Source organism: Candidatus Cloacimonadota bacterium (genome assembly GCA_016932035.1).
Classification (GTDB): domain Bacteria; phylum Cloacimonadota; class Cloacimonadia; order JGIOTU-2; family JGIOTU-2; genus Celaenobacter.
Genome location: JAFGDR010000023.1, coordinates 1 through 57,671 on the forward strand (window position 1 = coordinate 1; position 57,671 = coordinate 57,671).

The 57,671-nt window shown below is 37.1% G+C and carries 37 protein-coding genes and 4 tRNA genes (1 of these 41 running past the window's edge); 23 read left to right on the forward strand and 18 right to left on the reverse strand.

Going from position 1 to position 57,671, the window contains the following annotated elements; all coding sequences use genetic code 11:
* The 4 genes from JW794_03395 to JW794_03410 all read right to left on the reverse strand — a co-directional run.
* The coding region (locus JW794_03395) for a WG repeat-containing protein (GenBank protein ID MBN2017167.1) at positions 1-1,314 on the reverse strand (1,314 nt) is incomplete at its 3' end.
* A gap of 25 nt (positions 1,315-1,339) precedes the next feature.
* The gene (locus JW794_03400) at positions 1,340-3,388 is read right to left on the reverse strand and encodes a WG repeat-containing protein (protein MBN2017168.1); all 2,049 of its coding nucleotides are present in this window, start codon (positions 3,386-3,388) and stop codon (positions 1,340-1,342) included.
* 100 nt (positions 3,389-3,488) lie between these two features.
* Entirely contained in the window at positions 3,489-4,136 is a 648-nt protein-coding gene (locus tag JW794_03405; GenBank protein ID MBN2017169.1) for a hypothetical protein, read from the reverse strand.
* 68 nt (positions 4,137-4,204) lie between these two features.
* Positions 4,205-6,226, reverse strand: a complete 2,022-nt coding sequence (locus tag JW794_03410) for a WG repeat-containing protein (protein ID MBN2017170.1) — start codon at positions 6,224-6,226, stop codon at positions 4,205-4,207.
* Positions 6,227-6,480: 254 nt separating this feature from the next.
* Between JW794_03410 and JW794_03415 the strand changes: the two genes are divergently transcribed.
* Positions 6,481-7,491, forward strand: coding sequence for a DUF814 domain-containing protein (locus tag JW794_03415; GenBank protein MBN2017171.1), 1,011 nt, complete (start codon positions 6,481-6,483; stop codon positions 7,489-7,491).
* Here the strand turns inward: JW794_03415 and maf are convergent.
* Both maf and JW794_03425 read right to left on the reverse strand, forming a co-directional pair.
* Positions 7,488-8,069 (reverse strand): septum formation protein Maf, encoded by a 582-nt coding sequence (maf, locus tag JW794_03420; GenBank protein ID MBN2017172.1) that lies wholly within the window; start codon positions 8,067-8,069, stop codon positions 7,488-7,490. The genes JW794_03415 and maf overlap by 4 nt on opposite strands.
* A complete protein-coding gene (locus JW794_03425; protein ID MBN2017173.1) occupies positions 8,059-9,789 on the reverse strand; it encodes a proline--tRNA ligase in 1,731 nt (576 codons plus the stop codon). Before JW794_03425 ends, maf begins: the two co-directional genes overlap by 11 nt.
* Before the next feature lie 181 nt (positions 9,790-9,970).
* On the opposite strand from JW794_03425, the gene JW794_03430 reads away from it, so the two are divergent.
* The 6 genes from JW794_03430 to dprA all read left to right on the forward strand — a co-directional run bounded on the left by JW794_03430 (position 9,971) and on the right by dprA (position 23,338).
* Complete coding sequence (locus tag JW794_03430; GenBank protein ID MBN2017174.1) at positions 9,971-14,884, forward strand: T9SS type A sorting domain-containing protein; 4,914 nt, start codon at positions 9,971-9,973, stop codon at positions 14,882-14,884.
* 176 nt (positions 14,885-15,060) lie between these two features.
* Positions 15,061-16,602, forward strand: a complete 1,542-nt coding sequence (locus JW794_03435) for a T9SS type A sorting domain-containing protein (protein MBN2017175.1) — start codon at positions 15,061-15,063, stop codon at positions 16,600-16,602.
* A gap of 2 nt (positions 16,603-16,604) precedes the next feature.
* Complete coding sequence (locus JW794_03440; GenBank protein ID MBN2017176.1) at positions 16,605-18,116, forward strand: T9SS type A sorting domain-containing protein; 1,512 nt, start codon at positions 16,605-16,607, stop codon at positions 18,114-18,116.
* Positions 18,116-21,112 carry a CapA family protein gene (locus JW794_03445; protein MBN2017177.1) on the forward strand — a complete coding sequence of 999 codons (2,997 nt, stop codon included), beginning with the start codon at positions 18,116-18,118 and terminating at the stop codon, positions 21,110-21,112. The genes JW794_03440 and JW794_03445 overlap by 1 nt, the downstream gene beginning before the upstream one ends.
* 81 nt (positions 21,113-21,193) lie before the next feature.
* Complete coding sequence (gene obgE / locus JW794_03450) at positions 21,194-22,204, forward strand: GTPase ObgE (GenBank protein ID MBN2017178.1); 1,011 nt, start codon at positions 21,194-21,196, stop codon at positions 22,202-22,204.
* Between the two features lie 27 nt (positions 22,205-22,231).
* On the forward strand, positions 22,232-23,338 hold the full coding sequence (dprA, locus tag JW794_03455; protein MBN2017179.1) for a DNA-processing protein DprA: 1,107 nt from the start codon (positions 22,232-22,234) through the stop codon (positions 23,336-23,338).
* A 54-nt stretch (positions 23,339-23,392) separates the two neighbouring features.
* Here the strand turns inward: dprA and JW794_03460 are convergent, their stop codons facing one another.
* Complete coding sequence (locus tag JW794_03460; protein ID MBN2017180.1) at positions 23,393-23,662, reverse strand: co-chaperone GroES; 270 nt, start codon at positions 23,660-23,662, stop codon at positions 23,393-23,395.
* Positions 23,663-23,893: 231 nt separating this feature from the next.
* Between JW794_03460 and JW794_03465 the strand changes: the two genes are divergently transcribed.
* Positions 23,894-24,574, forward strand: coding sequence for a hypothetical protein (locus JW794_03465; protein MBN2017181.1), 681 nt, complete (start codon positions 23,894-23,896; stop codon positions 24,572-24,574).
* Between the two features lie 1,068 nt (positions 24,575-25,642).
* Positions 25,643-26,041 (forward strand): T9SS type A sorting domain-containing protein, encoded by a 399-nt coding sequence (locus JW794_03470; protein MBN2017182.1) that lies wholly within the window; start codon positions 25,643-25,645, stop codon positions 26,039-26,041.
* Between the two features lie 56 nt (positions 26,042-26,097).
* Here JW794_03470 and JW794_03475 read toward each other — a convergent pair whose 3' ends face one another.
* From JW794_03475 to JW794_03525, 11 genes are all read right to left on the reverse strand, one after another.
* Positions 26,098-28,899 carry a right-handed parallel beta-helix repeat-containing protein gene (locus JW794_03475; GenBank protein MBN2017183.1) on the reverse strand — a complete coding sequence of 934 codons (2,802 nt, stop codon included), beginning with the start codon at positions 28,897-28,899 and terminating at the stop codon, positions 26,098-26,100.
* 207 nt (positions 28,900-29,106) lie between these two features.
* Positions 29,107-29,478, reverse strand: a complete 372-nt coding sequence (locus tag JW794_03480; GenBank protein MBN2017184.1) for a hypothetical protein — start codon at positions 29,476-29,478, stop codon at positions 29,107-29,109.
* A gap of 129 nt (positions 29,479-29,607) precedes the next feature.
* Positions 29,608-30,735, reverse strand: coding sequence for a LysM peptidoglycan-binding domain-containing protein (locus JW794_03485; GenBank protein ID MBN2017185.1), 1,128 nt, complete (start codon positions 30,733-30,735; stop codon positions 29,608-29,610).
* A complete protein-coding gene (locus JW794_03490) occupies positions 30,710-30,982 on the reverse strand; it encodes an acylphosphatase (protein ID MBN2017186.1) in 273 nt (90 codons plus the stop codon). The genes JW794_03485 and JW794_03490 overlap by 26 nt, the downstream gene beginning before the upstream one ends.
* A 1-nt stretch (position 30,983) precedes the next feature.
* Positions 30,984-33,887 carry a glutamate mutase L gene (locus JW794_03495; protein MBN2017187.1) on the reverse strand — a complete coding sequence of 968 codons (2,904 nt, stop codon included), beginning with the start codon at positions 33,885-33,887 and terminating at the stop codon, positions 30,984-30,986.
* A gap of 39 nt (positions 33,888-33,926) precedes the next feature.
* Entirely contained in the window at positions 33,927-34,916 is a 990-nt protein-coding gene (locus JW794_03500) for a carbohydrate ABC transporter permease (GenBank protein ID MBN2017188.1), read from the reverse strand.
* Positions 34,916-35,857, reverse strand: a complete 942-nt coding sequence (locus JW794_03505) for a sugar ABC transporter permease (protein ID MBN2017189.1) — start codon at positions 35,855-35,857, stop codon at positions 34,916-34,918. Before JW794_03505 ends, JW794_03500 begins: the two co-directional genes overlap by 1 nt.
* Before the next feature lie 18 nt (positions 35,858-35,875).
* A tRNA-Gln gene (locus JW794_03510) sits at positions 35,876-35,949 on the reverse strand.
* Between the two features lie 10 nt (positions 35,950-35,959).
* Positions 35,960-36,034 (reverse strand) — tRNA-Gln (locus JW794_03515).
* A 12-nt stretch (positions 36,035-36,046) separates the two neighbouring features.
* Positions 36,047-36,139, reverse strand: a tRNA-Ser gene (locus JW794_03520).
* A gap of 13 nt (positions 36,140-36,152) precedes the next feature.
* Positions 36,153-36,238: transfer RNA gene (locus tag JW794_03525), tRNA-Ser, on the reverse strand.
* A gap of 135 nt (positions 36,239-36,373) precedes the next feature.
* On the opposite strand from JW794_03525, the gene JW794_03530 reads away from it, so the two are divergent.
* From JW794_03530 to JW794_03595, 14 genes are all read left to right on the forward strand, one after another.
* On the forward strand, positions 36,374-37,213 hold the full coding sequence (locus JW794_03530; GenBank protein ID MBN2017190.1) for an NAD(+)/NADH kinase: 840 nt from the start codon (positions 36,374-36,376) through the stop codon (positions 37,211-37,213).
* Positions 37,213-37,836, forward strand: a complete 624-nt coding sequence (locus JW794_03535) for a CDP-alcohol phosphatidyltransferase family protein (protein MBN2017191.1) — start codon at positions 37,213-37,215, stop codon at positions 37,834-37,836. The genes JW794_03530 and JW794_03535 overlap by 1 nt, the downstream gene beginning before the upstream one ends.
* Positions 37,836-38,804: a hypothetical protein gene (locus JW794_03540; protein ID MBN2017192.1), complete on the forward strand. Its 969-nt coding sequence runs from the start codon at positions 37,836-37,838 to the stop codon at positions 38,802-38,804. The genes JW794_03535 and JW794_03540 overlap by 1 nt, the downstream gene beginning before the upstream one ends.
* 317 nt (positions 38,805-39,121) lie before the next feature.
* A complete protein-coding gene (rpsT, locus tag JW794_03545; GenBank protein MBN2017193.1) occupies positions 39,122-39,382 on the forward strand; it encodes a 30S ribosomal protein S20 in 261 nt (86 codons plus the stop codon).
* Positions 39,383-39,426: 44 nt separating this feature from the next.
* Positions 39,427-43,296: a type IX secretion system sortase PorU gene (porU, locus tag JW794_03550; protein ID MBN2017194.1), complete on the forward strand. Its 3,870-nt coding sequence runs from the start codon at positions 39,427-39,429 to the stop codon at positions 43,294-43,296.
* A 279-nt stretch (positions 43,297-43,575) separates the two neighbouring features.
* The gene (locus JW794_03555; GenBank protein MBN2017195.1) at positions 43,576-46,425 is read left to right on the forward strand and encodes a T9SS type A sorting domain-containing protein; all 2,850 of its coding nucleotides are present in this window, start codon (positions 43,576-43,578) and stop codon (positions 46,423-46,425) included.
* Positions 46,426-46,482: 57 nt separating this feature from the next.
* Entirely contained in the window at positions 46,483-48,351 is a 1,869-nt protein-coding gene (locus tag JW794_03560) for an O-antigen ligase family protein (protein ID MBN2017196.1), read from the forward strand.
* A gap of 59 nt (positions 48,352-48,410) precedes the next feature.
* Positions 48,411-50,069 carry a methylmalonyl-CoA mutase family protein gene (locus JW794_03565; protein ID MBN2017197.1) on the forward strand — a complete coding sequence of 553 codons (1,659 nt, stop codon included), beginning with the start codon at positions 48,411-48,413 and terminating at the stop codon, positions 50,067-50,069.
* 15 nt (positions 50,070-50,084) lie between these two features.
* A complete protein-coding gene (locus JW794_03570) occupies positions 50,085-50,480 on the forward strand; it encodes a cobalamin B12-binding domain-containing protein (protein ID MBN2017198.1) in 396 nt (131 codons plus the stop codon).
* 12 nt (positions 50,481-50,492) lie between these two features.
* Positions 50,493-51,872 carry a tryptophanase gene (locus tag JW794_03575; protein ID MBN2017199.1) on the forward strand — a complete coding sequence of 460 codons (1,380 nt, stop codon included), beginning with the start codon at positions 50,493-50,495 and terminating at the stop codon, positions 51,870-51,872.
* 7 nt (positions 51,873-51,879) lie between these two features.
* Positions 51,880-53,109 carry a 3-isopropylmalate dehydratase large subunit gene (locus JW794_03580; GenBank protein MBN2017200.1) on the forward strand — a complete coding sequence of 410 codons (1,230 nt, stop codon included), beginning with the start codon at positions 51,880-51,882 and terminating at the stop codon, positions 53,107-53,109.
* Positions 53,110-53,118: 9 nt separating this feature from the next.
* Positions 53,119-54,345 (forward strand): M23 family metallopeptidase, encoded by a 1,227-nt coding sequence (locus tag JW794_03585; GenBank protein ID MBN2017201.1) that lies wholly within the window; start codon positions 53,119-53,121, stop codon positions 54,343-54,345.
* Positions 54,346-54,433: 88 nt separating this feature from the next.
* A complete protein-coding gene (locus JW794_03590) occupies positions 54,434-54,958 on the forward strand; it encodes a 3-isopropylmalate dehydratase (GenBank protein ID MBN2017202.1) in 525 nt (174 codons plus the stop codon).
* A 28-nt stretch (positions 54,959-54,986) separates the two neighbouring features.
* Positions 54,987-57,671: the 5' portion of a hypothetical protein gene (locus JW794_03595; protein ID MBN2017203.1), read on the forward strand. Its footprint extends 120 nt past the window's final position; only the first 2,685 of its 2,805 coding nucleotides appear in the window; its start codon is at positions 54,987-54,989; the stop codon falls past the right edge of the window.

Below are 57,671 nucleotides of genomic sequence, written 5' to 3' on the forward strand. Positions count from 1 at the left end.
AGTTCCATTAAGGTCTATAAATATCCAATTTCCATTAACCTTAACTTTGCCCAAACCATTTTCAAATTTTTGCATATTATCATACTTACATTCAAGAATGAGATCTCCGGATGTATTGATCAAACCCCATTTTCCATCCATTTTAACAAAAGCTACACCATCGGAGAAGTGCATCACAAGATCATATGTGAGAGGGACGACTATTTTACCTGATGTGTCTATGAATCCCCATTTATCATCCAATTTAACTCGTGCTAATCCATCATTGAAATTATCAGTCGTTTGATAAATGCATGGAATCACTTCTTTCCCTGTTTTATCGATAAATCCAAATTTATTATTCACTTCAACAGCTGCAAATCCATTATGAAATGATTCGGATTCCATTTCATATTTTATCGAAGTGATCGGATTGCCTTTTTTATCAATATATCCATATTTTCCATTAAGTTTTACCTGGGCTAATCCGTCCGAAAAATCTTTCGCCTTATCATATTTGCAGGGAACGACTTCTACACCTAATTCGTCTATGTATCCGTAATGTCCTCCAGTTTTGTAACCGTAATCATCGTATTCACCTGTATAAACAATTGCCATACCATCAGCAAAATCATCGATGTCAGTATATTTGATCTCAGTAACGGGATTCCCTTCTTTACCTATTAATCCCCATTTACCATTTAATTTAACTCCTCCAAGTCCGTTTTCAAAAGAAATTACTGAATCGTACTTTAATTCTATCACTACTTTACCGGAATGATCAATATAACCTTTTTTGTTATCCTTCTCGACAGCAGCTAAACCTTCGGAAAAATCGTAAGCATTTTCGTATATACAGGGGATAACCTCTTGACCTTCACTATTTATGAAACCATATCTTTTGTTATATTCTTCATCCCTTTTACAGACTCTTGCAAGACCTTCAGAAAAATATGATGCACTGAGATATTTTAACTCAACTATGTTTTCACCTTTAGTGTTATAAAATCCATACTCGTTTTTTGTGTTGACTTCAAAAAATCCTTCTTTAACAGGTCCAACGTGAGTGAACCATGTAGGCACGATTGTTTCACCGGATTTGTTAATTATTCCACTTTTATGGTTGTTAACAACTAATGCATAGCCATTGATGAAGGGATCTGCTAGGCCGAACTGGCACTCTATTTTGATATTTTTATTGTGATCTGCATAGCCCCACAGTTCACCATTGAAATAGGGAACCAGCTCAGGTGTTTGTGCAAAGCAGGTTGAAATGAATGCTGTCATGAGTGCAAGCACGAGGAGAACAAGAACTATATTAATTTTGTATTTCATTTTAGTTTCTCCTTTATTTTTTGTCTTATTTCCAGAGCAATTTTCCTGTTTTATCGATGCATTGTAATTGTGAAAACTGAGTCACGAGAACCAAAGCAACACCGTCTTGAAAATCATTGACTTGGAAGAATTGCGGATCGATAACAATCGTCCCTTCTTTATCGATAAATCCCCAGGAATTACCTTTCCTTACTGCAGCGAGACCTTCATTAAACGATCTTGCTTCGTCATATTGGTAATCGATAACTTTGGTTGCCTTATTGTCGATAAATCCCCATTTACCGTTGTTCAGGACAGGTGCCAATCCTTCTTTGAAATCACCAATATTTTGATACATAGGCAAGATCTGCCAGATGCCTTTTTTATCAATGTAACCACAAGTATTATTATCACTTTGAGCACCAGCTAATCCTTCTGAAAAATTAAGAACACCTTTAAATTTTATTTTGACTGCAATATTTCCATCTCGATCAATAAAACCGAATTTCCCGTCTTTTTTTACACGCGCCATACCTTCGACAAAACTATTCGCTTCATAAAAATCGGGCATCATTAATGAAAATAACCGTTTACCTTCCTTATCTATATATCGCCATTTCCCATCTAATTTTACTGCTGCATAACCTTCAGAAAATTGCTGGACATCTTCGTATTGCGGTTCAATGATAATCTTCCCTGTTTTATCAATGAATCCGTATTTATAATCAATTCTTACAGGAGCTAATCCTTCCTGGAAATTATCTGATACTTCAAAAATGGGATTAATAATAAGTTCACCCTTTTCATTAATAAAACCATATTTATCGTCTATTTCAATCGGAGCTAATCCATCTACAAATTCACTGCTCAGAGTGTAATCGAAATGTGGATCAATAACATATTCACCTTTAGCATTGATAAATCCTGATTTCCTATCATTCCATGTTGCAGCTAATCCCTCAGAGAAACTTCGCACATCGTCGAATTGAGGTGTAATTATTATGTCACCTTTTTTATTGATAAAACCCCATTTACCATTTATTTGTACCGCACATAAGTCTTCAGAAAAATATTGAACCAGATCAAATTGCGGTTCGATAACGATCTTTCCCTTTTTATTTACAAATCCCCAGAGATTATCTCTTTCAATACTTGCAATGCCATCCTGGAACGAGCTAGCATTTTCAAATTGGGATTCGATAACAAATTTTCCTTTTTTATTGATGTAGCCATATTGAGAATTAGTTTTTGCTGGTGCAAATCCTTCACTGAATCTTCCGACACTTTTAAAGTTTGGTTTTATAACTTCGTTGCCTTTTTTGTCGATAAATCCCCATGAATCATCAATTTCTACTCCAACTAATCCTTCACTAAATGACCAGTTTGCATATTTAAATTGCGGAAGAATAGTATAATTACCTTTATTGTCTATGAAACCCCACATATCACTATATTCAACTGCTGCTACTCCTTCTGAGAAATCCATTGTTAAATCATAATCAGTTAGGCCAATGACAATATTACCCTTTTTATCGATGTAACCCTTCTCGTCATCGATAACTACTCGAGCACGGTCTTCATGAAATTCATATGCTAAGTTAAATTTTGGTTCTATAACAACTTCGCCTTTTCTATCAATATAACCCATACGATGCACACCATCGCATTCAGATGACCGAAACTGAACTACGGCAACACCATCACTGAAATTATTACATGATGTAAATCTTGGAAATATTGCAAATTTACCTGTCTTGTCGATGTATCCTGCGTTATTAGAGAAAAAGACACATGCTAATCCTTCACTGAATCCGGGAGGTTTCGCATAAAATATCGGGTCAACGATAAAATCACCACTCTCATTAATGAATCCCCAGTATGACCCCACTCTGACAGCTGCTTTGCCCTCCGAAAAGTAGTCGATCTCATCAAATTGAGGGGTTATGAGAACCTCTCCTTGTACATTCATATAACCCCATTTTGACCCTTCACGATAGGGGAGTAAGTTGCTTCCTTCTGCAAAGCAAATCGAAGTTAATATCAAAAGAAAGTTTATACCAAGCAATGTTAGATTGAGCATTATTTTACGACTCATGGATGATCTCCTTTATTAAAAAAGTTGATATTACTACTTTAATAGTTTTGATAAATTTGTAATAGATTTACGTCAAGAAATTGGAAAACTGAATATAATATTATTTCTTCTGTATAACACTTCCTTGCCCGAGTGTAATCACATAGAATATACTTATAATTCCAAATAGCCAGGTAAGATCGACTCCCACAGTTTGAATAGATGAGAAGATAATGAGATAAAGAACAGTGAAGATAATCGAAGCAATCGCAAAGAAACTGCTTAGTTTTTTTCCAAGAGCATCTTCTCTAAACTTCTTTGCTCTGAAAGCATTGAGAACGATGAAAACAATTGATATTAAAAAGCATAAGATCAGGATGTATACGAAGCTTTCATTATAGGTTCCCAGTCCTTCGAGAAACACAATCGGTGATTTACCGATCATAATGATAGCAACGATCCAGGGAATGAGTAAAATTGCTGATATGATCTTCACTCCAAGCTGGCGTTTTTCAGCCGGAAGCAGCCAATACATAAGTAGAAGCATAAAAGGTATCTCGAAATAGAATCCTATGCTTGCAATGCGACGGGCAATTTCATACCCGATCCATCCACTCCAGAGAAAGAGATCACCTAAATGATAGACAAGCAAGCTTAACGTGATTAGAATGATTGCTGTGTCCTCTTTTGATTTGCTCTTCTTTACAAGGAAGTAAACAAATAGAATAAGTAGAATTATGACTGCCATGAACGGTACTATCCATTCCATATTAATCCTCCGATGTTTTTATTTTGTTTTACTGTCGAAATTTAACAAAAAATTTCATAACTATATTGTTACTCAAAAATACTTTGGATCCCAATGACAAATGCAGGAGCAAACGTTGATGTATGCTCTTCACCGGGAATTGTTTTATATTCTGTAAGAAGACCTTTATAATTCCTTGTGTTAATAATGTCATTGAATTTTTTTACAAACATAAAATCTTCATATTCCTTAGCACCAAGGGATAGAAATACTTGTGCTTGTAACTCATCATTGTTTTGTGAAAAATCCTTTTCATTATCAAAGATCATCGTGTCATCCCACCAGAACGATGGACTTATTAAAATATACCTATTGAACAAATCAGGATCTTCAAAAAGAGTATACGCACCAAACAATCCACCAAGTGAATATCCAACCAAAACACGTTCATCTGGGACGATCCTATAATTCATTTCTATAAGTGGAATAAGTTCATTTTGTATGAATTTAAGAAAATTATCAGCTCCACCCCCGCCTTGAAATGCCTTTACAGCATAACTCTCAGTGGGACAAAAATCACGTATCCTTTTTTGATACCAATCATCGAATGTTCCATTGTATGTAATGCCAACAATGATCATTTCCGGGATTTGCTTACCAAAAGCCATCATGAATGCTGACTCGCGTACTGTTCCTAGTAGATAATCTGCATCTAACAAATAGAGAACTGGATAAGTTTTATTTGTCTTGTAATAATCTTTAGGTAATGCAATTGTGATCTGATAGGTGTCATCAACAAATGTTGATTTGATTTCTCTTACTTCAGTATCCGGCATTAATGCTTGTGGCAATATATCTTTCTTCTTTCTTTTAGGAGGAACATATTCCTTATAATATTCAGTTCCGTTTTTATCAATATAGAATTCCCTTCCATCTAGTTCAACCTTTGCTAAGCCGTCTTTGAATTTTGAGCCCATGTACTTATGTGTTTTATATTTATAGGGAATTCTCAGAATTCCGAGGGTATCAAGAAAACCGGTTTTATTATTTTCTTTAACATAAATCAAACCTTCTGAAAAATCGTAACCAATATCATCATCTCCATATTTAGGTTCAATAATTTCTTCACCCAACCTGTTTATGAATCCAATACCACGCAAACTTACTCTAGCAAAACCATCAACTGAAAAATCATAAACTCCATAATATTGTAAAGGTGTGATTTCTTTCCCAGTTGTATCAATAAAGCCCAGATAACCACTTGCATCAGTAACTTGAGCAAATCCGTTAATGAAATTTTCAATATTTTTGTATGTATATGGTACTACTATTTCACCTTTGGAATTTAATAGACCATATTTATTATCTTGTTTATCAGGATACAGTCCGCCGTAATATCTTGCATTTGTTTCATGATTTTTTTCTAGTTCATTACCATATTCATCAAGATAACCTTCATATCCTCCAGTGGGATGGTTTGTATCCTCTTTGGCAAAAGGAGCTAATCCGTTATTTAAATCCTTTACCATACAATATTTAAATGGAATTATTTCTTTGCCTGTTTTATCAATGAAACCATACAACCTGTTTGTATCTTTTACTGCAGCAAGATTCTCGTGAAAATCATTTGCATTTTTGTAAATTAATGGTGTGATTTCATGACCGCTTAAGTCTATGAATCCATATTTATTATTTAGTTCAACTTTTGCAAAACCTTCATGAAATTCATTGATATAATCATATTTCATTTCAGTCAGAGGTTTTCCTGCGATATCGATCAAACCACATTTGTTATTATAATCACATACTTTTGCAACACCATCCGAGAAATCGAAAATATATTTATAACTACATGGAACTAATTTGTTGCCGTGTATCTCGATAAGACCATACCCCTTGAAATCTTCTCTTACTCTAGCCACACCATCCTGAAAAGGAAACGCTTCATCATACGTACATGGAATAAAAACATTCTTGTCTTGATCACAATATCCCCACTTGTCACCATATCTAAAGGGGATGAGTTGTGGAGTATTTGCAAAGCTAAACGTTGATATAATGCTTAACAATATCATGAGTGAAAAAATGATAATTTGTATTTTTTTATTCATTTGAAACCTCGTCATCACGTTATTTGATTATGTTAATAAACTATAATTAAAGAGGATCAAATCGCTGTTCAAGTATGTTATGCAATAGTCTTAGAGAAAACAAATAACTGTCCCATTTAGGAATGATTTTCATTTTGAGAACCAAAGTGATTATTTGTCAAATTAATATATTAGTTGCAAATACTAACATAAATAACACACTTGATTAGGAATGTTGACATTTGAAAGCAGGTAAGTATGAGTACGTTATTACTATGAAACACAATAAAGTCTATAATGCACTTGCACTCTTTTCTGGCGGACTTGACAGTATTCTTGCTGTTAAACTTGTCGAACAGCAGGGAGTTGAAGTCATACCTATTTGTTTTGAGTCTCCTTTCTTCTCGTGTAGAAAAGCTGTTAGTTCTGGAAAAGAAAATAATCTATCTGTACATGTTGTCCACCTTGGAGAGGATTATCTAGATATGATTCGTGAACCGAGATATGGTTATGGAAAAAACATGAATCCGTGTATTGACTGTCATGCCTTTATGTATAAAAAACTCGGTGATATGCTGGTGAAATTCAATGCAGATTTTCTTATTTCAGGTGAAGTGCTTGGACAGCGTCCCATGTCCCAGCAGCTTAACGGCATGAATGCAGTTGCAAAATGGAGTGGGTACAAGGACTTGATCGTACGTCCGCTTTCTCAAAAACTGTTGCCGGACACAAAACCGATCCGGGAAGGTTGGCTCAATAAGGATATACTTCTCGATCTGCAAGGCCGTGGAAGAACACGACAAATTGAATTAGCAAACAAGTTCGGTATAACTGAATATCCAACTCCTGCAGGTGGATGTCTTCTAACCGATCCGGGTTATTCAAAGAGGTTTCGTGATCTAATCGATCATAACATGTTTGATCAGAGATTTATCACATTTCTCAATGTTGGAAGGCAGTTTCGGCTTGATGATTCAACCAAACTTATTCTTGGAAGGAATATGAGTGATAATGATTACATCCTAAAACTGATAGAGAAAAATCAAGATTCGATCGATATCGTTGTTAAAGCAAAGGATATTCCCGGTCCAATCGGTGTTTTGCAAAGTAGAGAAAAATCGATATCTAAGGAAGTTTTAAAACAAGCAGCAGAGATAGTTGTTCGTTATATATCAAAAGCAGCGGATTCTGTTACCGTGCAGGTACGGTTGCCAAACGCTACTATTCGCGAAATGGATATTTCTAAACGAACTAATGGATTTGAAAGAGAACTTTTGATAAATTAGCAACCAATCATCTGTTTACACATTTCATAAAAAAGCGGAATAGGAAATCCCATTACATTAAAGTAACATCCCTCAATCTTATCGATGAACTGGCTTCCATAACCCTGAATACCGTATGCCCCTGCTTTATCCATTGGTTCACTGGTTTCAATATATTCATCAATATCACTAACAGATATTTTATTGAAATACACTTTAGTTTTTGAAATATTTCTAAGAATACTTTCTTTATGCAGAATTGCGATACCAGTTAACACTTCGTGGCATTGCCCTGACAGTTTGTGCAGGATGTCAAAAGCATCCTTTTTATCTGCCGGTTTACCGATAATTTCGTTATGCAGAACAACGGTTGTATCAGCTCCGATAATAAGAGAATCCGGGTAATTCCTTTGGATTTCCTCAGCTTTTTCCTGGGCGTAATGCATAACATATTCTTCAGGCATCATACCATTAATGTGTTCATCTATATGTGAGGGAATTTGTTTGAAGTTCAAACCCACCTGTTTCAGCAAAAACGCCCTCCGAGGAGAGCGTGATGCCAAAATAATATCTGTATCTTTAAGAAAATTATGTAACATTTTTATCTATTTCGTCATAGAGGTCATCAATGAGTTGCTCTACTTTTTCAATAATATCATCAAAGGCACAGGAAAATTTATCGCCTGTTTTTCGAATTTTGATCTCTACCATTTCATTCTCGAAATTCTTCTTACCAACGATAATATGGATAGGAATTCCAATAAGATCAGCATCTTTGAATTTAAAACCGGCTTTCTCATCTCTATCGTCATACAGAACATCGATGAACTCATTTTGAAGCATCTCATAAACATTATCACAAAATGAGGTGATATCCTCTTCAGCAGGTGAGAGATTGATCAGTTCGACATCATAAGGTGAAATCGAGATCGGCCAGATAATGCCATCTTTGTCATGGAACTGCTCGATCGCAGCAGCCATTGTGCGGGTAATACCAATACCGTAGCAGCCCATCTGGTAAGGAACAGGAGTTCCGTCTTCGGCATCATAGGTTGCATCCATGATCTTGCTGTACTTATCGCCTAGCTGGAAAATCTGCCCAACTTCGATACCTCTGAAAGAGGTCATTTCTTTTCCGCATCTTGGACAACGATCACCTTTTACAGCTTGTTTTAAATCAACCCATTTGTCTATGTGGGCATCTCGTTCCAGGTTAACGCCTTTATAATGATAATCAGCTTCATCAGCACCGGTGACCATATTTTTTATACCTTTAAGATTTTCATCAGCATATATCTTAATTTTCTTCGTACCAACCGGTCCCACAAATCCAGCAATTGATTTAACTACATTTTCAATCTCAGCTTCAGTAGCAAATTCAAGATTAACACATTGCAGGAAGTTCGCAAGCTTTATGTTGTTGATCTCTCGGTCTCCTCGAATGAGAACGGCAATGAATTGATCATCTGCCTTGTATACAATTGTCTTGATCAAATGGCTTGGACGGATACCAAGAAATGCACTAACTTCCTCTACAGATTTTTTGCCGGGGGTGTGAACTTTCTCGAGTTCTTTCAGTTTCTCTTTGTCATTTACCTCAAACGGAGCGATCTTAGCATTTTCAGAGGTTGCAGCATAGCCGCATTCGCAATGTAGTACTTCAGATTCGCCTGTTTCTGCAAGTACCATGAATTCATGTGAAGATGAGCCACCGATTGCACCTACATCTGCTTCTACTGCAACACTGTTCAATCCGCAACGCGCAAAAATTCTTGAATAGGCATCGTACATGTCATCATAACTCTTCTGAAGCCCTGCATTATCTTTATCAAAACTATATGCATCCTTCATGATGAATTCCCGTGAGCGCATCACACCAAATCGTGGTCTAATCTCATCGCGGAATTTAGTCTGTATCTGATAAAGATTTATTGGTAATTTTTTATATGATTTTATGTCATATTTTGCGATAAGAGTTATTACTTCTTCATGCGTTGGACCAAGGGCAAATTCACGTTCATGGCGGTCTGTCAGTCGCATCAGTTCAGGACCATACACAGCCCATCTGCCCGACATTTCCCAGAGTTCGCGCGGATGGAGCACCGGCATGAGGATTTCCTGGCATCCTTTATCATTAAGCTCCTCGCGAACAATAGTCTCGATATAATTGATAACTTTCTTTGCGATTGGCAGATAGGAATAAATGCCCGATCCGAGTTTTCGCAACATACCGCTGCGTATCATCAGGGTATGGCTTTGTATTTCTGCTTCTGCGGGTTTTTCTTTAAGCGTAGGAATAAACGCCTGAGAGAATCGCATGAATGCCTCCAATAAGAATTTGCATTCAACTTTTTTTTGCAGTGTTGCAGTGTCAAGAAAAGCAAGATATTAGCATTACTTAGAAAGAAATATCATTTTGTTTGTATTCTCTCATTATTCAACTTCTTGACAAAAAAACCCTCCCTGTTAACAACAACTCAAAATCCAAAGGGGAGGTCGCGTGAAAAATGTTTTTTTCACGGGCATACTTTTTATGCTCCTGCTGCCATTAAGTGTAACGGCACTTGATATACAATCCACTGATACCAATCTCTTAATTACAGGAAAATTCGATCCATGTACTGTTGAGACAGAAAAAAGGGGAGAGTCTCAATTCTGCTCGCTTAGTATAGACGGTTATGCTTCAACAGGAGAGCCGGGCAAAGCTTCATTGCCTGTTTTTTCTCAACTCTTTGCATTACCACCATCCGGAAGTTACATGTTATCTGATTTTTCTTTCACATATGATGAACAGGTCATAGATGAAAAGATACGGCCTTTCGGTTGGGAAGATGATCTCACTCTTGATGAAGATTTTTACAAACAAGATGAATGGTATCCCAATGAAATAGTAACCATCGGCTCACCGGTTATCATGCGGGGATATAGATTCTGCCAGATTTCGATCGCAGCTGTTCAGTACAATCCTGCACAGAACATGATACGAACTCTAAAAGATATCAAAGCAGAGTTTGAACTTGATACATCAAACGATGAAAATCCTTTAACAGATACTAAAAACAGGTCGTCATACTCATTTTCAAAAATTGCATCAGAACATATTTATGGAATGAGTAAGGACGGCATCAACGATAATGGAAGCTATCTCATCATAACACCAGACGCTTGTGCATATTCACTTGAATTACTGGCTGAGTGGAAGAGAAAACTTGGTCATGAGGTGACCATCACACTCCTCTCTGAAATAGGAGCTTCACCTGATAATTATGATATAAAAGACTACATTCAGAACGCCTATCTTTCGTGGGATGTTCCCCCGGAATTCGTTATTCTCGTTGGAGATGTTACAGGTAATTTTATAATGCCATCATTTTATGTTGATGGGTATTTGACACCATACGATGTCTCAGATCATCCATATACACTCCTTGATGGAACGGACTATTTTCCTGATATTTATATCGGTCGTATTTCAATTCAAAGTTTAATGAACCTGAATACTATTATTACAAAAATTATTACGTATGAAAGTACTTATATTGCAGGAAATTGGTATGATGAAGCACTCATGATATCCTGTATCGATCCTGAGTATGGTATGTTTACACACTATATTACGAAATTAAATATTGGAACAAAGCTTTATTATGATGGTTTCAACCAGGTTGATTTCTTTACGTATCCGATGAATGTCGGCATTCCTCAGTTAATCAGCATGATCGATGACGGGTACACATTGATCAATTTCAGAGGTTTTGGGAGTCCGCTCTATTGGTGCAACTCCTATGGGTATCACTTTTTAAATTCATCTGATTTGCCCTCTTTGAATAACGGTTTCATGCTTCCCATGCTAACGAGTATGACCTGCGGCGGGGGTGACTTCGCTTTCACCGAAGCAGACCAATGTTTCGGTGAATTATGGATGGCAGAAGGTACACCCTCAAATCCAAGAGGTTCAATCGGATTTATTGGACCGAGTGAATGGGACACAAAAACTCCATGGAATAATTGTAATGATATGGGAATCTATCAGGGTATCACACAGGAAGATCTCTTTCGATGCGGCGAGATGATGCTTCGCGGAAAGATGGAACTTTATAATAATTATCCTCACAACCATGCCTGGGGTGGTTCACTCGATTCTGATCAATTCTATTTTTATGTGTACAACCTGCTCGGTGATCCAGGATTGCAGGTTTGGACTGATGAACCAAAAGATATTACGGTTATCACTGAAGATGAAATATCTGATATGCAAAATTATCTGGTTGTGGAAATTGATGTTGATGATGAAAAATCAGACTTCATGGTTTCCCTTACAAAAGATGGAGCACTTATCACAAAAGGTATGACTGATGAAAATGGCAGTGTAACACTCTTTGCTGATTTTCTTGTTGATTCATACCAGGTAACAGCATCGAAGTATGAATTTCTTCCTGAGGTCGTTAATATATCTGTCAATGCAGAAAGCCAACTTGACGTGACTGAAGTTACTTTCATCGATGATCCAATTTCAGGTACTGATGCTGAGTATTCTGTTACGCTTGATAATCCTAATCTCATTAATGCCGAAGATATTGAAATAATGATCTCGACTGATGAAGAAGCTGTAACAGTCATTACAGACAGCGCTTACGTGCAGAATATCCCAGTAGGTGCATCACATACCTTTGAAAATCTCCTTCTAAGCATTAATGAAAAATGGGCGGCTGGTAAAACCGCGAATGTTGACGTGAATATCAGCTCTAATTTTGGAGATCAGTCATATATCATTCCGGTAGAGATAGTGAGTCCTGAGCTTGTTCTTATGGACTTTCTCGTTCAAAATGCAGATACCTGTCTCATTCAAAACCAACAAGATAACGTCATCATCAAACTTACAAATACAGGTGATGTGCAAACAGGATATATCAGCGCGACTCTTTTGTGTACAAATGGTAAAGCTGATGTCATCCAGGATGTCAGTTTCTATAACTCAATAGCAGTTGGAGAAACAGGGTCAAATCTTGTATATTTCTCTGTATTACCGGATGAAGTAATAACAGGTGAGATCGCCCAGTTCGAGTTAGAGATTACGAAAAATGACTCTATTGTACAAACTCTTCAATTCTCAATACCTATTGGCTTAATAGAAGAAACGAGCCCAACCTTCTCAAATTATGGGTACTATGCAATTGAAAGTTCAGATACAGGATTTTTCAATGCTCCGGTATATGATTGGGTAGAACTCAATCCTGCAATGGGAGGACAGGGGATACCTGTTTGGGGAGATTATACATCGGTCGATGGATACACAAAAATTCTCAATCTGCCTTTTGGATTTACGTATTTCGGGAACTTTTATGAAACGATATCAATATCATCAAGCGGTTGGCTTTCAATGGGAGAAGAAATAATTTATCACAGGAACAGGACAATACCCTCCGGATGTGGACCTTCAGCGATGATCGCACCATTCTGGGATAACCTGCAGAATGGGATCATTTTTTCGTGGTTTGATCAGGATGAGCATAGATACATTATTGAATGGCAGGCATTTGAAAATTTTTATGATCCCAGTGTAAAAGAAACGTTTGAAGTTATTTTGTATGATCCGGAATATTACCCGACTCCAACAGGCGACGGCGAGATTCTGTTCCAGTACCAGACAATATCAAATGTTGATCAGGACGAGAACTATGCGACCGTTGGCATTGAGAATTTTCCTCAAACGGATGGTGTTCTCATGACCTATGCAAATATCTATGCACCAACTGCACATACCCTCCAGAATGAAACTGCCATTCTTTTCACAATAAAAGAAGGACCTGATATTCCGCTCCTTGAGATCGCACCGCAGCAGCTGGAATTTACCATTCCTCAGGATACTACTGAAACTGCATATCTGACACTTACGAATTCATCAACACAAGAGTTATCATATTGGATAGAATCATCTCATTTTTCACGGGATGAAGCAAAGGAAGGCGGCAAAAGTATCGAGAACGACTTTATTCTCTGTACAACAGCATCATATGTTCCCGTCATTCCTATTCAGATTCTGTGCTATCTTTATCATAACAGTCCGGATGATGAACCAGTTTACGGTGTTCGTCTGGACTTCTCTGATGGTGTGTTCGTGAACACCGCAGACAATGTGGCATCTCTTAACTATAATGGAGAAACAGGAATGGGAGCTTCTGTTACCTGGGGCTTCGGGAATGGAACTCCCGTTTATATTTCAGGGGTGCATGGATTCCAGATCAATGTTACTATAGATCCAAGTATTACAGGACCGATCGAAGTTGGATGGTATCTCGAAGGTGACGGTTCAGGAACTGCTCCACATTCAAAAGAAGGAACCTTTACACTACAACCTTCAACCAATTCATATCTATGGATGGACTATCCCGATGGGGGAGAAACACTTGTTTACAGTACAATAGATACGATCAGATGGTTTACCTATGGATCGATTGATAATGTGTCGGTTTATCTTTCACGAGATAACTGTAATACATGGGAAACACTAGCCGAAAATATCCCGAATACTAACGAATTAGCATATACAGTTGCTGGTGTACTTTCTGATAATTGCAGGATCAAAGTTCAGAATACTAATGGATCACAGAATGATATGTCGGATAATACATTCTCAATCAATATATTCGATATTACTCATCCTGAAAATGGTGAAGTACTGGAATATAATACATTGGATACTCTTATATGGTATTATACAGGTATTTATCAAAATGTGATACTCCAATTCTCTCCTAATAACGGCTATACCTGGGAAACGATCAACAACGAAATGCCTAATGCTGGTACTTATGAATATACTGTCCCGGGTCCTCCCTCACGATGGTGTGCATTCAGGATCATTTCACCTGATTATACAACATCAAACAGAACTTTGGGAGTCTTCACGATTGTAGACACACCGATTGGCTGGCTGCAGGTTGGTGCGTCATCAGGAACACTTGAACCTGGAGGTTCAGCGCTCATTCCGATACACGTCAATACAACAGAATTAGAAGCAGGATATTACGAAGCATATGTCTGTGTTACCTCTCAAATAGGGCAGAAGATCAACATTCCTATTATGCTGGAAGTAAGTTATGGCAATGATGATGAACCTCAAGAAGATGTCGCAAATACTACGATATATCCTAATCCATTTATTTCTTCTGCTACGATTTCGTATTACAAAACTAAGAATTCCCAAGATCATGTAGAAATTATCATTTATAACATAAAGGGTCAACTGATTAGGGAAATTGAAGATATACATTCACAGCAGGGAGTAAATGAAGTAGTATGGAATGGTAAAGATCGCTATGGAAAAAGCGTTTCATCAGGTTTGTACTATTATCAGATAAAAGTTGGAAACGAAATAATTGGAACGAATAAATGTCTTCTCATGAGAGAATAGCATAAACAAAACAATTAATTATACCTGAAGGCGATATTGGCGAATATCGCCTTCATTTTTCGGGAATTAAATTGATTATAATAATATCCTCATTTAAGATACTCGACCTATTTACTATTTCTTGACAAATATTTCATACGAGATTTCGAAGCATTTAAGCATCGTGGAGGTGTGAAATGAGTAGAAAAAAAATTATATTTGGTGTGGTTTTAATTCTTTTTTGTACGAGTCTGCTTTCAGCACAGGTAAATTTTCAGCATGTCTGCACATTGCATAAACCCAGTTCGGGAATCAGTTATCAAGTTACTCAACTATTTGATTATGATAATAACGATATTGATGAAATAATTACACAATATTATGATGTGGATCAGTATCTTCAGTATATTATTATCTCTGATATTTCAGGAACTATTATAGATTCGATCGTTATTGATGATTGGTTTTTTTATGATGAATATGTTGTTAGTGATGAAGTAATCTTATTCAATAAAAGTGGAGTGAATGTTATTATGAGAGCTCAAGTTCCATATTTTCAAGGAAGATTAAGATTTTCACTTCAAGATTGTGAAACCCTTTCTTACATTGATTCTCTGAATATCTTTCCTTTAAACAACAGCATGTTTTCAGAAGTATTTATTATTGATTTTTATCAAAATGATAATGAGGATATTTTTCTTGTAGGAGCAAATGAATTTAGTTTTTTTGCTAAGGAAGATCCCAACCATACATGTTTGTTTAAGTTCAAGATTGATAATGATTCTTTGAATTATATTGATGGATATTATAATACTGGGATGACCTGTGTTCATCCAGATAATATCGTACTTCTTTCTGTTGGTAAATATTCTTATGCTTCAGTTGGTTCAGGTGTGTCTTGTTTTAGTTATTACTACTTGCAAAAAATAACAAAAGTCGAGCCAATCTTACAAACACAACTTCATTCTACAGGAGGTAATGTTGTTTGGGAAAAAGATTCGAAAGAAACATATTACCATTATCCAAAAAATTATGATGTTATCACAAAAAACAATCAAGATGATTCACCGCAGGTTCTACAATATCGCAGGCTCGATTCGGACGATGGAACATCTGTTCATTTTAAAGCGTATGAAACCATAAACTGGCAAGAGATTTGGTCTAAAGAAGATTCACAAATTGGCTTAGGAAAAATAACTGCATCAAGTTGTGTTCAGGTAAACAATGAAGACCATTATGTGATGTATTTCAGGGGTGATAAGCTTGAAATAAGAGACAGATTGAATGGTAACATCATTCATCACCAGGATTCTGTACTTGCAGTATGTGACATACTCAGAAAAAGCGATGGGGACCTTCTCTTCTTTGTAGAAAAAGATGATGAAACCGGTTACGATGTTTACTCTCTCGATGGACCTATCTTCGTTTCAAATGATGAACCACCTACACAAAATGAATTCGTAATTGAACAGTATCCGAATCCATTTAAAAATGACATAACCTTTTCCTTCTCATCAAAAGAACCGACTCAAAATGTTGGGATAAAGATTTATAATATCAAGGGTCAATTGGAAAGAGCACTCCGCTTCAACACTTCTTCGCTTTCTCGCTTTCACACTGTCATTTGGGATGGACGCGATAACAGCGGAAATGCAGTTTCACAAGGCGTTTATCTCTATCGCATAAATTTAAATAAACAAGAAATTTCCGGTAAAATTATTAAACTCGATGAGGAGTAGTTATGAAAAAAATATTTCTTCCCGTTTTGATTCTTGTCCTTTTCGCAAGCATTGTTTCGGCAGATGTGCAATTTCAGTATGAGTTTACGATCGATAAATTTAATAGTAATGATATACTCCAAAAAGTATATTTATTCGATTATAATAATGACGGAATTGATGATTATGCAATCGACTATAGTTGCTACGAAGCGTATGGATTGTTTTATAAATATGTATCAGGATTATACAATAGCGAAGGTGCTCTATTTGATGAACTACATCCAGATTGGTACGAAAGATATTATTTTTTTCAAAACTACAATTTAGAAAATAGATCAATCTTTATTCATTCTCTGGACGATTCGCTTTTTATCCAGTTAAAGGAATATAATACTGGCAGTATTCTCGATTCTATTAAAATTACTATTACAGAAGGTCATTTTTTCACTTATATAACTGATGTAAATTCAAAAGTGTTAAATGACACTACGTATCTTTTCGTTGGTGCTATGAAGAAATGGAATTATATTGGAGATGAATACTTTACATCATATTTTTTTATTTTAAAGATTGTTGAAGATGAAATATTTCATCAGGAAGGCATTGAGAATAGTGGATTCAATAGTATTAATGCGAATAACAAAAATTTAAGTATCGGATTTTTTTATGATAATCTTGATAATGCTGCTTATGGCTCTGAAACTTTTAATTATTATTTAAAATGTACATCATTCCAAGATAGTAATTCAGTTGAATCGTTGCATTATGCTGGAGGTTTGCTGTACTACACAACACCCAACGAATGGAATCATTGCCCTCAAAATTACGAGATACTTACAAAAAATCCTCTAGGTGATTATCCCCATGTTCTGTATTACCAGCAGTATGATAGTGAAGATGGAGATTCTGTCTTTTTCTATGCTTACGATCTTGATATTCCGGAAAAGGTGTGGTCAAGAGAGGATACATTATTAAATGATAGTAAGATAACAGCATCAACCTGCGTAATGGTCAATGATGAAGTCCATTACGTTATGTACTTCTATGACAATCATACACTTGAAATACGAGACCGTTTAAACGGCAATATAGTGCATCAACAGGATTCGGTTTTTATAGTAAGCGATATTTTAAGAAAAAGTAATGGTGACCTGCTTTTCTTTGTAGAAAAGAATGATGAAACAGGTTATGATGTCTATTCATTCGATGGACCGATATTTGTTTCAAATGATGAATCACCTACACAAAATGAATTCGTGATTGAACAGTTTCCGAATCCCTTTAGGAATCATATTACGTTCTCTTTCAAATCAAAAGAACTAATACAAAATGCTGAGATAAAGATTTATAATATCAAAGGACAACTGATTCAAGAGCTTCACCCTTTCTCCTCATCACCACTTCACCATTTCGAATCAACGTGGGATGGAAACGATAAACATGGACAGAAAGTAACTCCTGGTCTGTATTTGTATCAGGTTCTCATCAATGGGGAGCAAAAAGCAGAAAGGAAATGCCTGTTGATTGAATAATGAAGAGTAAATTGTTCGCTTGTTTAGTTCTTTTCTTATTCATATCAACATTCCTATATTCATCACATCGGGGACAAATCATTGAGGATTTTGAGAGAGGTTCGATCTCATTACAATCATATCCCGGGCAGGATCTTGATCCCGATGACTGGTGCCTGGATTCATTAAATACATATAATAATTCGCAGTACTCTCTCAAATTATTTGGAAATACCTGGAAAGTCGAACCAATCGTTCCGATACAAATTGATACAAACTCAGTTTGGTCTATTTCTGCGTACATAGAGACCAAAGGCGAGATACATGGATTCGGTATTATGGATTCAACGAATGTTCTCATGTATTCATTGGACGGAAGCGAAGAACTTGATATCGAAGAATTCATAACTGTTTATCAGGGTACTTTCCCGGAACAGGAGTGGGATACATACATGCTGCCGGTTGCTGATGACTGGTTTGCGTGGTTCGAGTATTATCCAACCATTACAGCACTCCTCTTCATCAATGATCTCGATACTGATCCGGATGGCGTGGTCTATTTTGATGATATTATCAATATTACGGAAGATCTTCCTATAATTCCTGATGTCGAAATATGGTCATCTCAGGGGAAAGAATACACAGATAAGTTTGGAAACCGCAATCTTGATGTTCAGTTCTACTCAGATGTCTTCGACCCGGATAGTGACATCCTTAGCTATCATTGGGATTTTGGAGATGGAGATACCAGTTCTGTAGAAAATCCAGCACACACCTATAATATTTATGATGATCACTCTTACAATGTATTACTCGAAGTGACAGATGATACAGGCATGATCGGAAGGGGGAATTGCCAGATCGTGCCGGAACCGGGAACATCATCATTTCCTATTACTATGAACTTCGTAGGGGATATTCTCCTTGCGAGAGGATATGAAAATGCAGGTGGAATCATTCAAACCTATGGCGTAGAAGCAATCTTTGAACCAACACTTCACTTATTGGGAAATGCAGCAGATGTGACTGTGGCAAATCTGGAATGTCCACTCACTGATCAGGGAACCCATCATCCGACAAAGCCGATTTATTTTCGGGGAGATCCTGATAATGTAGATGGGCTCGTGTACGCAGGTGTGGATATCGTAACGCTCGCAAACAATCACATCCTTGATTATATGCTTACCGGCATGCAGCAGACGCAGGATGTTTTAAATCAAAACGGGATTCTGTCATCGGGTGCAGGTGCAGATTCCTATGAAGCATATACACCGATTCTTTATACACAGAATGGGATCACGTTTGCCTTTCTTGCATCAAGCGACAGAACCGGACAGTATAATAATTATCAGCCATATTTGAATGCCGGATTCAATAAGCCGGGATTTGCCTATCTCACACCGTACTATCTCACGCAGCAAATAGATGAAGTGGATGACATATCGGATTATCAGATCATCGAAATGCATGCAGGAAGTGAATATTCGCTTGCTCCGGGTGGTGAGTATGACAAATCAGAAGAGCTTAATCCTTATCAGGATGAGGGATACAATCCAAAGGCAGATATTCCGCATATGTGGGATAGAGCAATTCGGCAACATGCCATCGATTCCGGTGCTGATCTTGTGATCTGTCATCATCCGCACATTATTCAGGGTTTCGAGGTGTATAATAACAAACTGATCGCTCATTCACTTGGTAATTTTGTATTTGACCTGACCTATCCTGAAACCATGCCGACCATGATACTCAATGCAAAAATAAATGAGAACGATTTTTATGATTATTGTGTAAAACCAGCATTCATCGATGACTGGATACCGCAGCCGGCTTTGGGCGAATTCGGTCTGCATATTTTAGACTATCTCGCATTCCGTTCAAAAGAACTCGATACATACATGTATGTAAATCGAGATAGTGTGTACGGAAGGATTATCCTCGACACACTCTCAATGGATATTCTAACGCATGTAAAAACAGAGAATGTTTCGTTAGAGCTGGAAAATGATAGATACATTTCAGATCCTCAGCGAATTGATCATATGGGCAATATATCTATGATGAGTTCTATTACTCCACAGAGAAATTGGGAATATCGAGTTGGAAGAGATTTGGTCTGGTTTGGCAATATGGAGGATGAGGGATGTACCATGTGGGACATGAACGAATCAGATGAGTTTTATGACAATACAGTTTTTTTTGAAGGTGAAAGATCGATCGCGCATACATGGGATGAAAATAATTATTACAACCTTTCAACTAATCTTGAAGGAAGGATTCGAAGATATTCCGATTCCACAAATTATTCATTAAGCGGCTATATCAAAACACACGATGCGAAGGCAGTTTCGATACAGATCAGGTATTATCAATATCGTTGGTACACTACAATGCTTGGCTCGGAATATATTTCAGATTGGATAAGTGGAGATACCGACTGGACATATTATCATAAAGAACTCACCGTACCCGAGCTTACGAGTTATTTTGATATTTTACTCGTATCACAACCTCCATATAATGGAACATCATACGCTTGGTTTGATAATGTGGGATTGATCGAGTGGGGTGATTGGAAATCGCAGATAAATGAGCCAATGATATCGAATCCAAATGATTATTATTTTTACCAGATTCGAACTAATGAGCAGATTGCCGGTGCAACGGTCAAATATGAAGAAAATTCTTACGGACCGCTCCCGAATGTTAGTATAGATGATAATCCACATAATCCTGAAATAATATCGAATCTTAAGAATTTTCCTAACCCATTTAATAATTCGACCAATATCTCCTTTTCGATGAAAACAAATCTTTCAGATTGTAAAATCAAAATATTTAATGTAAAAGGTCAGTTTGTACGAGAATTGGGATTTAGGGATCTGGATTTTGGATCTAGTGTTGTTTGGGATGGGAAGGATATGTTAGGGAAAAATGCAGCGAATGGAATATATTTCTATTCAGTATTTGAGAAGAACAGATTTTTGGCGACTGAAAAATGCTTGTTATTAAGATAAGAATATCGAATGATAATTAAGGATTTATTAAAATCAAAATCTTCAATCGGTGTTCGATGTTGTTAAATCAAAAGGTGATATATGTTTATTGATTATGCAAAAATTCATGTAAGAGGTGGAAATGGGGGTAATGGATGCTTGAGCTTTCGCAGAGAGAAATTCATCCCAAAAGGTGGACCTGATGGTGGAGATGGAGGAAAGGGGGGAGATGTCATTGCAATTGCTTCTTCTGACTTGAATACTCTTCTTGCCTTCCGCTATAATAAGCGATTTTTTGCAAACAAGGGTCAACATGGAATGGGAGGTAATAAGACCGGTCATGATGGGGAAAGTATTGTTCTCAAGGTTCCTCGGGGAACAGAGATTTATGAGATTGATGAACAGAGTAACAGAAAAGTTAAAATTGCTGATCTATCAGAAGATAATGAAGATGTTATACTTGCTCACGGAGGAAAAGGTGGAAAGGGAAATGCAACATTCAAAACTTCTACAAATCAGGCGCCGAGAAGGATAACTCCCGGAAAGGAAGGGGAAGATAAGTATTATGAACTTGTTCTCAAACTCATGGCAGATGTGGGATTAGTTGGCTTTCCAAATGCCGGGAAATCGACTCTTATCAGCCATTTATCATCTGCACATCCAAAGATAGCAAACTATGAATTTACAACTCTCGAACCGTGCCTTGGGGTTGTTAAGGTTGATGATTATAAAACCTTTGTGATAGCAGATATTCCAGGCATCATAGAAGATGCACACGAAGGTAAGGGACTTGGTTTGCAGTTTTTAAGACACATAGAGCGCACGCAGGTACTCCTCTTTCTTATCGATATAACGTCTGATAATGTTGGTGAGAAATTTGAGATTTTACATAATGAATTGCATCTTTATAATTCGAATCTTGATAAAAGAGAGAAGTTAATCGTCTTGAATAAAACCGATCTTCTTGATCCGGAACTGAAAGATGCCGTCATCAAAAAGAAAGAGAATGAATTAAAGAAAAAATGCGAGTGTCCTGTGCTAGCGATTTCAGCTGTCAGCGGAGATAATCTCGATCGGTTGAAATATACTATTAAGGAAATCTTGGCTATATAATATGTATTTGTATGAATGGAGTAATTGATGGAAAAATCTGAATACTATGACTGGCTACGTATAGTTACCGTAAAAGGACTCGGCTCAGAAACAATACAAAAACTTCTTACAAAATATCATAATCCCGGCAAAATTTTCAAAACATCAAAGGACGAGTTAATAGAAATATCTTATATTCCCCAGAAGGTAGTTGAGAATATTATCCATTTCGACCAACAAGAATTTGTGGAACGTCAATCTCAACTACTCGAAAAACATAATGTACATCTTATCTCTATCCTTGATGATGAATATCCTCGATTGCTGAAATACATATACAATCCACCGATATTGCTCTATATAAAAGGTCAACTGCTGCCCGAAGACGAACTTGCTTTCGCGGTCGTAGGAACACGAAAGCCAACACAATATGGTAAGATAGCTGTAAGAAAAATAGTACCGAAACTTACACTGTCAGGTTTTACGATAGTAAGCGGTCTCGCATACGGTATTGATGCTGCAGCTCATGAAGAAGCTTTACAAACAGGTGGAAGGACAATTGCTGTTTTTGGAACAGGACTGGACATAATATATCCTACAGCTAACAGAAAACTTGCTGATAGAGTGTTAGCAAATGGAGCATTAATATCAGAGATTCCTCTTGGAGAGAAAATTGAAGCATGGAATTTCGCAAATAGAAATCGTATAATCAGCGGGATGAGTAAAGGCACTTTAGTTGTGGAGGGTGCTAAAACGAGTGGTGCATTATTAACTGCAAAATATGCATTAGAACAGAATCGGGATGTGTATGCAATACCTGGAAATATTAACTCACCTCAGAGCGAAGGTCCTAATTATCTCATAAAGATAGGTGCAAAAATAGTCAGTTGCTCAGAGGATATTCTCGAAGAATATCAACTGACATTACAATTAACAAGCGACTCAAAACAGAAAGTCGAGAAACCAAAAGTAAAACTTTCTGATGAAGAAGATCAAATTTACAAACTTCTCATAAAGAATGAGAAAAATCTTAGTTTAGATCGAATGGTGGAACTCACAGGAGAGAATCCCTCAAAGCTATCGAGTATCCTGCTTCAAATGGAATTCAAAGGGCTGATAAAACGAGGTGCTCAGAATCGTTACTGGCTTGTCTAAAAAAAAGACCTTTGAGGTATGTAACCACAAAGGTCTTGGTTAATAATTACTAACTTATTCGATAATTCCTAAGATATCGGAACGTTGCACGATGAGATATTTTTTACCTTCAAGTTCGATCTCAGTGCCACCATATTTTGCATAAACAACCTTATCACCCTTTTTCACGAGTTTCTGCAGGTCTTCATCATTTCCAACTGCAATGATCTTGCCGATCTGTGGTTTTTCTTTTGCTGTGTCTGGGATGATAATGTTACCGATTTTCTTTTCTTCCGATTCAATTGTCTCAAGAAGAACGCGATCATCAATAGGTTTAATTTTCATTATACCTCCGTTATGATTTTTCATTTTGATTTATAGAAAAATGTATGGTGCAACAGAAGATGCGTCAAGAATTTTTTTATGATAATATAAAAAATTAGCAATGAGCTGAAAAGTTTGCTAAATTCCAGTTTTTCAAATGCAAAAATATTTCTAAAATTCAAAACTCCTGAAAATGTATGCTTAATACTTGACCAATAATTTATCTTTTGATGAAGAAATCAAAAGGTTTATATGATTAGAAAACTCATTTTAATTGGATATTTGTTTCTTTCTTTTGGAAGTACTCTCGCGAGTTCTTCATTAAAAGAGGTGTATGAAGTTGCTCCTGCATATGATGATTATGATAAATACATGGTATTGGAAACAGGTGTTACATACACGGGCGGCTTGCTGATCGGAAAGATATTCGATCCCATAACTGCTGAACTTTCTGATGAGATCGGGATGGATGTAAGGATCGTTGGGAACGGTGCAATACTTAATCTTCAGGGCGAAGAGATCTGCATTTCATATTGCACGAATAAACTCGATATAGACAATTGTATCATCATCAATGGAAATATACGGTATCGCGGCATCAATCTTCCTCCTGACGAGATATATCCTTCAGGATATGTAAAATACTGTACATTTTTTAAACCTCAAGATTATGGAATACGATTACAAGGAGCTGGTGGAAATATCACTATAGCGAGAAACCTGATTGTCGACGCAGTAGATACAGGTTGGGATTTTCATTATCTGCATGGTACCTCACTTGAATATTTACCAACTGGAGCAAATGTCTGCATCAGTGTCTTTTATTCAACCTATGGAGTTCCTGTTCTGCTGAATAACTGGTCGTTTCATTCCGATCCTGTTGTAAATGCGGACTTGACCAAACATTTTGTCGCACTTTGCGAGTATGGCTGAACCGTTCCGCAGGTGGTCAGTTGGGCTGCATCAAGTAATATAATTGGTATCGATCCTCAACTTATTGATCCGGAGAATGGAGATTATCGAGTGATACCCGGTTCTCCAGCAGAAGGATATGGTTGCCAAATATTTTCAGACGAGAGAATCAATTTTTATGACGATTCAAAAAAAGCATCCTTAACTTACGAAAAGTATAACAAGAGAAATTCCATAGAAGTATCTGGAATCATTAATGAGCATACATTCTGGCAGGCAGATACGATAAAAGTAATAGGAGATATCAAAATTGCAGACCAAACGATTCTCACAATAGCACCTTCAACGAGGATCGAATTCCAGGATTTTTATTCTATCGATTGCAAAGGAAGTATAGAGGCAATAGGGAAAGCTGACGGAAGAATAATTTTTACATCTGCTCATCCGGAGTACTTTATACCTGATTCATCAACGACTGGAGCCTGGAATTGTATCAGGTTTCATAATACTTCTCCGTTAAATGATAGATCATTCTTCGCATATTGTGATTTCGAATATTCAAAAGCTTTTGACGATTCAGTAAAAGGTGGTGTGTTTTCATTATATAACTATTCTAATTTACTCGTTGAAAATTGCTCCTTTACTCAAAATTGTGCAGACTATGGATCGGTATTAGGTGTGGATTATCAATCATCTCCTTGGATAATTGGCTGCATTTTTGACAAAAATTATGCTTTTATTGGCGGTTCACCAATCTATAGTGCCTATTCTTTTCCGAGATTGTTCAATAATACAATCGTTGATAACTATGTACTAAATAATGATATAAATTACCGAACAGGTGCAGTGCAGTCATTCATTTCAAAACCTCGAATCATAAATAACATTATATGGGATAATGCTACTCAGTACATTGTCCAAGGTCAAATAACTGAATGTAAAGATTTCTATACATCATATAATATCATAGAATACGGTCATGGGGGAGAAGGCAACATCGATGACAATCCTCTTTTTGACTATTATGCTGAATATCCCTATTCACTTTCTCATAACTCACCGTGTATAAATACAGGAACACTTGATACGATGAATCTTTATCTTCCTTTATTAGATTTTACAGGTAATGATAGAATCTATGGCGGTAGGATCGATATGGGAGCGTTGGAATGGCAGGGATATGCTGTTGAAGATGAAATGCAGATCAAATCGATCATCACTGCGTATCCCAATCCTTTCTCGACCTCGACGACAATATCATATGCACCCGCGAATTTGCGCGAATCAACACGAATTAAAATTTACAACATAAAGGGGCAGCTTGTGCGCACTCTCAATGTTTCCTCGTTCCCGAACCCCACTTTGGGAATGTGTGAAGTAGTTTGGGATGGGACTGATGAGGATGGGATAGATTTACAAAGCGGTGTATATTTGTACAGATTAGGTGAAAGCAATCATATAACAGGAAAGGTTATCAAGACACGTTAGATAGAAAAAATGCCCTAAATAATAGGGCATTATATTATCATCAAATTATATAAATTCTATTCCAATCTATTACCAGACAGATCTCTCCAGAAAAGTATCAGATCCAGATCATCATCAATAGCAATAATCCGATAATAGGATTCTGTATATGTTTGGGCTGCGTTTACATGAGTAAATGAATTTGTAGCAGAGGATCCAAGATATGTAAATCCTGTATAGGGATCAGTTGAATGTTGAATAGTATAATTGTCAGATCCAGGAGTTATTTCCCAACCTAAATCAAAATCATTACCATTTTTTGAAAGAGTAACCCATGCGGGAGGTCGTGGTCCTGCTGAAGGATCTACATAAAAACTTCGTACGCTGGAATACGTACTCAATCCGTAAGAATCTGTTGCTTTGACTGTCCAATAGAATAGATTTCCTGGCTGACAGAATGGAGTATATACACCAGTTTCAGTAGTTACAGCAGAATCAGGATCGGAAAATGCTGCAGTTACATCGAGATATACTGTATAATAAATGCTATCACCCGGATCGGGATCTGTTGCTGCATTCCAGGTTAGCATAACTGATGTTTCGTAGACTGTTGCGTCGTTTAGCGGAGAAATCAATGTGAAGTCATTTGGAGGATCAATTACAAAAACATCAAAATACCAGTCCTGTTGATTGGAATTGGTTTCCAGTCCAATAAGGTCATAAGCTGTAACCTTCCACCAGTACCTCGTATCATCCTCAATTTCCTCATCACTTAAAAGGAAATGACTGGTTTCAATGTCATTAATTGTATCCTTGCTTGAAGTATTATACTTGGCTGATGTGCTTAATTCAAGACGATATTTTACTGTATCATTTGGTGTGGGATCTATAGAAACTTCCCAATCAAGAACTGAATCAAATGACCAGAGTGTATCACCTTTTGCAGGAGAGAGCAGATCAAATAAAGAGGGTGCTTCTGATAGGGGGGTAGTAAGATAATTTCCATAATCTACATAATCACTAACTGTATCCCCAAGTCCACCAGGATTTGTCGTTGCATTATAGGGACCTGTTGGGTCACCCCACCAGTTATAGGTTGCATCTACAGTCACAGAACTTGTTGTGTTTTGTACACCACAGATAGTATTATTAATAATTGAATTTGCATTTCCTGTGTCACCCCCGATAAGAGGATCAGCGGAAGTTGAGCAATATATTCCAATATCATTATTATTAATTGAATTTTTATAAACATTTGGAGCAGCAAGACTGCCATAAACTTTTATTCCATAATCTTGAGCATTAGTAATAACACATTGTTTTATCAAAGGTGAGGAATTAGTACATAAGACATTTGTAGCAGCATACTCGATTGTACATTTATCAAGTTCACATAAACCAGGATTAATGAATCTGTTGAATATTAATCCAGTCCAATCACCGGGTGTTTCGGTTTTACCGGTAAATGTAACACCGCTAGCTTCAAGTGATCCAAGATATGAGCCATTTGTAGTATTACCAATTGTCATATTATTTCCAGAGCCAAACAATAAAGTAATTCCGGAATTCATTATTAAATGTGGATTAGTATCATTCCAGACATCAATGTCTCCATAAACATCATAAGGAATTCCCTGGTTTATCCATTCTGTGTCATAATTTATTTTATCACCAGATACATAGATTTGATCAGGATTATTTCCAGAATAAACATTATTCTCTTTCAGACAGGCTAAGTCGGAAGCATATACTTTTATAGGATGTTCAGTATTATTGTAAAATCTGCAATTTATTACTTCGGGTAAGGGATCACCCTCAGTAATATCATTAATCCTTAAACCGAACCCATCGTTATTCTGGAAAGTAACATGATGTAAAGTGGGAGCTGATTGAGTTATGATAATTCCTGCATTATAAGTATCAGCATAACCGCCATATTCAACAATACAGTCTGTTAAGCTACAGTTTGCATCATCACAAAAATTAGCAAAAAATATCCCCCTATGAATAACGCCAACATCTGATCGAGTAAAGGTTACGCCTTCCGCTGTTAATGATCCTTGATATGAAGCGTTGGTAGTATTCCCGACTTGAATGTAATCTCCATCTTGTAATTGTATAGTGCAACCTGACATAATTTGTAGATGAGGATTTGTGGTCCCATGAATGAGGAAGGAATCAGTTATTAAATATGGAATTCCATGATCATTCCAGGTTTGTGATTCATCCAATACTCCGTTTCTCACTTCGATAACATCAGATCCATTTCCGGTAAGATTATTATTTGGTCCGATTGATCCTGCGTCATTTGCATAGATCGATATGGGATATTCTGTATTCCCGGAGATTGTATTACCAGAAATAGTTGGTCGACTACCATTATCTATATACAATCCGTCTCCTTGTCCATCTAAAATCTGACAACCTGTTATAGTTTGTTGAGAGAAAGTTTCATGAGTAGTTATAAAAACAGACCTACTAGAATAACCGTAACCTGCGTTCTTAATAGTACAGCCGGATAATACTCCACCATTTGTATAATTATTAAAAATCAATCCATTCCAGTAACCGGTGGTGTCCACAGATCCGATAAATTCAACACCGGTTGCATTAAGGGTTCCCCAATAAGATGCATTTGAAACGTTACCAATTGTGAAATCTTTATTGGCTGCAAATTTGAGTACAGTACCATATCCGATATTTAAAGTAACACCCCCTTCAGTAAATAAGTTTAGATCACCAGTAATATAATACGGAATTCCCTGGTTTATCCAAATCTGATCATCTGATATTGATTCTCCATAAACAAAAATCTCATTTGTCCCATTCCCGGAAAAAGTGTTTCCTGTTCCAAGTGCAGAAATATCATTAGCATACATTTGAATAGGATAATCAGTGTTTCCGTTAAACGAACAATTAGTAATATCGGGTCGAATTGAATTATCAGATAGGTTTGTGAAAATTATACCGGCCCCAAAATTATTTTGAAAGGTAACATTGTCAGTTGTAACTGCTGTATCATGAATGTATAAACCACAGTGATTTGATGCTGCACCACCATATTCAATTGTAGCATATTCGAGTTGTCAATTTGCATCTATACAACAATTTCTGAATTCGATGTAGTCCCAGTCACCCGGAGCAGGTGCTGCAGCATTTGAAGTGAAAGTTATCAGACTGTCTTCTGTTCCCACTGCAATCAAACCTCCTGCATAACTGGGATTTGATGCATTCCCAATAATCATAGTTTTTCCCGGATCAAATTTTACGATCACACCAGGTTTTAAAGTTAAAGTTGGAAGTGAAATAGAACTTATTGTAATGTCACCAGTGCAGATATGAGGATTATCATCAGCATACCAGGTTTCATCAGTTGAAATCGTGCCCGAATGATAGGTTTGTGAATAACAATAATAACAGATAAAAAGAAACAAAATAATAATAACAATTTTTTTCATTTTTTTCTCCTTTTAAAGTTCATAATAAATGACTTATATTACACTTCAGAAAATATTTACTTAAAAAGTCAATTATTTTTATTGAAATAAATTCTCAAAAATTATTGAGATAAACGTGTAATTTTTTCATTAAGGCAAAAACTGCAACGGATCGTAGGCCCGTCCATCCAGCCGAACCTCGAAATGAACATGCGCACCTGTTGCATTGCCGGTCATTCCAACCTTTGCAATGATTTCCCCTTTTTTAACCTTATCACCCTTACTAACAAGATTTTCCTGATTATGTGCATACACCGTCATAATGCTGTTATCATGCTTGAGAATGATGACATTTCCATAGCCGCGTTGTTTTCCCGAATAAGCTACTTCACCATCTAACACTGCTTTTAATGGAGTGCCTTCAGGGCATGCGATATCCAAACCTTTATGTGGTTTCCCGTCACGAGTGCCGAAGCCAGATGTGATCTGCCCTGTACAAGGCCATATGATACCGTATTTCTGGAATTCAGATTTCTTTATTACCGGTTTAGGAATCGTATATTTTGAATTATCATCCTTGGATTGTGGGGCAAGATAGAGCTTCTGTCCTACAAAAATATTATCAGAACTCAAGCTGTTGTAGTTCTTTAATTCATATATTGACAAGCTGTAGGTTGATGCAATTCTATAAAGTGTCTCACCCTTTTTAACAACATGATATTTTGGTTTCTTGGTCTGTGTGGTTTGAACCTTGGGTGTTTCGATCTTTTCTTGAGTTGGTTGAGGTTTGTCTATTTTTTTCGGCTCATATTGCTTTATAGGTGTGGTAACAGTTGTGGTTTGAATTGTTGTACCATTTAAAAGTAATTTTTCCCCGGCTTTAATCGTATAGGATGAAAGTTGGTTCCATTCCATCAATTGTTCGATAGGAATGGAATACATCTTAGAGATCCTATAAAGTGTCTCACCTTTTTGAATAACATGATAACCGGATGAAGGAATGTCCTTTTTTGTAACATAATACTGTTGTGGGTGCTCTTTACTATATAAATATATTTTTTGTCCAATGAGAATTTTATCTGATGGAAGATTATTTATCCTTTTAAGAGCATCTACAGTTGTTTCGTACTTCTTAGCTATTGAGTATAGGGTATCTCCTTTTTTTACAACATGATAATCATCGGATTCAGTAATATATGTTGGATTTGGAGAAAATCCAAGCAATAGAAGGCATAAAAAAAGAATAATAAGTTTAGTATACAATTTCGAATGAATCATATTCAGTTTGTTCCGGGTCTTCTTCAATGATGATGTTGTCAACGCGTGCTGAAGGAGGTCCTAATTTGATTTTATCAATAAAGGGTTCCAGGTTTTCGGCATCGCCCTGGACCTTGATTTCAACTTCTCCGTTATAAAGATTTTTTACATATCCATACAGATTATACTGACGTGCATTATAGGTTGTAAAATATCGAAATGCAACACCCTGTACAATGCCTTTTATGATGATATGTAGTTTTTTCATTTTAATCAAATACAATTATTTTTGGTCTTACTACTCCAGCGCGAATCTGGGTATGACCATTCATATATATTTTTCTATGATGATGTTCTCTGAAGAAGTCTTCAAAGACGGCATTCATTCTGAAATCACCGAAACCTTCTGTCAATATTATCGGGAACGGTATAACCTCATTTCCCGTGAGTGCAACACCGATCTCTTCTCCGATGAATGAAACGAGGTCTTTATTATCGATGGACGGAGCGATAACACCCCCAACATCACTTTCTGCACACAATTTGAGAAATTCATAATCGATTTTATCGAAGCAAATAAGAATGGTATTTTTACATTTATCTTTTTCGAGAACCGGTTTTGATAGGATCATCATATTGCTTGTTCTTTCGCGACCGAATCCGATAATCCCGTTGAGAATACTTCCGTTATACTGTATCATAACTGATACATTATCCTCAACATCGATAACATCTCCGCTCACATGAGCCAACAGTTTGTATGGTTCATTTTTATACTGAATCGTAACAGTTCCATTTTCTATATCAATATCAGTTATGACACCAGTCGTCGGTGATGGTATCACATGACTGAAATCTTTCTCAAGTCTTGCTGCAAGCGGTTCATAGGTTTCGATAAAATCTCCTTCATGCTTTTTTAGGTAACCTTTGATATGTTTTGGATTGATTTTCAGTTCTTTCGCCACATTTACTTTATAAGGTTTGGTCGAATAATCCTGGATTTCGCGTAGAATGATCGTGCCAGTTTCGAAATTGATATGTTCAATCGTACCTCTTACAGGTGTCCTGTACGTGCTGCTCTTACCAGAAAAAGCTGATATAACTCCACGATCTGCAATATCGAGAATCTTCTGATTGAATTTTACCGACTCTCCCTCTTTAATGCAAATACTTTTCTCCATGAGTCCGGGTGTGAGGTCAAGATAATCAAGTGTAAACAGAGAGAGCACATAGATCTTTGGCGGGGCATATTTATTCTCACCGATAAGAGTATCATACGTAACCGGATCACCCTTGCGAACAAATAGTTCACCTTCATATGGTAGTTCCCGTTTGATTGTGAATGTGCCATTTTCAATTGATTTATGTTCAAAAAATGATGAGAAACATTCTTCGATTTTTTTATTGGATGTGTCTTCTTTGAATAAATCAAGCTCTTTATTATATTGCTCAAAGAAAGTATTTTCTTTGAAACGGGTATCGATCAAGAGGGGGAGTTCAGTATCCAATTCAAATTCATGATCGTTATTGCCTAAAGAAAAGCCTTTCTCGAGTTTGATTGAGATATTGCGAGATTCTTTCTGATCATTCGGAATATATTTCATTTCATCTGAAAGAATAGAATACGTTTTATCTTGTATGCTAATATCCATTACTTTTCGATTTGGTTTCATCTGTTTATAAATCGGATGAATACATAGACCGATTTTTTGAAAACACTCTTTATGTATAAGTTCACATGCAATTTCTCGATCTATTTCACTGAGTTTTCCGAGATGAGGTGAAATGAAATGATTATCCCGCCAGACCTCTGTAATTCCGGAAGGTTTCAGTCCATCACAGATGGTCAATAGAGATTGTTTTTCGGATGGTGCATTTGAAAGTACGCCACCAGCACCGATCATTATGCCAATATCTTTCATATGAAAGGAACGCTTCGACTCAAGCTTTTCAACATAGAAGCATTCAAGGAATTTGTCGAGGTCCATGTGTTTTAAGCGATCAAGAATCCCAATATTTTGAGTATTAAAATGCATCTTCATATGCTGGTCTTTGGACAGGCGGATCGCTTCACGTGCAACTGCATGTTCGATTGCAATCTGAATATCATCATCAGGCACATAAAGAGGATAGAGCATTTTATTCGAAATATAATTTCTTAAGTAATTTTCATTAATACTATCGGGTAGCCACTTCTGCACATTATCGAATCCTGCATCTTTCATTACATTCGATATACTGTAACTCATTCCATAATTTGCGCTTACAGTTCGGTGATAATTTCCCAGTATATTTGAAAAAACGTCAGTCGTTGCGCCACCAATATCAACTGAAATTACATTCTTTCCTAATTCTTCACTGACAATTTTCAGCGTATTGATAACTCCAGATGGTGTTGGAATGATATCACCTGCAACGACTTTTTTCAAATCACCATATCCGGGCGCTTGTTCCATCACATTATCCATGAAGAGCTGGTGTATCTTTTCCTGGGCTGGTGGAAGATTTTCATCTTGGAGAGTTGGACGAAGATTTGGTACAATATAAAGTTCAAACTTCTCTGAAAAAAGCGATTGAATAAAGGATTGTGCATCTTTATTGCCGGCATAAACAAGCGGGATTTTTGTCTTATCTCCAAATTTTGGTTTAGGATGAGCGAGTGAAAGGAGTTCACCCATTCGTACAATACTGCTTATATTCCCACCATCAGTTCCACCCGAAAAGAGGATGATATCCGGTCGCAGCAAACGGATGAGCTGCATTTGCTCAACAGCAGTTCTGTTATCGTTAATAGCAAAGGTGTCGAGTATAACACCTCCGGAACCATACGCAGCTCGTTTGGCGCTGCTAGCTGAATCGAATAATGTCAGACCGAACACAAGAATCTGCAGTCCACCTCCGGCACTACTCGTCGTCAGATAAAGTGTATCTTCAGAAAAATGAAGGCTTTGTGAAGAAGCATTCTTGTGTAGAAGCGATATATGGTTCTCCTCCTCGATCTGTTTTATAGCTTTAAAGATTCCTATCTTAACATCTTCCTGTGGACTCTCTACTGTTGTACCAACATTTTTAAGAGCAGTAAGTGTATATAATGAGTTATTCTTTTGGAAAAGGACAGCTTTTGTTGTTGTACTGCCAATGTCTGTAATAAGTAAATTTTTTTCTAATTCCATGTTTTGATTTTTATGAAGGGGTGAAATGCTGTAAAGTTTTTAGCCTTTCAAACCGCTGGTAACAAAACTTGAAATGATTTGTCTCTGGGCAAAAAGGAAGAGAATGAGAAGAGGTGCAATCGAGAATGTTGATGCAGCCATAAGAAGTGAAGTGCTTGAAGACGCTTCCTGAGCAAAGTAGGAAAGACCCACCTGGAGTACTCTCAGATTATCGCTGCTGGTCATAACCAATGGCCACATGAAGCTGTTCCAGCTGCCGATCAAGGAAAAGATAGCTGTTGTTGCGAGAATTGGTTTTGAAATCGGCAAGACGACTCTCCACAAAATACCAAATTGTGAACACCCATCAATGACTGCTGCGTCGAAAAGATCTTGGGGAATTGTCTTGAATTGCTGCCTGAGCAGGAAAATGCTGAATATATTTGCGATCCAAGGAACGATCAGAGCTTGGTAAGTGTTTATCCAATCGAGTTTTGTTAGAAGAAAATATGATGGTATAAGGTATATCGGTTGAGGAACCATCATCATGCTGATGAAAAGATAAAATATGAAGTCTCGTCCCTTAAACCTCATCCGTGCAAAAGCATAAGCAGCTAATGAGGATGTTATCAATACTCCTATCAGGACCGAAAACGAAACGATAAGTGTGTTCAGGAAATATCTGCCGAATGGAACTTTTGTAAATGCTTCGACATAATTATCCCAGTGAAATTTTATTCGTTTGGAAGACTTGATTTCTTCAGATGGAACTTTAACATAGGATTCTCTGAAAGTTTTACCATCTTTATCGTAAATATTAATAACCGTAAGGTTCTCTTCTTTTGCAACGATCTCACAATGCTCTTTCTTGCCATCATGAATATAATAGTTCACGAACTCGATTGGTATAAACCCCACGCTTCCTTTATTAACCGTTGTTTGCGATTTTAAGGATGTAGATACCATCCAGATGAAAGGTACAACCATGATCAGTCCGCAGAGGATGAGCATGAAATATGAGAAACCTTTTCCGAAATATTTTTTCAGCATCAGTACTGCACCTTTTTCTCGAGCTGTTTTTGCAGAAGGGTCAGTGAAAGGATGATAATAAAGAGGACAAGCGCAATTGCGCTGGCATAACTCAAGTTTTGAGATTCCCCAAAACCTGTTTCAAAAATATAATACACGATAACTTTTGTTGTACCGAGTGGTCCTCCTATTGGTGGTCCTGTCATCAAGTACACCTGGGAGAATACCTGGAATGTTGTTATCGTTGTCATTATGAGCACATAAAATGTTGTAGGGGAGATAAGAGGAACAGTTATTTTGAAGAACTGCCTCCATTTGCTTGCACCGTCGATTTCAGCAGCTTCGTAATATACTTCAGGAATGTTTTGAAGTCCAGCAAGATAGATGATCGTATTGTATCCCAAACTTCTCCACACGCTGACAATAATGATCGCGAAAAGTGCAAGTGAAGGTCCTCCGAGTGCTTTTGGAATATCGATGCCCATCGATCCAAAAAGTAGCGTGAATATTCCTCGTGGTTCGGAAAGCCAATCGAGACCGTGAATTCCAAAGAAACTAAGCATATGGTTCATCAATCCACCCTGAGGTGAGAAGATGAGTTTCCATAGGATTGAAATCGCAACGAGAGAAGTGACGGTAGGAATAAAATAGGTTGTTCTGAAGAGACTAGATAGTTTCTTTGTTCTATTCAAAAGATTGGCAAAAAAGAGTGAGAGAATTAATGTTGATGGAACGACAAAAATTACAAGATAAAATGTATTGAGAAGTGATTGCCAGAATCCGGGATCCTGGAAAAGTTTTAAGTAGTTTTGGAATCCTATAAATTGTTCGGGACCATGAATTGTCCATTTAAAGAAGCTGATGATGAATGAGAGTACTATTGGAATGAGACGGAAAGCAAATACTATCAAAAAGGCTGGTAAGATATACCCAAAAGGGAAATAGTTTTTCTTTGTTCTCATCAGCTCCTACATAATAAATGGCTGGGGTGCAGGGATTCGAACCCCAATAGGCAGATCCAGAGTCTGCTGTCTTGCCATTAGACGACACCCCATGGTTATAAATGGCTGGGTCGGGAGGATTCGAACCTCCGGATGCAGGGACCAAAACCCTGTGCCTTTCCACTTGGCGACGACCCACATTTCTATAGATGGCGGAGAGGCAGGGATTCGAACCCTGGGTAAGATGTTACTCCTACACACGCTTAGCAGGCGCGCACCTTAAGCCAACTCGGTCACCTCTCCTAAAAGAACAAAATGGCGGAGGATGAGGGACTCGAACCCCCAAGGGCAGAGCCCGGCGGTTTTCAAGACCGCTGCCTTACCAATTAGGACTAATCCTCCGTTTAGATTTCACATATTCTGTAAATTAGGATGATATAATCCGAAGCACTCTTCTCGCATGTCAACATTTTCAAAAAAAATCCTAAAATTCCATTTTTGTTGACACGACTGCCGCATATCGGCATTTCTCACTCTATGCAAAATATCGGAATATTCTATAATCCAACGTTGTTTAAAAATATTCAAAAACTCCAATCCCATATTGAGTTTCTTGTAAAGAACAGCTTTAATGTTTCACTTTTAGGAAGCCAAAAGCGGGACAGGTTAGAGAATATTTCATATGTTCAAGCATTTACAAAAGATAATATTGATTCACTTATTGTACTTGGAGGAGATGGTACTATTCTTCTCGCTTCAAAGTTGGTTCTGAAAAAGGGAATACCAATACTTGGATTCAATCACGGCAAACTTGGATTTCTGTCTGAATGTGATAAACATGAGTTTGAATTTGTGATCTCAGCATTGAAGAACGATTCATATTCAATCGAAGAAAGAATGGTTTTAGAATATCTTCCCGCACTTGATAGAGCTGAAATTCGATATGCCCTGAATGACTGTGTTCTTTATAAAGGAATATACCCAAAGATGCTTACCTTTGAGGTGTTTGGAAATCAAGAATTCCTCTTTAATATCGAAGCTGATGGGCTTGTTGTCTCGACACCAACTGGTTCAACCGGTTATAATATATCAGCTGGTGGATCGATAGCTTTTCCAAGTACGAATGTATTACTTTTAACACCGATAAATCCTCATAATCAGTTTATCAAACCATTCATCTTATCTGCTGACATGTCCCTTACAATAAATTACATCAAAGGTGATAGCCAGGTCTGTATTGCAATTGATGGTGAAAATGTTGATGCTGTAGATAAAAATATTGAAATATTGATAAAAAAATCTGTATATCAATCAAGATTTATAAAGTTGCCGGACAAGAGTTTTGCAAAAATAGTAAGAGAAAAATTTATCGGTTAATGTACACAAAAAAAGACGGATTCGCTCGAGCAGATTTTGATCCTAAGACAGTACTGTCTGTTCCAAATATTGTAACAATGGTTCGTTTGATCATCTTACCTTTTGTACTCGTCGCTCTTAACAGACAGCAAAACATTCAAGCATTTATTCTAATACTACTAGCCGGTTTTACTGACGTTCTCGATGGATTCCTGGCAAAAATACTTCATCAGGCAACAACTATCGGCAAGATCCTTGATCCGGTAATAGACAAGATATTTACTGTAGCTGTTCTTATTTATCTCTATGTTTATAGAGGTTTCCCAGGATGGGCATTTTATATAATCATAATATTGGAACTCATGATCCTGGTTGGAGGATACTTGCTTATAACGAAACATCATCAAATTCCAAGCTCAAGTTTTTATGGTAAACTTGCTGTTATCATCATCAGTCTTGGAATGTATTTTTATATTATTGATGTTGACAAAATAAATTCATTATCGTTTGTAGGGGTAAATATTAAAGTCATTACAGTTAGCCTAGGAGTTATTTTGTTAGTAATAGCAACTGTTACATATGGATGTATTTCCAAAAAAGAGATTAGAAAACTTAATAAACATATTGGAACGAAGGAGAAATAATGGCATCTTTATATCTATCGAGAAGAATTAAGAATTTTATTATGCTTGGTATAATTATTGTAGCATTTATAATTGCATTTAACAAATCGGATATAATCAATGCTTTTCTTAAACCTTCCGATGTAATGGGGCATGCACCTAAAAAAGCTCAAGAAATGTTCCAGCATTCAAAATATGACACCAAGGTTGAACTTAACTATATAACTCCAGAAATCAAGGATTTGAAAAACGAGATCGATGACTGTATAATCGAAAATGATCTTAATACAATTTACTCGAAAATTTCATCAAATAACTTAACAAAACTTATTGAAATACCACGTGATAAATATAAAAGTATTATTATTTCATTACGTGACCATGAAGAGTTATCCTCGGATGAACTTGTACAATCGGCTGAATCAGCTTCAGCTGAATTTCTTAATCAAAGAATCAAGGATGAAGAAAAGGTAAAAGAGAAAATATTAAATGATCTTTCTCAAGTACGCAGTGTTTATGAAACAGAGAGTCTTCAAGAAAACTTGCAACGGCAGAGCAACATACTCGACTCACTTAGACAGACTCTCGCAGAAAGAAAGCAGCACATGAATAACGTCCTTGCAAAAATCGAAGTTTCTCATTTTGTTTCCAGAACTGATGTAACCGAGAGTGCTTTGAAGACTTTCCTCATAACTTTTGCTGTTTCACTACTCTTTATTTCAATAGGTCTTTTTGTAATATATTTTATACTAATACTTTTTACAAAACTCTTTTCAGTTCTTGGTATTAAAACAACTCATGGTCAACCTTCAAGGTATAGTGGTTATAGTGGATATGGTGGTTATGGTAGATATGGTTCTTCATCATATGGCCATGGTTATGATTACGGCAACCGCAAGAAGATAAAAAGAAAATATATTAGAAAACCAAAGAGTGAAGTTGAGGAACATTTAGAAAAAGATGAGAGTGAAGATAAAGATACGAAATAAAGCTTTTGTTCAATGACTGCCTGGCTTTTATTAATTGTTACTGGACTTATTTTAATGTTTATAGAAATATTAAGTGATCAAGTGATTTTCTTAAGCTTTGGCTCAGCCGCAATTATTACTGGCATGCTTCACATTATATTCTTAAAAAATATCCTTATCTCACTTCTATTTTTTTTTATAATTTCCCTATTAAATCTATTTGTTATGAAGAAGCTCGTTATCAAGATGTTGAGGAGATAAAAATCATCATTGCAAAGGTTGACAAATAAATACATACAGCAATTTTATTGCTCAAATTATATAATTTAGGAGATTGAATGCCAGATCATAAATCTTGTGAAAAAAGATTGCGTTCAGACGAGAAAAAGAAGGAACGTAATCATTATGTTAAAAAAAGCATAAGTACGATCATGAAGAAGATCAAGAAGAGTACTGATAAAAAGGAAATGGAATCATTGTTAGTGCAAGCTTATTCTCTTATTGATAAAGCAGTGAAAAGGGGAGTTATTCATCGCAATAATGCCGATAGAAAAAAATCAAGGTTAAGTAAATTTGTAAAAAACTTTGAAGCAAGCTAAAATCTATTTTGAATAAAAACAGATTATCTATTATTGTATTACTGGTGGGTGTTTTCATTTCCTGCCCATTATTGGCACACTCGCCGGTTTCAGTTATCAAATCTAATGCAGATAATCTAACTATTGAATTCACTCTGCCGGGATATGAACTTATTTCGAAAAGTGACTTTGTATATATTGATTGCCCTGATCTTATGCGGGAAGAGATCGAGGGAAAGATCGATCTGCCAATTTATTCATTCCTGGTTGGTGTCCCTGTTAATGGAAATACCTATGCTACGATTCTATCAAAAGATGAACATTTCATTGATATCAAGGCTCCAATTGCACCTTTCCCAGCATTTGTTGACGACCCTTCCAAAGACACATATCGTCCGGTTTACAATTTAGATAAGCAGAAATATCAGCTTGAAAATTCGAAAGAGATTCTTGAAATCTCCGAACCATATTTCTGGAGACAGCAACAGGTCGTGAAAGTTTCGATCCGTCCGTTCATTGTTGACAATAACACATTAAAAATAATCAAAAATCTCAATATATCATTTTCTTTATCTGGAAACAAAAAGCAGTCACTTTTCACAGACGAAAATTTTGAATTGGTCTTTAAGAATGCAATCATAAACTTCGATGTTGCTAAAGGTTGGAGTTCTGCAGCAGAAGAGGGTAAGCAGTTTAATCCGTTTTCTCAGGCACACAGATGGTTCAGAATACAGATTTCAGATGAAGGCATTTGTAAAATAACCAAGCAGAATCTCTCTCAAGCTGGTGCAGATGTAGACAATCTAGATCCTTATAAGATAAAGATATTCAATGGCGGGGGATTCTCGCAGAATCGTTCAGTTTATTCGACACTTTATCCTTTCGAAGAAATTCCAGTTTTTGTAAAAGAATCAGGTTCTGATTTTACGATATATTTTTATGTTCGCGGAACCAATGGATTTGACTTGAACGAGGATTATGATCAATACTACAATCCTTACACTGGAGAAAATACTTATTGGCTTACATATAACACAGATCTTTCTCTTTTAAAAAATCCAGCATTTTCTTCGGAAAATACTAAAGAGCGTGAATCACTCAATACATATATTTTCTCAGAACATATTGAAGAAGAACAAATCAGGACTGATCCGCTTGAGATCGTATGGTACTGGTCGAGTTTTACGGGCAGCGGTGCAAGCACAAAATATTTTGACTTTAATGTTTCTGATCTCAATACTTCAGAACCTCAACAAATCTCTCTCAGGTTCAATTATCGTCCTTACTCAGCTTATTTAGATGTGTATGTTAATAATACACTTTTAACTGATTATACTTGGTCATCATCCAAAGTAACGTTTACCGGTAATTTTCTAACAAACGGTAAGAACGAGTTAAAGGTTGTTGAAACCACTTCAGGTTCGCAGACACTCTATTTTGATTATTATGAAGTGTCCTATACAAAAAATCTCAAAATGCAGAATGACTACCTTGCATTAACCTTGCCGCAAGACAATGTTGAATATACGGTTAATGTCACGAATGTTTCAAGTAATGAATTAAGTTTGTTCAAAGTAACTGAGTTTAATCAGGTTGCTAAAATTACTGACTACCAACTTTCGGGTTCAACACTATCATTCGATGCACTTTCAGAAGCTGAAGACACTAAATTCTGCATTGTCAACAGCGGTGGCTACATCGTTCCTGATATTGAAGAAAAACTAAAACCTCAGATGTATTTAAATGGTTCGCTTATAGCTGATTCCTACCTGAGAAGCGATTCAACGCTTGCGAATACAGAAGCGATCATTATTACACCAGAACAATTCTGGGACCTTTCCACGGATTTAGCTGATGTTCATCATCAATATGATGACTTGAATGTTTTAGTGGTAAATATAAATGATGTATATGATGAATTTTCCTGGGGATTGACAGACGTTGTTGCAATACGTTATTTTTTGAATTATGTCTATGATTATTATGCATTTGATCCTTCAAAGAAACTGGCATATTGTCTTCTTGTCGGTGACGGAACAAATGATTTTAGAGGATACGAACAGGGTTCCGAAGAGAAAAATAAAATACTTCCGTTTGTTGAAGGAACTGTTGCATCAGATGATTATTTCGTTTACTTTTTGAACAAAACAAATCCCTCTCTCATGATCGGGCGTCTTCCTGGATATACCGATACTCAAATGGAGATCATGATAGAGAAGAATATTAATTATGTTACACAACCCAGTTGGGGATATTGGCGGAACCGAGTTATTTTAAGTGCGGACGATTTTCTAAAACAGGGAAAAAATACTGAAACAGGTCACACTACTCATGCAGAAAGTTGTGCTCGAAGAATCGAGTATAATGTTGAATTACTCAAAAACTACGGTATTATGTATCCACTCGATGAATTTCAAAGTAAACCCGAAGCCAATGATGATTTGATCAAAATGATCAATAACGGAGCTGCAGTTTTTTACTATATCGGGCATGGCGGATATGATGTGATAGGGGATGAGGAATATTTCCGGTCAAGTAGAGATATTTCCAAACTCACTAATGCTTATTCCTTAAACTTCTTCCTTGCCGCATCATGTGATATTGGCTTGTTTGATTCAAACACCATTGAATCAATGGCAGAAAGAATGCTCTATTCAAAAGGTAAAGGTTCTATAGCAGTATTTGCATCAGCACGCAAAGGAGGATATGGTCCGTGCTCTGATATTGTTGCACTGGTTGTAAATGACGCTGATGAAGGTATAACGATCGGTCAGGCAGTGCTTGCATCAAAGGGTGGTTCTCCATCGAAATCCTACGAAAAATATCTCCTTCTTGGAAATCCTATGCTGAAAACTGCACTTCCTGCTGTACGAGGTGATATAACCATCCCTGCAGAATATGCAGATTCACTCAAAGCACGACAGACTGCAGAAATGATTGGTATCATTGATACAACTGGTTATGAATTTGATGAGGTTTTCAACGTTGTATTTGATACAGACTATTCAAAAGACTATCCTTATGATTACCGTGATCCTAATACCGGTTCTTGGGAAATAAGATACCTTGCGATAGTTCTTAAAGGAGAGGGAATTTTTAAAGGTCCTGTTTCCTCAGAAAATAACGAATTTGATCTTGGATTTGTTGTGCCGGATGATGTGCTTGGAGGTCAGGAAGGGCAGGTATTGAGTTACTCAATTGGAACTTCGAATGAAAAAGATGTTGATATTTTACTTCGGTATAATAAACGAACAAGCACTGCTGATCATGATCTCATTATCAATGGCTATGCAGAAGCAGAGAACGACGGTCCTCCCAGAATTACTATGTGGTTGGATAACGATAGCTTTAAGAGTGGAGATTATGTATCATCTTCTCCGTTAGTAAATGTTGAGATAATCGATAGCAATGGAGTAAATATAACAAATTATCCAGGACACCGTATTTTACTTACAGTCGATAATGAGTCTGAATACAACATAACAGAGAATTTTGTATACGATCTAAATTCGTATATAACTGGCAGTATTGAATACCAGCTTGAATCCATTCCTGCAGGCATACACACAATGCGATTGGAAGTTTTTGATAATCTCAATGAGGTTGCTTTTAAAGATATTGAATTTAAAGTGAAAGAGCCAGATAATATTGATGTTCGAACTGTTTTAAATTATCCAAATCCAATGAATGACCATACGTATTTTACCTTTTACCTTGATGGAGATGCGACCGTAAATATTGAAATTTTTACTGTTGCGGGAAGAAAAATCAAAACTATCAAAACTGATCAAAAATTACGTGCTGGGTATAATCAAATATACTGGGATGGGAAAGATGATGATGGAGATAATCCGTCAAACGGAGTATATTTTTATAAACTAATTGTTAATGCGAAAAGAATTGATGACACATTCAAAATTATTATTTTCCATTAATTATAGCATATATGCTTCCTTATCGCTTTAATAAATTTGACAAGTCAAAATTATATTCTAAATATTGGAAATGATTTTATAGACTATTGATTAAATTATTATAATGAAGCTATAAAAAGAAAAAGTGAAACGTTAATGTCTATGTTAGGCTTGAAACCAGTTTTATCTCATCATTTACTTGCTGGTTATACCCGAAGGGGATTTTTGTTAATTTCTAAATTAGGTTTTTAAAATAATTATGTTAACAATATCTGATTTGAAAAAATCGGAGGAGACGGTATGAAAAAACTTATTGGATTAACGATCGTGGCCTTGTTCATTACCTCACTTGCATTTGCAGTTAATTATACAAGTGGAGAAATGAGCAAAGGAACACCTTCAAACTTTGAATCACGTTCTAACTTTACTCCTGGCGAACAGCTTCACAGAGTTGCACCTAAAAATGTAGACCCTCATCGTGACGCTCCAGAACCAGAAGGTGTTCAACTTTTATATTGGGAAAACTTTGAAACCGAAGATGATATTTGGTATTATGCCAATCTTTCATATTACTGGGTTATTCCTGTTGAAGCTTCTGAGTTCGGAACTCGTTTTACTGCTTATAGATCTGGCGACCTTGTAGGTGCATGGTTCTATTGGTACACTGGAAATGGTGGAGACGCTGATGTTCATGTCTATGCGGATGATGGAACAGGATATCCTGGTGCCGGTTTAGGCAGCGTATCAGTTACACCAATTCTTAACGATTGGAACTACGTAGATCTTTCTGGTCTTGGAATTTCTGTTGATCCCTCTGCAGACTTCTTTATCACCTATAGTGTAGAAGCTGGTGATACTCTTAGTATTCTTTCAGATGATGGCGCGACTACAAATAATCGTGCACTTGAAGTTCTTCCCACAGTAAAAGATTGGACCTATATGGTTAATGATTGGGGGGCAGACTACGAATGGTGCCTCGAAGCAATCATAGAGCACGACACTGACCCCTGGATTCCTGAAATTGCAGGAAGATGGCAGTGGGTCGATACTGATTATAATAGCCCCGATCATTCATGGTGGATTGCTGATGATCCAGCATATCAAGGATACAACTGGCTCAGCTCAGAACCCTTTACTATAGGTGATGACTATGCTTTGGTTCAGGTAGATTACGCTTACAGAAGCAGCTTACCTGAAGCAGTATATTCAGATGAATATTGGTCATTCTACATTGGAAATACAGCCGATGGTATTGATTGGCATGCTTCAACCTATAATGCTTATAACTCTGGCACATCCTGGTATGCTGGTGATGAAGTAACACATGAGTATGGTACCAGTGCTATTTACTATTTATACACACCGGACATTGATCTTACCACTGCTTGTGAAGCCACATTGACATGTATGCTTGATTATGATACAGAAGCACCAGGTGGAGAAGACCCACCATTCAACGGCTGGGATGTTGCAAACGTCCAGATCTCTACAGATGGTTGGGCGACAAAAGGATTCCTTGAAGATCCTGCAAATCCCTATAATGTAACTATTGCATTTGCAGGATGGGCAAATACTTCACTTCCAGCAGACACATTGAGCTATCCCGGTTGGGGTGGTCCAAGTCCTGCCGGCTGGTTCGCAGGAACTTTCGACCTTGCTGCATATCTTGGTGAAACAGTTCAAATCCGTTTTGCTCTTGCATCAGATCCTTATACTGTTGCTCAGGGATTCTGGGTTGACAATCTTGATATTACAGCAGACGGTACAGTAATATTCTCAGATTATGATGAAACCAACTTAATTCCAGCCCCTCCAGTTGTTGTTCTTGAAGAGCTTGAATACCTGGATACTTATACTGATGAAGATTGGTATGTTACTGATAAATATGACATTTCCATGTATGCTGGTGAAGAAGTAATCCTGAAAATGAAGGCTACTCTTGCGAATGATGCAGGATCCGGAGAAGGTTTCTGGTTCGATGACATCCAGATAACCGGAGCCAACCTTCCTGTTCATGATATGGCAGCAATGTTCAATGTAATGCCGTATGGTGCGACCGAAGGATGGGATTATAGTCCCGGTATCGTTTATGGAAACTTCGGAACAACAATAGAAGGTCCACAGCTTAGAATGGATAACCTTGATTATGGTACAACTCCATTCGATTATTACAATAACAATCCTCCAGCAATCGGCTATGGCGAATTTGATCTCGCTTGGCTCACTCAACTAGCAGCACTTCCGGGTGCCGGCTGGTATGATTTCTGTGGCTGGACAGAGGTTGGTGGCGATGAAGATCCCACAAACGACTCTACCTATTTCTGGGGTGTCGAAGTATATCCCGCAGGATGGGCAGAATTCGGTAATAACTCCAGAGTATGGAGTGAAGACTATTATACTTCTGGATACTGTGGAAACTGGTTTGATATCTTCGATGGTGCTCGTATGACATCATTTGATATCTATTCAGTTTGGACTCAGGTAATCAACTATGGTTCAACTGGTGATGTTGACACATGGACAGTTGAGATCTTCGAAGCCATTGATGATCTTACTCCTGGCGCAAGCTTATACTATGGTTCATTCGATTGTACAGGCATTGATGGTGATGATTTTGGTTGGGTTGAATTCGTTCTTCCTACACCATTACATATTACTGGTAATGTCATTGTAATGATCGGTGGACAATGGGTAGGTGGAGCACCTGGTGTCGATGCAAGTTACTTCCCAGCATTTGACAGCATGGTTCGTAACTACCTTGGTGTTGGAGCATACTACGGACACAGTGTTTACGGCACAGAAGGCGATCCTTCAACTTGGGGACATTCCTCAGGTGACCGTTTCGTCAACATCTATGGTCGCGTAGATTATGCTGTTGATCCTGGTTCACAAGGTGAATTAAGCTATCTCAAGCAGTGCGTACCGAACCCGGTAACAAACAATGCTACTATTAGCTATCATATTAAGAATTCACCAATGAACAACGCGCAGATCAAGATCTATAATGTGCTTGGTCAGCTTGTTGACACAGTTCAGGGTGAAAATGGCGAAGCCACTTGGAATCCTGGCGATGCACCAAATGGTGTATATTTCTACAAGATCTCATCTGATGACTTCACTTCTGTTAAGAAGATGATACTCATGAGATAATGAATTAATATTAAAGCCCTATTCTGGAAACGGAGTAGGGCTTTTTTTTTAGAAAGAATGAAATCTCTTACCAGCGATAAGAAGAGCAAGATAAGTCTAGTTATTATATTGATAGCAATTCTTATCTTTATCAATCCGCTCTTTATTACAACTCAAAAACAACTTTTTTTTCCTACTAAAATACTCGTTCAGCAAATCCTGATTCTTATCATACTTATATCTTTTCTGCTTTACAAGCATATTGAAAGAATAAAAATTTCCCAACAACTCATCATTCTCGGCTTATATATTCTATATTTATTTATACGAACAATCATCCAGCCAGTTCCAAGTTATGGATTTGAACAACTCGTTTATCTCATCCCGTATTTTTTACTTTATGCAATTCTTTCTCAACTCAACTTGAACAAGAATGAAATGTTGTTTATTAGTAATACATTTCTATTAAGTTTTATTGTATCAATCGTTTTTGGAATTTTTCTCCAATCCAAGCATTCCAGTTTTTCGAACTTTTCGAGACTTCAGCTCACTTGGGCAAATGCTAACTATCTTGCGAGTTATCTATTAGTTACATTGGCATTTGTGTTATATTCATGGAAAACATCAAAGGAAAAATGGATTCATGTTATATCAGCAACTAGCATAGCAATTGTTCTGATCTTCTTACTTTGGACTCAATCAAGAGGTGGGCTTGTTAGTTTTTTTCTTATTCTTATCTGTATTTTTCTTTTTTATGCAATTAAAAATAAAAAGAAATGGTTGATTGCAGGTTTATCTGTAATCATTATCATATTTATTATTGGCTCTATATATGTATTCAGGACAATACGTCCTCAAACATTGATCTTTCGAGAGAGAATTTATCAAGCGGATGTTCACTATATCAAACATAATTTTGTTTTCGGATCTGGTGTTGGAACTTTTGTCAGAGAATTCCCCCAATACAGATTAAAGGACTATAAATTGTATGGGCAAGAGGATATTATATCTCATGCACACAACGAATTTATTGAGGTATGGGCAGAGACTGGTATTGTGGGTATAGCATTAATTCTTCTTTTCTTTTTGTCTCTTATCAAAAATTTTAAAAATAATATTAATAGTAAAAACAAATATTTTCTATATGCTGCAGGATTTTCTTTACTGCTTCTTCTCATACATAATCTCTTTTCTATTACAATGCGAATTCCACCAATTCTCTTTTATTTCTTTGTGCTGACAGGATTCCTCGCACAAAATTATAATAAGGAAAATGGTTCAAAGGTTAGATTTGTCTCAAAATTTATTCTTATAGTTTTTGTAGTAGTTTTGATCATTTGTATTTATCAGCAATTGAGAACAATTCAGGGATTAAAACATTTTTCTCGATCAGAAGAATTATATGCACAAAAAGATCCAAATCTAATGATGTCTGCAATTCTTGAAGCAGAAAAGGCATCAAAGTATATTCCTGAAAACGCAGATCTGCTTTATCATAAAGGATTCTTGTACTCAATGCAGCAGGATGATGTCAATGCATTAAAGACCTACCAGAAGCTTGAGAAAGTAGCTCCATATTACCCTCAGCTCTTTTTCTGGAAAGGGTATATCCTTTCTCTAAAAGGAGATTGGATTGCATCGGTAAAGAGTTATAAGAGAGAGATAGAATATAATGAGTATCCAAAGGTTTATTTCAATCTTGCAATAGCGTATCATTATTTGGGAGATGAGAATAAATCTATGCTCAACTTCCTGCACTTTGCTGAAAAAATAAAACTCAAAATAGAAAAACATCTTATCAAAGACAAGCAGCAAATCCTCGAAGAAGAAGGGTGGAATTTGAAATTTGCCCTCGACAAACTTGAAGAATATTATAAAAAGAACGTTGCTCTATCCAATAGAATAAAAGAATTAAAAGGATGTTTTTTTCCGGAAGGTAATAATTAGCTTAAAAGACCTATTTTTCTTTACTACCCTTGCAACATACTTTTTAAATAGCCATTTTAATGCATGAAGAGGTGAACATGAAAAAGAAATATGAAGAACTCGTTTTGAAACTGACAGAGAGATTTCCAGAACGGCAGAAAGAGTTCCTGACCGGGTCTTCTGAAAAGGTTGAACGTCTCTATACACCGGAAGAAACTGAAAAGATAAAATATAATGAAGATATTGGTTATCCTGGTCTTTATCCCTTTACGAGAGGAGTCCAGCCAACTATGTATAGAGGGAGATTGTGGACGATGAGACAATATGCTGGTTTTGGTTCTGCTGAAGAATCAAATCAGAGATATAAATATTTGCTTTCACAGGGACAGACCGGTTTGTCTATCGCTTTCGATCTTTGCACTCAAATAGGATATGATTCCGATGATCCTATGAGTGCTGGAGAGGTAGGAAAGGTCGGTGTTGCAATTGATTCACTTGCAGATATGGAAATTCTTTTTGATGGAATTCCACTTGGTAAAGTATCTACTTCAATGACAATTAATGCACCTGCTGCAATTATACTTGCAATGTATTTAGCTGTTGCAGAGAAGCAGGGAGTAACACCGGATAAGCTGAAAGGTACAATTCAAAATGATATATTGAAAGAATATATTGCACGTGGTACTTATATTTTTCCTCCAAAACAATCAATGAGACTCATTACGAATACTTTTGAGTACTGTTCGCAGAACGTACCATATTGGAATACAATCTCAGTTTCTGGCTACCATATACGGGAAGCAGGTTCAACTGCTGCTGAGGAAGTTGCATTTACACTTGCTGATGGTATTGCTTACGTCCAGGCAGCTATCGATGCAAAGCTCGAAGTTGACGACTTTGCACCGAGAGTATCATTTTTCTTCAATGCTCATAATGATCTCTTTGAAGAAGTAGCTAAATTTAGAGCTGCAAGACGATTATGGGCACGTATTATGAAGGATAGGTTCAATACTGATAATCCGAAGTCTCAAATGCTTCGTTTTCATACGCAGACTGGAGGTTCTACACTGACAGCTCAGCAGTCAGATAATAATATTGTTCGGGTTGCAATACAAGCCCTTGCTGCAGTGCTTGGTGGAACCCAGTCTTTGCACACGAACTCACGAGACGAAGCGCTTGCACTCCCAACAGAGGATTCTGTGCGAATTGCGCTACGTACACAGCAGATTATTGGATATGAAAGTGGAGTAACAAATACTGTCGATCCTCTTGCGGGTTCATATTTTGTAGAAAAGATGACAGAAGATATTGAAAGAAAAGCTGAAGAATATATAAACCAAATCGATGAACTCGGGGGAATGGTCGAAGCAATAGAAAAGGGATATGTTCAAAAACAGATCCAGGATAGTGCATATAAATATCAGAAACAAATTGAAAAAAATGAACGAATAATTGTTGGTGTTAATAAGTTCACTATTGAGGAAGAGTCACCCAAAAATCTTTTAAGAGTCGATGAAAAAGTTGAACTGCAACAGATAGAAAAACTACACAAAGTGAAGGCTGAACGTAGTGAACAAAAAGTAATTGAAAGTCTCGAGAAAATTCGAAAAGTAGCTCGTACTAATGAGAATATCATACCCTTCCTGCTTGAAGCAGTCAAAACCTATGCTACCCTTGGTGAGATTTGTAATGTCTTACGTGAAGAATTTGGTGAATATAACGAACAATTAGTACTTTAAGAGGAATATATAAATATGAAAAAAATAAGAATATTGATTGCAAAACCTGGTCTTGATGGTCATGATAGAGGTGCAAAATTCGTGTCCCGAGCGCTCAGAGATGCAGGATATGAAGTTATTTATACAGGTATTCGGCAAACCCCTGAACAGATCGTAGCATCAGCTATTCAGGAAGATGTGGATTTTCTTGGAATGAGCATACTCTCTGGGGCGCATAATGTCCTCTTTAAAAAAATCATGAGCATTCTCAAAAAGGAAGATGCTGAAGATATTATAGTTTTTGCCGGTGGTGTCATACCTGATGAAGATATTCCATATTTAAAATCACTCGGCATTAGAGCAATATTTACTCCAGGAACATCTTCAGAAGACATTATTCGATTCATAGAAGAGAACGCAACAAAAGCATAGATAGGAGATCACATGGCAAAATATCCTGTTGAACCTTTCAAAATTAAAATGGTAGAACCCATCAAGATCTTAAGCAAAGATCAAAGAATAAGAAAAATAAAAGAAGCTAAATACAACTTATTCAACGTGAAAGCAGAGGATATTTTCATTGACCTCCTTACGGATAGCGGTACTTCTGCGATGAGTGATTCTCAGTGGGCAGGAATAATGATGGGTGATGAATCATACGCTGGAAGCAGGAGTTTCAAGCATTTTGAAGGCACCGTTAAAAGTATTTTTGGATTCGAGAATGTTATCCCAACACATCAAGGACGAGCTGCTGAAGCGCTTCTCTTTTCATCAATATTAAAGCCGGGTGATTATGTTCCGAGTAATATACATTTCGATACGACAGAAGGAAATATACGAAATAATGCGGGAATCCCTGTTGCCTGTGTGATCGATGAAGGACTTGATCCTGCAAGCATACATCCTTTTAAAGGAAATATTGACCTGAATAAACTTCAAAAACTTGTGGATGAAGTTGGTGTAGACAAAATCCCAATTGCAATGATAACGATCACAAACAATAGTGGTGGTGGTCAGCCGGTTTCTCTGGAAAATATCAAGCAGGTATATTCCTTTTGGAAAAAATATAATATTCCTCTTTTCATCGACGCATGTAGATATGCCGAAAATGCCTATTTCATCAAAATGAGAGAGAAGGGATATGAGAATAAAACCATTAAGTATATTGCACAAGAGATCTTTGCACATGCAGATGGTGCAACAATGTCAGCAAAAAAGGATGCTCTTGTTAATATTGGCGGTTTTATCACACTCCGAGACAGCGAGTTAGCAAAAAAACTTATCAGCAGGCTTATTATAACTGAAGGTTTCAGAACCTATGGCGGATTGTCGGGTCGTGATCTTGAAGCAGTAGCTATCGGTTTGAAAGAGGGTTTAAATGAGGATTACCTGAAATACAGGATCGAACAAACAGCCTATCTTGGCGAAAGCTTGCTCGAGAATGGTATACCGATTGTTCAACCTCCGGGGGGTCATGCGATCTATCTTGATGCACTATCTATTTTACCGAATATTCCACAGAAGCATTTTCCAGCACAATCACTCGCAGTTGCTCTCTATATTGAGGGTGGGATACGCGGAGTGGAGATTGGAAGTTTGATGTTTGCTTATGCTGATGAAAAAACGGGAAAAACAGTGTATCCTGACCTTGAGCTTGTTCGTCTTGCAATTCCTCGTCGCGTATACACAAGAGCACATTTTGACTATGTTGTCGAAACGCTGAAAAAGGTCATGGATAACAAAGATAAGCTCAAAGGATTTAAAATAACATATCAACCAGAGTTACTCAGACATTTTACTGTCGAGTTAGAAGAAAATTCTTAGGATTAATATGGGAAAAACAATCATTGAAAAAATAATTCAGATGCATTCAGATGAAGATGTATCAGCAGGCAAGATCGTCTGGATGAAGCTGGATGTGCGGACTGCTCGCGATTTTGGCGGTCCGAATGTTGTGAAAAATTTAGAAAAGCATTATCCTGACGCAGAACTTCCAGATAAAGATAATGTGTTCTTCACATTTGATACGGTTGCACCCGCAAAAACCATTCCTTATGCTAATAATCAGCAGATTTGCCGTGATTATGCAAAAAAGAATGGTCTTAAGGTGTATGATGTCGATGCAGGAATCGGTACACATATTCTTATGGAAAAAGGCTTTGCTCAGCCTGGGAGAACCCTTGTGGGAACAGACAGTCATTTCAACATACTCGGTGCTGTTAATGCGTTTGGACAAGGTATGGGAGATCAGGATATTGCATTTGGTTTTAGAACGGGTAAAACCTGGTTTGAAGTACCTGAAACAATAAAGATAAATCTTAACGGCAAATTCTCCTATCCTTCCACAGGGAAGGACCTTGTGCTATTCATTCTCAAGAGAATCGGCAGCAAGGGGGCACTTGGAAAGTGTATTGAATATTATGGAGATTGTCTGCAGGATTTAAGTTTTGCTGAGTATATTACTCTTTGTAGCATGATGACAGAAATGGGCGGCATCGTTGCATTTCCTGAACAAAATCCTCATGTCTCACAATGGCTTCTTGAAAGAACTGGTGAAGATCAGAATTTCATCACAGCTGATGAGGATGCCATATACTCGGATGAGATTGACATCGATGTAACAGATCTTCAACCCCAAATAGCATGTCCTCCAAAACCAGATAACGTTAAGAACGTTTCAGAACTCAAAGGACTCAAAGTCGGATCTGTTTTTGTCGGTTCCTGTACAAACGGACGAATCGAGGATATGAGATATCTGGCAGATATTCTCAAAGGAAACCATGTTGCTGATGGAATAATGCTCCGAGTAGTTCCTGCAACGCGGGAAGTATATGGGCAAATGCTCCAAGAAGGTTTGATAGAAGCCCTTTTTCAGGCAGGAGCGATCGTCTCTAATCCGGGATGTGGAGGATGCGCCTCCGGACAAATTGGAATGACTGGAAAAGGTGAAGTCCAAATTTCCACTTCAAATAGAAATTTCAAAGGCAAGCAGGGTGATGGAGAAACATATCTGGCAAGTCCTATCACTGCTGCATTTGCTGCAATCAAAGGAGAACTATAACGTACTACTATGAAGAACCTGTTTTTGCTCTTGCTACTGGTTGTCATTTTGATCACATGTACTCATCAGGAAGAATTAATAGAGATAGAACCTCCTGATCCGTATGAGCATGTAATTGGTAGACTGAAAACCGGAAAGTCTTTATACTCAGTTCTTTTAGATAATAATGTATCATATCAGGATGCATACAAGATCACCAAAGAACTTAACTCTATATATGACCTGAGATATTCACATCCTAATGACAGTTTTCATTTAAAAATTGATACGCTTGGAATTGTTCAGGTAATTGAGTATTCACCTAATAAGATTGAAAAATATATTGTTGCACGTGATTCGACTGATGAATTCGAAGTATTCCATGAAAAGCTCGTACTCGAAAAAGAGGTTAAGCTTCTTACAACGATACTGAAATCTTCATTATACGAAACACTGATCAATGGGGGACTTGATCCTCAGCTCGTTATGAAGTTCAGCGATATTTTTCAATGGGATATCGACTTTTTTATAGATCCTCGAGAAGGGGATACCTGCTCGATTGTATATGAAGCATACAGTCATGATGGAGAAATTTTACAGTATGGTGAGATTTTAGGTGCTTCATATAAAGGGAAATTATTTGATCTGACTGCGTATTATTTTGATAATGGGAATAACATTCATGGCTATTATAATGAGTATGGTGAATCATTTCAAAAAGCATTTCTCCGTTCACCACTAAATTATTCTTTTATCAGCTCATATTTCGGTATGCGCCTGCACCCGATAACAAAGCAGGTCTGGCTGCACAATGGCGTGGATTATGCTGCCCCTCTCGGTACGCCTGTAGCAAGCTCTGCAGATGGAACGGTCATTCATAAAGGGTGGAAGGGTGGTCATCCAACACCAAAGGGGAATACTGGCGGATATGGTTATACGGTTATGATACGGCATTCGAATGGCTATAAAACGCTTTACGGTCATTTGAGTTCGTATGCTAAGAATCTCTACGTAGGAAAACGGGTTGTTCAAGGTGAAATAATCGGTTATGTCGGCTCAACAGGATGGTCAACAGGACCGCATCTTCATTATACGATCTATCATCATGATGCTCCCATCAATCCTTTGTCACTCAATAATGTTTCAGGACCTCCTATTCCGAAAGAATATATCGATACATTTAATGAATCCGTTCATAACATTAATACACTTCTCGAACAATCCAACAAAACATTTTTGCAATCAATTTTCGGTTGATTTAAATAAGTTTGTATATTATATGGTCCAAAGGATTTATTCAGCAAAAAATTTGACAGTTTAAATGGAGTAGCACGTTTTATCTATAATGCAAAAAGACTGTAAAATAACCGGCAAAATTTGGCTTATACTCGATCAAAACAATCATCTTATTAATGATATCGACACTGATATGATCTTTCACAATCAATACCTAGCGATCACTGAAATCGAAAAAATGGGACAATATACGTTTGACAATCTTGAAGGTTGGAAGGATTTTGCAGCTAAAGCAGTAAAAGGTGATATTGTTATTGCTGGAAAAAACTTCGGTGCCGGATCATCACGGCAACAAGCTGTTGACTGTTTTGCTTCTCTCGGCATTCAAGCTATACTCGCTGAATCATTTGGTGCAATTTATAAAAGAAATGCCATCAATTCCGGGTTGCCAATTTTAACAATTACACACATCGAACTTGATAACCTTTCTCAACGACGCGAAATCACCCTTGATCTTGAGAAAGGTATTGTTTCGACTCCATATATTCAAATAGAACCTTTTTCAAAAGTTCAGTTTGATATTTATCAGGCAGGTAATTTATTTACTTTCGGAAAACAAGTAATTAATAAATAAAAAAAATACAAAGAAAGGAGCAACAAAAGTGAAAGTTTCTAGGAAATTTGGACTATTGCTTTTGATGTTCACGCTGTTATTCATAAGTTCAGCATTCGGGAAGATGTTGCCCAATAATGAACCTGTTGAAGGATTGAAAGTTGAAGATGTTCCTCATGATGATGGCGGAGGACTTGTTCTGAGTTGGAAACCTTTGCCCAAAGAGAAACGCATCATTGAATATCGCATTTACCGCGGATATACTCCAGATAGCTTATTCTATATCGGAAAAATACCTGTTGATTCCAAAACCGGTGTTGCCTCCGATACAATGAAGTATGTAGACCAGGGCTGGACATTTTTTGTTGATGCCACTTCTCCAGCAAAGTTAAGGCACGAAAAAGGACAAAAGAAAGGAACAAAAGGTGCGGAAGTACTCTATCGAACGATGCCCCGTGACATGAAAGTGTATGGTCCCGTGATGGATCACTACCGCATGCTTGCTGTTATTCCTGATAATGAATATGTCTATCACACGAAGATGAGAGAATTTACCGATGTTGATACAACTGAAGATGGAACGATTGATACGACATCGACCATCCTTGCCGGCATGAAATTACAGCAGGTAAAGTATATTCTCACAAAATTAACAGTAGGGAAAGATTATTTTTATGCGATTCAGGCATTAAACATGAACCGTACAGCTTCTCCACTTTCTGCTATTGTAAGTGGAAAAACTACTGATGATCCCCCTGAAAAACTTGAAGAATTCTATGCTGTTGCTGTTACAGATAAAGAGCAGATGCAGTTCGAATGGACATTACCAGTTTTTGCAGATGATCAAAAACAATTTAATATCTATCTCTATGATGAGTTTGATGATAAGCATCTCATCTTTACAAGACCTGATGCTTATCCGTATACACCTCAAACAAATGCAATCGTTCCTTATGATTCTATTGCAGTACGGTATGATGCATTTAATCCGGCAAATATGAAATGGTATCGATTCAATATCGGAGAGCAGGATAGACAAGATCAGGAAACTCTAGCAAAGGATGAACCTATTCCAGCAGAGATTATTACCTCTTCAATGCTTCCTGTCCCGCCTGTTCATTTTACTGTAAAAGATCAACCTAATGACAAGGGTGATCAGATGCAGGTATACTTTGGATATCCCTATTTTGGACTTTCAAAGTTAGTATACAATGATGCCTTTACCAAACTCACCGTGAACTATTTCATCACAGATAATACAATGTATGAAGTTGACCGTTTGATCTTAACGATCAATGGTAAAACCAAAACAGAATACGTGCTTGATAATAAACTCGATTTTAAGGTGAACTGGGATTACACACAGCCCATGAAAATTAGAGGAACGTTTGTGTGTAAACACAAAGGACAGGAACCTTTACCAGAAGACTATGCTGTGACTCATACCTTTTCTTTCGATACAAACATGCAGCTTGTTTTGATCGACACTCCACCAAACGAACAAATGAAAGAAATGGTGGATTATTACTATCAAGTATATAAGATAAACCATGTTAGCGATGTGTATCGATATGCAAAGGAAATGTCTTTCAGAGAAAGAGAATATATCGATAAAATAGCTTTTGCAACTGTTCAGTTTAGAGGACGACCCCGGTTCGATCTTAATGAAAAACGATTATATTTCAGTACATATCTCGCAATTGTCAATTATGAAGATCAATATCCCTATTATACACAGGCCTTGTATCTTGACCAGCTTCATCAACAGGATGAAGAGCTGAAAGAAGAAATTGCGAAACTTCAAACTGAACTTGAAACTGAAACAGATAAAGAGGAAATAGCTAATATTGAAGATCGAATAGATCTTTATATAAGCTATCTTGAAGATAAACCTGAGATCGTTAAGGAAGCTAATCAATTAAAAACTGACAAAGAACGTATGAAGTTGCTGTATACAACAGCCTGTAAAGCAACACGTTCTTTCAAGTATTATATTAGAAAAACTGATGGAAAGGGACATTTTATTGATACACCTGTTTATACTGCCCCAAATGGAGAGCAATATCTCTTTCCGAAGCAGAATTGGTTCAACACAGATGAAATAATTACTCTCGTTGCAGTCCTACTTTTCGGCGCTTTGGTTTACTTCATGATCCGAGCTGCAAGAAAAGGTAAGAGATTATATATACGTCCAATCGCAGGTATTCAGGAGATTGATAATGCAATCGGTCGTGCCACAGAAATGGGAAGACCGATATTGTTCGTTCCCGGATTGAGTGGTATCAGTGATGTGGCAACCCTCGCAGGATTGGCGATTTTGAGCAAAGTTGCGAAAAAAGCTGCAGAATATGACACAAGGATTCTTGTTCCGTGTCGCGACTTTATTGTGCTTCCAATCGCTCAGGAAACTGTTAAAGAAGCTCATTATGAAGCAGGACGTCCCGACACTTATGACAAAAACAGCGTATTCTTCATTACCCAGGCCCAGTTTGCATTTGTGTCCGGTGTTAATGGTATCATGATCCGTGAAAAAACCGCAACGAACTTCTATATGGGTATGTTCTGGGCTGAGTCTCTTCTTATGACAGAGACAGGAAGTATGACAGGTGCTATCCAGATCGCAGGTACAGATGCGGTTAACCAGCTACCCTTCTTTATCACGACATGTGACTACACATTGATTGGTGAAGAACTGTATGCAGCGAGTGCTTATCTTTCGAAACAGCCACTCATT

What these genes read in the sequence shown, in the direction of transcription:
- JW794_03530 (MBN2017190.1), top strand. Translation starts at nt 36,374, where the DNA reads ATGCAAAATATCGGAATATTCTATAATCCAACGTTGTTTAAAAATATT.
- JW794_03560 (MBN2017196.1), top strand. Translation starts at nt 46,483, where the DNA reads ATGAAATCTCTTACCAGCGATAAGAAGAGCAAGATAAGTCTAGTTATT.
- JW794_03590 (MBN2017202.1), top strand. Translation starts at nt 54,434, where the DNA reads ATGCAAAAAGACTGTAAAATAACCGGCAAAATTTGGCTTATACTCGAT.
- JW794_03470 (MBN2017182.1), top strand. Translation starts at nt 25,643, where the DNA reads ATGAATCTTTATCTTCCTTTATTAGATTTTACAGGTAATGATAGAATC.
- JW794_03535 (MBN2017191.1), top strand. Translation starts at nt 37,213, where the DNA reads ATGTACACAAAAAAAGACGGATTCGCTCGAGCAGATTTTGATCCTAAG.
- obgE (MBN2017178.1), top strand. Translation starts at nt 21,194, where the DNA reads ATGTTTATTGATTATGCAAAAATTCATGTAAGAGGTGGAAATGGGGGT.
- JW794_03505 (MBN2017189.1), bottom strand. Translation starts at nt 35,857, where the DNA reads ATGAGAACAAAGAAAAACTATTTCCCTTTTGGGTATATCTTACCAGCC.
- rpsT (MBN2017193.1), top strand. Translation starts at nt 39,122, where the DNA reads ATGCCAGATCATAAATCTTGTGAAAAAAGATTGCGTTCAGACGAGAAA.
- maf (MBN2017172.1), bottom strand. Translation starts at nt 8,069, where the DNA reads ATGTTACATAATTTTCTTAAAGATACAGATATTATTTTGGCATCACGC.
- JW794_03400 (MBN2017168.1), bottom strand. Translation starts at nt 3,388, where the DNA reads ATGAGTCGTAAAATAATGCTCAATCTAACATTGCTTGGTATAAACTTT.
- JW794_03445 (MBN2017177.1), top strand. Translation starts at nt 18,116, where the DNA reads ATGAAGAGTAAATTGTTCGCTTGTTTAGTTCTTTTCTTATTCATATCA.
- JW794_03425 (MBN2017173.1), bottom strand. Translation starts at nt 9,789, where the DNA reads ATGCGATTCTCTCAGGCGTTTATTCCTACGCTTAAAGAAAAACCCGCA.
- JW794_03410 (MBN2017170.1), bottom strand. Translation starts at nt 6,226, where the DNA reads ATGAATAAAAAAATACAAATTATCATTTTTTCACTCATGATATTGTTA.
- JW794_03580 (MBN2017200.1), top strand. Translation starts at nt 51,880, where the DNA reads ATGGGAAAAACAATCATTGAAAAAATAATTCAGATGCATTCAGATGAA.
- JW794_03485 (MBN2017185.1), bottom strand. Translation starts at nt 30,735, where the DNA reads ATGATTCATTCGAAATTGTATACTAAACTTATTATTCTTTTTTTATGC.
- JW794_03570 (MBN2017198.1), top strand. Translation starts at nt 50,085, where the DNA reads ATGAAAAAAATAAGAATATTGATTGCAAAACCTGGTCTTGATGGTCAT.
- JW794_03440 (MBN2017176.1), top strand. Translation starts at nt 16,605, where the DNA reads ATGAAAAAAATATTTCTTCCCGTTTTGATTCTTGTCCTTTTCGCAAGC.
- JW794_03540 (MBN2017192.1), top strand. Translation starts at nt 37,836, where the DNA reads ATGGCATCTTTATATCTATCGAGAAGAATTAAGAATTTTATTATGCTT.
- JW794_03460 (MBN2017180.1), bottom strand. Translation starts at nt 23,662, where the DNA reads ATGAAAATTAAACCTATTGATGATCGCGTTCTTCTTGAGACAATTGAA.
- JW794_03575 (MBN2017199.1), top strand. Translation starts at nt 50,493, where the DNA reads ATGGCAAAATATCCTGTTGAACCTTTCAAAATTAAAATGGTAGAACCC.
- JW794_03435 (MBN2017175.1), top strand. Translation starts at nt 15,061, where the DNA reads ATGAGTAGAAAAAAAATTATATTTGGTGTGGTTTTAATTCTTTTTTGT.
- dprA (MBN2017179.1), top strand. Translation starts at nt 22,232, where the DNA reads ATGGAAAAATCTGAATACTATGACTGGCTACGTATAGTTACCGTAAAA.
- JW794_03465 (MBN2017181.1), top strand. Translation starts at nt 23,894, where the DNA reads ATGATTAGAAAACTCATTTTAATTGGATATTTGTTTCTTTCTTTTGGA.
- JW794_03555 (MBN2017195.1), top strand. Translation starts at nt 43,576, where the DNA reads ATGAAAAAACTTATTGGATTAACGATCGTGGCCTTGTTCATTACCTCA.
- JW794_03480 (MBN2017184.1), bottom strand. Translation starts at nt 29,478, where the DNA reads ATGAAAAAAATTGTTATTATTATTTTGTTTCTTTTTATCTGTTATTAT.
- JW794_03490 (MBN2017186.1), bottom strand. Translation starts at nt 30,982, where the DNA reads ATGAAAAAACTACATATCATCATAAAAGGCATTGTACAGGGTGTTGCA.
- JW794_03475 (MBN2017183.1), bottom strand. Translation starts at nt 28,899, where the DNA reads ATGTATGCTAATGATATTTCTGCACTTGGAACAGGAAACACTTTTTCC.
- JW794_03415 (MBN2017171.1), top strand. Translation starts at nt 6,481, where the DNA reads ATGAAACACAATAAAGTCTATAATGCACTTGCACTCTTTTCTGGCGGA.
- JW794_03405 (MBN2017169.1), bottom strand. Translation starts at nt 4,136, where the DNA reads ATGGAATGGATAGTACCGTTCATGGCAGTCATAATTCTACTTATTCTA.
- JW794_03565 (MBN2017197.1), top strand. Translation starts at nt 48,411, where the DNA reads ATGCATGAAGAGGTGAACATGAAAAAGAAATATGAAGAACTCGTTTTG.
- JW794_03495 (MBN2017187.1), bottom strand. Translation starts at nt 33,887, where the DNA reads ATGGAATTAGAAAAAAATTTACTTATTACAGACATTGGCAGTACAACA.
- JW794_03500 (MBN2017188.1), bottom strand. Translation starts at nt 34,916, where the DNA reads ATGCTGAAAAAATATTTCGGAAAAGGTTTCTCATATTTCATGCTCATC.
- JW794_03585 (MBN2017201.1), top strand. Translation starts at nt 53,119, where the DNA reads ATGAAGAACCTGTTTTTGCTCTTGCTACTGGTTGTCATTTTGATCACA.